Annotated in this window: 53 protein-coding genes and 1 pseudogene (1 of these 54 cut by a window edge); 20 read left to right on the top strand and 34 right to left on the bottom strand. The window is 61.2% G+C overall.

Going from position 1 to position 55,192, the window contains the following annotated elements; translation table 11 throughout:
• A protein-coding gene (gene coaD, locus ACQRBV_RS10875; RefSeq protein WP_003176711.1) for a pantetheine-phosphate adenylyltransferase crosses the window boundary here: on the top strand, positions 1-31 show its final stretch. It extends 449 nt beyond the left edge of the window; the window shows 31 of its 480 coding nt (coding positions 450-480); its start codon lies off the left edge, out of view; the stop codon is at positions 29-31.
• A gap of 121 nt (positions 32-152) precedes the next feature.
• Positions 153-404 carry a YfhL family 4Fe-4S dicluster ferredoxin gene (locus ACQRBV_RS10870; RefSeq protein ID WP_003195146.1) on the top strand — a complete coding sequence of 84 codons (252 nt, stop codon included), beginning with the start codon at positions 153-155 and terminating at the stop codon, positions 402-404.
• 133 nt (positions 405-537) lie between these two features.
• On the opposite strand, the gene mutM is transcribed toward ACQRBV_RS10870, so the two are convergent.
• Positions 538-1,350, bottom strand: a complete 813-nt coding sequence (mutM, locus tag ACQRBV_RS10865) for a bifunctional DNA-formamidopyrimidine glycosylase/DNA-(apurinic or apyrimidinic site) lyase (protein WP_060753488.1) — start codon at positions 1,348-1,350, stop codon at positions 538-540.
• Between the two features lie 21 nt (positions 1,351-1,371).
• Positions 1,372-2,184, bottom strand: a complete 813-nt coding sequence (locus tag ACQRBV_RS10860; RefSeq protein ID WP_174554053.1) for an HDOD domain-containing protein — start codon at positions 2,182-2,184, stop codon at positions 1,372-1,374.
• 279 nt (positions 2,185-2,463) lie between these two features.
• On the opposite strand from ACQRBV_RS10860, the gene ACQRBV_RS10855 reads away from it, so the two are divergent.
• Positions 2,464-3,660 carry a class I SAM-dependent rRNA methyltransferase gene (locus ACQRBV_RS10855; RefSeq protein WP_411985418.1) on the top strand — a complete coding sequence of 399 codons (1,197 nt, stop codon included), beginning with the start codon at positions 2,464-2,466 and terminating at the stop codon, positions 3,658-3,660.
• A 127-nt stretch (positions 3,661-3,787) separates the two neighbouring features.
• On the opposite strand, the gene ACQRBV_RS10850 is transcribed toward ACQRBV_RS10855, so the two are convergent.
• Entirely contained in the window at positions 3,788-4,246 is a 459-nt protein-coding gene (locus tag ACQRBV_RS10850) for an REP-associated tyrosine transposase (RefSeq protein WP_060753491.1), read from the bottom strand.
• A 385-nt stretch (positions 4,247-4,631) separates the two neighbouring features.
• Here ACQRBV_RS10850 and ilvD point away from each other — a divergent pair, with 385 nt between their 5' ends.
• Positions 4,632-6,473: a dihydroxy-acid dehydratase gene (gene ilvD, locus ACQRBV_RS10845; RefSeq protein WP_104994945.1), complete on the top strand. Its 1,842-nt coding sequence runs from the start codon at positions 4,632-4,634 to the stop codon at positions 6,471-6,473.
• A gap of 178 nt (positions 6,474-6,651) precedes the next feature.
• Here the strand turns inward: ilvD and ACQRBV_RS10840 are convergent, their stop codons facing one another.
• A complete protein-coding gene (locus ACQRBV_RS10840) occupies positions 6,652-7,710 on the bottom strand; it encodes a phosphorylcholine phosphatase (protein ID WP_090368182.1) in 1,059 nt (352 codons plus the stop codon).
• Positions 7,711-7,951: 241 nt separating this feature from the next.
• Between ACQRBV_RS10840 and ACQRBV_RS10835 the strand changes: the two genes are divergently transcribed.
• Positions 7,952-9,343, top strand: coding sequence for an L-cystine transporter (locus tag ACQRBV_RS10835; RefSeq protein ID WP_060753495.1), 1,392 nt, complete (start codon positions 7,952-7,954; stop codon positions 9,341-9,343).
• A gap of 95 nt (positions 9,344-9,438) precedes the next feature.
• Here ACQRBV_RS10835 and ACQRBV_RS10830 read toward each other — a convergent pair whose 3' ends face one another.
• Positions 9,439-9,951 carry a dihydrofolate reductase gene (locus tag ACQRBV_RS10830; protein WP_060753496.1) on the bottom strand — a complete coding sequence of 171 codons (513 nt, stop codon included), beginning with the start codon at positions 9,949-9,951 and terminating at the stop codon, positions 9,439-9,441.
• Between the two features lie 69 nt (positions 9,952-10,020).
• Here ACQRBV_RS10830 and ACQRBV_RS10825 point away from each other — a divergent pair, with 69 nt between their 5' ends.
• Positions 10,021-11,400 carry a DUF2868 domain-containing protein gene (locus tag ACQRBV_RS10825; protein ID WP_411985417.1) on the top strand — a complete coding sequence of 460 codons (1,380 nt, stop codon included), beginning with the start codon at positions 10,021-10,023 and terminating at the stop codon, positions 11,398-11,400.
• A complete protein-coding gene (locus ACQRBV_RS10820) occupies positions 11,393-12,760 on the top strand; it encodes a DUF3482 domain-containing protein (protein WP_090368175.1) in 1,368 nt (455 codons plus the stop codon). Before ACQRBV_RS10825 ends, ACQRBV_RS10820 begins: the two co-directional genes overlap by 8 nt.
• On the opposite strand, the gene ACQRBV_RS10815 is transcribed toward ACQRBV_RS10820, so the two are convergent.
• From ACQRBV_RS10815 to ACQRBV_RS10785, 7 genes are all read right to left on the bottom strand, one after another.
• Positions 12,757-13,311, bottom strand: coding sequence for a phosphonate degradation HD-domain oxygenase (locus ACQRBV_RS10815; protein WP_411985416.1), 555 nt, complete (start codon positions 13,309-13,311; stop codon positions 12,757-12,759). The genes ACQRBV_RS10820 and ACQRBV_RS10815 overlap by 4 nt on opposite strands.
• Positions 13,308-14,438: a TIGR03364 family FAD-dependent oxidoreductase gene (locus tag ACQRBV_RS10810; RefSeq protein ID WP_411985415.1), complete on the bottom strand. Its 1,131-nt coding sequence runs from the start codon at positions 14,436-14,438 to the stop codon at positions 13,308-13,310. Before ACQRBV_RS10810 ends, ACQRBV_RS10815 begins: the two co-directional genes overlap by 4 nt.
• Positions 14,439-14,560: 122 nt before the next feature.
• Positions 14,561-15,574: a putative 2-aminoethylphosphonate ABC transporter substrate-binding protein gene (locus tag ACQRBV_RS10805; RefSeq protein WP_161548637.1), complete on the bottom strand. Its 1,014-nt coding sequence runs from the start codon at positions 15,572-15,574 to the stop codon at positions 14,561-14,563.
• Positions 15,575-15,595: 21 nt separating this feature from the next.
• Entirely contained in the window at positions 15,596-17,308 is a 1,713-nt protein-coding gene (locus tag ACQRBV_RS10800; RefSeq protein WP_411985414.1) for a putative 2-aminoethylphosphonate ABC transporter permease subunit, read from the bottom strand.
• Between the two features lies 1 nt (position 17,309).
• The gene (locus ACQRBV_RS10795) at positions 17,310-18,374 is read right to left on the bottom strand and encodes a putative 2-aminoethylphosphonate ABC transporter ATP-binding protein (protein ID WP_411985413.1); all 1,065 of its coding nucleotides are present in this window, start codon (positions 18,372-18,374) and stop codon (positions 17,310-17,312) included.
• A gap of 236 nt (positions 18,375-18,610) precedes the next feature.
• Positions 18,611-19,474 (bottom strand): LysR family transcriptional regulator, encoded by an 864-nt coding sequence (locus tag ACQRBV_RS10790; RefSeq protein WP_411985412.1) that lies wholly within the window; start codon positions 19,472-19,474, stop codon positions 18,611-18,613.
• Positions 19,475-19,490: 16 nt separating this feature from the next.
• Positions 19,491-21,779 carry a heavy metal translocating P-type ATPase gene (locus ACQRBV_RS10785; protein WP_411985411.1) on the bottom strand — a complete coding sequence of 763 codons (2,289 nt, stop codon included), beginning with the start codon at positions 21,777-21,779 and terminating at the stop codon, positions 19,491-19,493.
• A gap of 85 nt (positions 21,780-21,864) precedes the next feature.
• On the opposite strand from ACQRBV_RS10785, the gene cadR reads away from it, so the two are divergent.
• Complete coding sequence (gene cadR, locus ACQRBV_RS10780; protein WP_411985410.1) at positions 21,865-22,314, top strand: Cd(II)/Pb(II)-responsive transcriptional regulator; 450 nt, start codon at positions 21,865-21,867, stop codon at positions 22,312-22,314.
• Positions 22,315-22,356: 42 nt separating this feature from the next.
• Here the strand turns inward: cadR and ACQRBV_RS10775 are convergent, their stop codons facing one another.
• Positions 22,357-23,190, bottom strand: a complete 834-nt coding sequence (locus ACQRBV_RS10775; protein ID WP_060753507.1) for a thymidylate synthase — start codon at positions 23,188-23,190, stop codon at positions 22,357-22,359.
• Between the two features lie 52 nt (positions 23,191-23,242).
• On the bottom strand, positions 23,243-24,055 hold the full coding sequence (lgt, locus tag ACQRBV_RS10770) for a prolipoprotein diacylglyceryl transferase (RefSeq protein WP_060753508.1): 813 nt from the start codon (positions 24,053-24,055) through the stop codon (positions 23,243-23,245).
• Between the two features lie 215 nt (positions 24,056-24,270).
• Here lgt and ACQRBV_RS10765 point away from each other — a divergent pair, with 215 nt between their 5' ends.
• Complete coding sequence (locus ACQRBV_RS10765; RefSeq protein WP_411985409.1) at positions 24,271-25,017, top strand: NRDE family protein; 747 nt, start codon at positions 24,271-24,273, stop codon at positions 25,015-25,017.
• A gap of 145 nt (positions 25,018-25,162) precedes the next feature.
• Here the strand turns inward: ACQRBV_RS10765 and ptsP are convergent, their stop codons facing one another.
• The gene (gene ptsP, locus ACQRBV_RS10760; RefSeq protein ID WP_104994954.1) at positions 25,163-27,442 is read right to left on the bottom strand and encodes a phosphoenolpyruvate--protein phosphotransferase; all 2,280 of its coding nucleotides are present in this window, start codon (positions 27,440-27,442) and stop codon (positions 25,163-25,165) included.
• Positions 27,443-27,464: 22 nt separating this feature from the next.
• Positions 27,465-27,944, bottom strand: coding sequence for an RNA pyrophosphohydrolase (locus ACQRBV_RS10755; protein WP_003176750.1), 480 nt, complete (start codon positions 27,942-27,944; stop codon positions 27,465-27,467).
• 143 nt (positions 27,945-28,087) lie between these two features.
• Here ACQRBV_RS10755 and ACQRBV_RS10750 point away from each other — a divergent pair, with 143 nt between their 5' ends.
• Entirely contained in the window at positions 28,088-28,744 is a 657-nt protein-coding gene (locus ACQRBV_RS10750; protein ID WP_161548632.1) for an HAD family hydrolase, read from the top strand.
• 102 nt (positions 28,745-28,846) lie between these two features.
• Here ACQRBV_RS10750 and ACQRBV_RS10745 read toward each other — a convergent pair whose 3' ends face one another.
• Entirely contained in the window at positions 28,847-29,260 is a 414-nt protein-coding gene (locus ACQRBV_RS10745) for a DUF2269 family protein (protein WP_090368149.1), read from the bottom strand.
• Between the two features lie 40 nt (positions 29,261-29,300).
• Positions 29,301-30,815, bottom strand: a complete 1,515-nt coding sequence (gene ilvA / locus ACQRBV_RS10740; RefSeq protein ID WP_090368147.1) for a threonine ammonia-lyase, biosynthetic — start codon at positions 30,813-30,815, stop codon at positions 29,301-29,303.
• A gap of 138 nt (positions 30,816-30,953) precedes the next feature.
• Between ilvA and rpiA the strand changes: the two genes are divergently transcribed.
• Positions 30,954-31,625, top strand: a complete 672-nt coding sequence (rpiA, locus tag ACQRBV_RS10735; protein WP_060753514.1) for a ribose-5-phosphate isomerase RpiA — start codon at positions 30,954-30,956, stop codon at positions 31,623-31,625.
• Positions 31,626-31,799: 174 nt separating this feature from the next.
• On the opposite strand, the gene ACQRBV_RS10730 is transcribed toward rpiA, so the two are convergent.
• The 4 genes from ACQRBV_RS10730 to ACQRBV_RS10715 all read right to left on the bottom strand — a co-directional run bounded on the left by ACQRBV_RS10730 (position 31,800) and on the right by ACQRBV_RS10715 (position 35,917).
• Positions 31,800-32,714: an SdiA-regulated domain-containing protein gene (locus ACQRBV_RS10730; RefSeq protein WP_411985408.1), complete on the bottom strand. Its 915-nt coding sequence runs from the start codon at positions 32,712-32,714 to the stop codon at positions 31,800-31,802.
• 8 nt (positions 32,715-32,722) lie between these two features.
• On the bottom strand, positions 32,723-33,646 hold the full coding sequence (locus tag ACQRBV_RS10725; protein WP_411985407.1) for an SdiA-regulated domain-containing protein: 924 nt from the start codon (positions 33,644-33,646) through the stop codon (positions 32,723-32,725).
• Positions 33,647-33,835: 189 nt separating this feature from the next.
• A complete protein-coding gene (locus tag ACQRBV_RS10720) occupies positions 33,836-34,501 on the bottom strand; it encodes a fumarylacetoacetate hydrolase family protein (protein ID WP_090368141.1) in 666 nt (221 codons plus the stop codon).
• Between the two features lie 21 nt (positions 34,502-34,522).
• Positions 34,523-35,917: an FAD-binding oxidoreductase gene (locus ACQRBV_RS10715; RefSeq protein ID WP_060753518.1), complete on the bottom strand. Its 1,395-nt coding sequence runs from the start codon at positions 35,915-35,917 to the stop codon at positions 34,523-34,525.
• Between the two features lie 204 nt (positions 35,918-36,121).
• On the opposite strand from ACQRBV_RS10715, the gene serA reads away from it, so the two are divergent.
• Entirely contained in the window at positions 36,122-37,351 is a 1,230-nt protein-coding gene (serA, locus tag ACQRBV_RS10710; protein ID WP_060753519.1) for a phosphoglycerate dehydrogenase, read from the top strand.
• Between the two features lie 67 nt (positions 37,352-37,418).
• Here the strand turns inward: serA and ACQRBV_RS10705 are convergent, their stop codons facing one another.
• Positions 37,419-37,874, bottom strand: a complete 456-nt coding sequence (locus ACQRBV_RS10705) for a DUF4399 domain-containing protein (RefSeq protein WP_060753520.1) — start codon at positions 37,872-37,874, stop codon at positions 37,419-37,421.
• 134 nt (positions 37,875-38,008) lie between these two features.
• Here ACQRBV_RS10705 and ACQRBV_RS10700 point away from each other — a divergent pair, with 134 nt between their 5' ends.
• The gene (locus ACQRBV_RS10700) at positions 38,009-38,533 is read left to right on the top strand and encodes a transporter substrate-binding domain-containing protein (RefSeq protein ID WP_104994959.1); all 525 of its coding nucleotides are present in this window, start codon (positions 38,009-38,011) and stop codon (positions 38,531-38,533) included.
• Here the strand turns inward: ACQRBV_RS10700 and ACQRBV_RS10695 are convergent.
• The gene (locus ACQRBV_RS10695) at positions 38,469-38,966 is read right to left on the bottom strand and encodes a DUF523 domain-containing protein (RefSeq protein ID WP_090368137.1); all 498 of its coding nucleotides are present in this window, start codon (positions 38,964-38,966) and stop codon (positions 38,469-38,471) included. The two genes, ACQRBV_RS10700 and ACQRBV_RS10695, sit on opposite strands and share 65 nt — an antisense overlap.
• Before the next feature lie 2 nt (positions 38,967-38,968).
• Positions 38,969-39,601, bottom strand: a complete 633-nt coding sequence (locus ACQRBV_RS10690) for a 2OG-Fe(II) oxygenase (protein WP_411985406.1) — start codon at positions 39,599-39,601, stop codon at positions 38,969-38,971.
• Positions 39,602-39,732: 131 nt separating this feature from the next.
• On the opposite strand from ACQRBV_RS10690, the gene ACQRBV_RS10685 reads away from it, so the two are divergent.
• Positions 39,733-40,485, top strand: a complete 753-nt coding sequence (locus ACQRBV_RS10685; RefSeq protein ID WP_090368135.1) for a DUF2059 domain-containing protein — start codon at positions 39,733-39,735, stop codon at positions 40,483-40,485.
• Positions 40,486-40,528: 43 nt separating this feature from the next.
• Here ACQRBV_RS10685 and ACQRBV_RS10680 read toward each other — a convergent pair whose 3' ends face one another.
• Entirely contained in the window at positions 40,529-41,470 is a 942-nt protein-coding gene (locus ACQRBV_RS10680) for an alpha/beta hydrolase (RefSeq protein ID WP_411985405.1), read from the bottom strand.
• 99 nt (positions 41,471-41,569) lie between these two features.
• Here ACQRBV_RS10680 and ACQRBV_RS10675 point away from each other — a divergent pair, with 99 nt between their 5' ends.
• The 4 genes from ACQRBV_RS10675 to ACQRBV_RS10660 all read left to right on the top strand — a co-directional run bounded on the left by ACQRBV_RS10675 (position 41,570) and on the right by ACQRBV_RS10660 (position 44,225).
• Positions 41,570-42,148, top strand: coding sequence for a DUF6436 domain-containing protein (locus ACQRBV_RS10675; RefSeq protein WP_104994962.1), 579 nt, complete (start codon positions 41,570-41,572; stop codon positions 42,146-42,148).
• A 90-nt stretch (positions 42,149-42,238) separates the two neighbouring features.
• Positions 42,239-42,595, top strand: coding sequence for an EamA family transporter (locus ACQRBV_RS10670; RefSeq protein ID WP_060753527.1), 357 nt, complete (start codon positions 42,239-42,241; stop codon positions 42,593-42,595).
• Positions 42,595-43,005 (top strand): DMT family transporter, encoded by a 411-nt coding sequence (locus ACQRBV_RS10665; RefSeq protein WP_060753528.1) that lies wholly within the window; start codon positions 42,595-42,597, stop codon positions 43,003-43,005. The genes ACQRBV_RS10670 and ACQRBV_RS10665 overlap by 1 nt, the downstream gene beginning before the upstream one ends.
• On the top strand, positions 43,005-44,225 hold the full coding sequence (locus tag ACQRBV_RS10660; protein ID WP_104994963.1) for a DegT/DnrJ/EryC1/StrS family aminotransferase: 1,221 nt from the start codon (positions 43,005-43,007) through the stop codon (positions 44,223-44,225). Before ACQRBV_RS10665 ends, ACQRBV_RS10660 begins: the two co-directional genes overlap by 1 nt.
• Here ACQRBV_RS10660 and ACQRBV_RS10655 read toward each other — a convergent pair.
• Together ACQRBV_RS10655 and ACQRBV_RS10650 are read right to left on the bottom strand one after the other, a co-directional pair.
• A complete protein-coding gene (locus tag ACQRBV_RS10655; RefSeq protein WP_411985404.1) occupies positions 44,203-45,081 on the bottom strand; it encodes a hypothetical protein in 879 nt (292 codons plus the stop codon). The two genes, ACQRBV_RS10660 and ACQRBV_RS10655, sit on opposite strands and share 23 nt — an antisense overlap.
• Positions 45,078-46,184 carry a GNAT family N-acetyltransferase gene (locus tag ACQRBV_RS10650; protein ID WP_161548626.1) on the bottom strand — a complete coding sequence of 369 codons (1,107 nt, stop codon included), beginning with the start codon at positions 46,182-46,184 and terminating at the stop codon, positions 45,078-45,080. The genes ACQRBV_RS10655 and ACQRBV_RS10650 overlap by 4 nt, the downstream gene beginning before the upstream one ends.
• A 158-nt stretch (positions 46,185-46,342) precedes the next feature.
• Here ACQRBV_RS10650 and ACQRBV_RS10645 point away from each other — a divergent pair, with 158 nt between their 5' ends.
• The gene (locus ACQRBV_RS10645) at positions 46,343-48,697 is read left to right on the top strand and encodes a penicillin acylase family protein (RefSeq protein ID WP_411985403.1); all 2,355 of its coding nucleotides are present in this window, start codon (positions 46,343-46,345) and stop codon (positions 48,695-48,697) included.
• Between the two features lie 122 nt (positions 48,698-48,819).
• Here ACQRBV_RS10645 and ACQRBV_RS10640 read toward each other — a convergent pair.
• Both ACQRBV_RS10640 and ACQRBV_RS10635 read right to left on the bottom strand, forming a co-directional pair.
• Positions 48,820-49,026 (bottom strand): annotated as a pseudogene (locus tag ACQRBV_RS10640) (helix-turn-helix domain-containing protein); the annotation flags it as partial.
• Positions 48,998-49,963 carry a GlxA family transcriptional regulator gene (locus ACQRBV_RS10635; protein WP_411985402.1) on the bottom strand — a complete coding sequence of 322 codons (966 nt, stop codon included), beginning with the start codon at positions 49,961-49,963 and terminating at the stop codon, positions 48,998-49,000. The pseudogene ACQRBV_RS10640 and the gene ACQRBV_RS10635, both read right to left, overlap by 29 nt.
• 227 nt (positions 49,964-50,190) lie before the next feature.
• On the opposite strand from ACQRBV_RS10635, the gene ACQRBV_RS10630 reads away from it, so the two are divergent.
• Entirely contained in the window at positions 50,191-50,829 is a 639-nt protein-coding gene (locus ACQRBV_RS10630) for an HD domain-containing protein (RefSeq protein WP_060753533.1), read from the top strand.
• Positions 50,830-50,899: 70 nt separating this feature from the next.
• On the opposite strand, the gene ACQRBV_RS10625 is transcribed toward ACQRBV_RS10630, so the two are convergent.
• The 4 genes from ACQRBV_RS10625 to ACQRBV_RS10610 form a co-directional block, all read right to left on the bottom strand.
• Positions 50,900-51,784 carry an ABC transporter permease subunit gene (locus ACQRBV_RS10625; RefSeq protein WP_244384895.1) on the bottom strand — a complete coding sequence of 295 codons (885 nt, stop codon included), beginning with the start codon at positions 51,782-51,784 and terminating at the stop codon, positions 50,900-50,902.
• Positions 51,781-52,701 carry an ABC transporter permease subunit gene (locus ACQRBV_RS10620; RefSeq protein ID WP_060753535.1) on the bottom strand — a complete coding sequence of 307 codons (921 nt, stop codon included), beginning with the start codon at positions 52,699-52,701 and terminating at the stop codon, positions 51,781-51,783. Before ACQRBV_RS10620 ends, ACQRBV_RS10625 begins: the two co-directional genes overlap by 4 nt.
• Positions 52,698-53,840, bottom strand: a complete 1,143-nt coding sequence (locus tag ACQRBV_RS10615; protein ID WP_028618367.1) for an ABC transporter ATP-binding protein — start codon at positions 53,838-53,840, stop codon at positions 52,698-52,700. Before ACQRBV_RS10615 ends, ACQRBV_RS10620 begins: the two co-directional genes overlap by 4 nt.
• A 65-nt stretch (positions 53,841-53,905) precedes the next feature.
• Positions 53,906-55,000: a polyamine ABC transporter substrate-binding protein gene (locus ACQRBV_RS10610; RefSeq protein ID WP_060753537.1), complete on the bottom strand. Its 1,095-nt coding sequence runs from the start codon at positions 54,998-55,000 to the stop codon at positions 53,906-53,908.
• Positions 55,001-55,192: the final 192 nt, after the last annotated feature.

The raw sequence follows: 55,192 nt of genomic DNA, 5'->3' as shown, positions 1-55,192 counted from the left end.
CGATGCGCTGACGTTACGCTTCAAGAAGTAAGAATGACTGTGGCGAGGGAGCTTGCTCCCTTGCCACAGGCTCGCACTGCGGGCGCCAATGCGGCACAATTGCGCGCATTAGTTTTCAGATGCCTTGGCTGACCGCCCTGGCAGGAGTTTCCATGTCCCTGATCATCACCGACGATTGCATCAATTGCGACGTCTGCGAACCTGAGTGCCCGAACGCTGCCATTTCCCAGGGCGAAGAGATCTACGTGATCGACCCGAACCTGTGCACCCAGTGCGTCGGCCACTACGACGAGCCTCAATGCCAGCAAGTGTGCCCGGTAGACTGCATTCCACTGGACGAAGCGCATCCCGAGACCGAAGAGCAGTTGATGGAGAAGTACCGGAAGATTACCGGTAAGGCCTGAAGTTTATCGGTGCCCATTCGGGCCTCATCGGGAGCAAGCCCCCTCCCACAGTTGACCAGGTTCCACCATGAGAATGCGGTCGAGTGTGGGAGGGGGCTTGCTCCCGATGGCGATATCCGCCCTCACACCGCAATCAGCGCTGGCACTTGGGGCAAAACACACTCGCCCGCTGCCCCAGCACCACATTGCGCAACTCGCTCCCGCAGACCTTGCACGCCTCGCCTCCCCGGCCGTAGACGAACAGTTCCTGCTGGAAATACCCCGGCTGTCCGTCACCACCGATAAAGTCCCGCAGCGTGGTACCGCCCCGCTCGATGGCGGCCGCCAGCACGCGCTTGATCTCGATCGCCAGCTTCAAGTACCGCGCTCGTGAAATGCCGCCGGCCTCTCGACGCGGGTCGATGCCCGCCGCAAACAGCGCTTCCGTCGCGTAGATATTGCCCACGCCCACCACCACCGCGTTGTCCATGATGAATGGCTTCACCGCCATCGAACGGCCACGGGACAGTTGGAACAGGCGCTCGCCATCGAACAGCTCGGTCAAAGGCTCCGGGCCGAGGCGGATCAGCAGTTCGTGATTGTGTGGGTCCTGGCTCCACAGCATCGCGCCGAAGCGCCGCGGGTCGGTGTAGCGCAGCGCCAGGCCGGATTCGAGTTCAATGTCCACATGCTCATGCTTGGCCGCCGGCAGGCCGGCCTCCACCAGGCGCAAATTACCCGACATGCCCAGGTGGCTGATCAGGGTGCCCACTTCAGCGTTGATCAGCAGGTATTTGGCCCGCCGCTCCACCAGCACGATGCGTTGCCCGGACAGGCGCACGTCCAAGTCCTCCGGGATCGGCCAGCGCAGGCGTCGCTCACGCACCACCACACGGCTGACGCGCTGGCCTTCCAGGTGCGGGGCAATTCCGCGTCTCGTGGTTTCGACCTCTGGTAACTCGGGCATGTGTACCTCTTGAAGACAGGTTTAGTGGGCGCCCAGTTCGCGGATCGACAATTTCATGCTTTCGAAGTCGTAGTCCGACAGGCCCACGTAGTCCAGCACCAGATGGCCGATGGCTTCCCACTCGTGGTCCACCGCCTGGTTGCCCAGCACGCGGTGCGACGAGCAAATGTGCTCGGCCATTTTCAGGATCGCCAGCAGGTTTTTCAGCTGCGAATTGCGCGACGACTCATCGCTGAAAATCGCCAGGGCGTTGTGATGGTTGGCAATCGCGTCGGTCACGTGTTCCGGCAGGCGCCAGGATTTGGCAGTGTAATAGCCGACCACGGCATGGTTGGTGTTGAACGCATTGTTTTCGGTGTCGACCACACGACAGTCGGGGTTGGCGTTGGCGTAGGCTTCCTCGAGCACCGTCATGTAATTGGGAAAGCGCTTGAGCATCAACGGCACGCCGCAATCGTGGAACAGGCCCAGGGCATAGGCCTCGTCGACCGCTTGCGAGCCGGTGCGCTTGGCCAGGGTCAGGCAGGTCATGGCCACATCCTGGGCAGTGTCCCAGAAGCGGTTGAGGGTGACGATGGTGTCGTCGCTCATCTCGCCCCTGATCGACTGCGCGTTGATCAGGTTGATGATCGAGCGGCTGCCCAGCAGGTTCACGGCGCGCTGGATCGAGGCGATCTTGTTGCTCAGGCCGTAATACGGCGAGTTGACGATTTTCAACAACGCGCCGGACAGGCCCGGGTCCTGGGAGATCAGCCGTGCAATCACCTCCAGGTCTGGGTCGGGCATGTACTGCTCCATCTGCAAATCCACCATGATTTGCGGTTGAGGCGGCACACTGATGCCTTGCAGGGCCTGTTGGATCTGTTCGGCGGAAAGCTCTTGGGACATAAGTACACACTCTGGGCTAGGCGGGGATTCTAACCTCTATAGGAACCTGACTGACACCTCAAAAACCTGAACAAAAACCCGGTCAAACGCGCGAGAGGGCTGGTTGCCGATTGCATCAGCGCCGTACGTCAGATACACCGCGCCGCCTGCATCGCGGGCAAGCCCACTCCCACATGAACCGCGCCGCAACAGGTATACTTCCGCTCTTTTTTCCGGAGCGACGTCATGTCCCTGCCAAGCCTGCGTCTCAAAGCCAACGCCGATCGTCGTTTGCGCAACGGCCACCTGTGGGTCTACAGCAACGAAATCGACGTGGCCGCCACCCCACTTCACGGCTTCCAGGCAGGCGACCAGGCCATCCTGGAAGCGGCCGGCGGCAAGACCCTCGGCATCGTGGCCATGAGCCCGAACAACCTGATCTGCGCCCGCCTGCTGTCGCGCGACATCAAGTTGCCGCTGGACAAGTCGCTGCTGGTACACCGCCTGAACGTCGCCCTGTCCCTGCGTGAGCGCCTGTTCGACAAGCCGTTCTACCGCCTGGTCTACGGTGACTCCGACCTGCTGCCGGGCCTGGTGGTCGATCGTTTCGGCGACATCCTGGTGGTGCAGATCGCTTCGGCGACCATGGAAGCCCACAAAGATGACGTGATCGCTGCGCTGACCCAAGTGCTCAAGCCAAGCGGCATCCTGTTCAAGAACGACTCCGCCGCACGTGACGCCGAGGGCCTCAACCGCTACGTCGAAACCGTGTTCGGCCTGGTGCCGGAGTGGGTGGCGCTGGAAGAAAACGGCGTGAAATTCGAAGCCCCGGTGATCCAGGGCCAGAAGACCGGCTGGTTCTACGACCACCGCATGAACCGCGCGCGCCTGGCCCCGTATGCCAAAGGCAAGCGCGTACTCGACCTGTACAGCTACATCGGCGGCTGGGGCGTGCAAGCTGCCGCCTTCGGCGCCAGTGAAGTGTTCTGCGTCGACGCCTCCGCCGTCGCCCTTGATGGCGTAGAACGCAACGCCGCGCTGAACGGCTTCGCCGAGAAAATGACCTGCATCGAAGGCGACGTCTTTGAAGCCCTGAAAGAACTGAAAGCCAGCGAAGAACGCTTCGACGTGATCGTCGCCGACCCACCGGCCTTCATCAAACGCAAAAAAGACATGAAAAACGGCGAAGGCGCCTACCGTCGCCTCAACGAACAAGCCATGCGCCTGCTCAGCAAGGACGGCATCCTGGTCAGCGCCTCGTGCTCCATGCACCTGCCGGAAGACGACCTGCAAAACATCCTGCTGACCAGCGCCCGCCATCTGGACCGCAATATCCAGATGCTCGAACGCGGCGGCCAGGGCCCGGACCACCCGGTGCACCCGGCGATTGCCGAGACGCGGTATATCAAGAGCATTACTTGCCGGTTGTTGCCGAATAGCTAAGTAACACCAGGCCCCCTGTAGGAGCGAACTTGCTCGCGAAAAACGCAAGGACATCGCGGGCTACCTGATAGCGCTGCGTTATCGTTGACGTTCTTCGCGAGCAAGCTCGCTCCTACAGAGAGATAGGTCACAACCAGATGGCGTCCCACAGCGGGTACTGGCCAATATGTTTGACCAGTCCTGCTCGCAAGGGATTGGCCACGATGTAACGGGCCATGGCCTTCAAGTCTTCCTCCCGACGAAGTGCACGGTCGAAATAGCCCTTTTGCCATAAGCTCCCGAACGAACACCTGGCCTTATTAATCGCACGGGCACTACGCGACTTGGTGATACGCATCAACCTCGGCAAGTCGCCGTTATGCAACTCGACCAGCCAGTGAAAGTGGTCAGGCATGACTACCCAGGCCAGCGAAGTCGCCTCCCCCTCTTCCTGGGCCGCCCTGAACTCACTGACAAGCAACCGGCCGATGCGCCAGTCCTGAAAGACACATTGCCGTTGATGAGTCACCACAGTAATCAGGTAAATGCGGCCCGACTCCGAATAGCGCCCGGCGCGTAGCCTATGTGCATGTTGTTGAGTGGACATTCCATCGTCCTCTTCCGTGAGTGGAAGAGAAACGGTAGGCGTTGCGGCGTCGATGGGCCTTTAAACAGTGGTTCTGAATATGTCCCGCCCCTGTAGGAGCGAGCTTGCTCGCGAAAAACCCATAGACGACGCGGGCTATCTGATAGCGCCGCGACTTCGCTGACGTTTTTCGCGAGCAAGCTCGCGCCTACAGGAAGACGGTGTAGAATCGGCCCTATTCATCGCCAGTCATCCCCCGGCGGGTTTATGAGCTCAAGGCCACTGCGCGCGGCGATCCCGTAGCGTTTGAGGCAACTTCCGGACACCACGGCCATTTTTCGGGTGTTCCTGACGTCAATAGAGGCTCACTTCCCTTTAGTACCTGATTAGCCGCCCGGAGTGCTCCATGCCAGATTACCGCTCGAAAACATCCACCCACGGCCGCAACATGGCCGGTGCACGCGCACTGTGGCGTGCCACGGGGATGAAGGATGACGACTTCAAGAAGCCGATCATCGCGATTGCCAACTCGTTCACCCAGTTCGTACCGGGCCACGTCCATCTCAAGGACCTGGGCCAGTTGGTCGCCCGCGAGATCGAACGCGCCGGCGGTGTAGCCAAAGAGTTCAACACCATCGCCGTGGATGACGGCATCGCCATGGGCCATGACGGCATGCTGTATTCCCTGCCGAGCCGCGAGATCATTGCCGACTCCGTGGAGTACATGGTCAACGCCCATTGCGCCGACGCCATTGTGTGCATCTCCAACTGCGACAAGATCACCCCCGGCATGCTGATGGCGTCCCTGCGCCTGAACATCCCGGTGATCTTCGTGTCCGGTGGCCCGATGGAAGCCGGCAAGACCAAACTCGCCTCCCACGGCCTCGACCTGGTCGACGCCATGGTCATCGCCGCCGATTCCAGCGCTTCTGACGAGAAGGTCGCGGAATACGAGCGCAGCGCTTGCCCGACCTGCGGCTCGTGCTCCGGCATGTTTACCGCCAACTCGATGAACTGCCTGGTGGAAGCCCTGGGCCTGGCCTTGCCGGGCAACGGTTCCACGCTGGCCACCCACAGCGACCGCGAGCAACTGTTCCTGCAGGCCGGCCGCACCATCGTCGAGCTGTGCAAGCGCTACTACGCCGAGAACGATGAGTCGGTGCTGCCGCGCAACATCGCCAACTTCAAGGCGTTCGAAAACGCCATGACCCTCGACATCGCCATGGGCGGGTCCACCAATACCATCCTGCACTTGCTGGCTGCCGCCCAGGAAGCCGAGATCGATTTCGACCTGCGCGACATCGACCGGTTGTCCCGCAACGTGCCGCAACTGTGCAAGGTCGCGCCGAACATTCAGAAGTACCACATGGAAGACGTGCACCGTGCCGGCGGGATCTTCTCGATTCTCGGCTCGCTGGCCCGTGGTGGCCTGCTGCATACCGACCTGCCGACCGTACACAGCCGTAGCATGGAAGAAGCGATCGCCAAGTGGGATATCACCCAGACCCGTGACGAAGCGGTGCATCACTTCTTCAAGGCCGGCCCTGCGGGCATTCCGACCCAGACCGCATTCAGCCAGTCGACCCGCTGGGAAACGCTGGACGACGACCGGGAAAACGGCTGCATCCGCAGTGTCGAGCACGCCTACTCCAAGGAAGGTGGCCTGGCCGTGCTGTACGGCAACATCGCCCTGGACGGCTGCGTGGTGAAAACTGCCGGTGTGGATGAGTCCATCCACGTGTTCGAAGGCAACGCCAAGATCTTCGAAAGCCAGGACAGCGCCGTACGCGGCATCCTCGCCGACGAAGTAAAAGCAGGCGATATCGTGATCATCCGCTACGAAGGCCCGAAAGGCGGCCCGGGTATGCAGGAGATGCTCTACCCGACGTCCTACCTGAAATCCAAGGGCCTGGGCAAAGCCTGCGCCCTGCTGACCGACGGCCGCTTCTCCGGCGGCACCTCAGGCCTGTCCATCGGACACGCCTCTCCGGAAGCCGCCGCCGGCGGCGCGATTGGCCTGGTGCAGGACGGCGACAAAGTCCTGATCGACATTCCGAACCGCTCGATCAACCTGTTGATCAGCGATGAAGAACTGGCTGCGCGCCGGGTCGAGCAGGACAAGAAAGGCTGGAAGCCGGTGGAAAAGCGCCCACGCAAAGTCACCACCGCGCTGAAGGCTTACGCCCTGTTGGCCACCAGTGCCGACAAAGGTGCGGTGCGTAACAAGGCGATGCTCGACGGCCTGTAAGCCTCCCCCATAAAAATGCCCCGCCAAGTGCGGGGCATTTTTTTGCCGGGAGTATTCTCCAAAACACTGGAGGTCAATTGTGGGAGGGGGCTTGCTCCCGATAGCGGTAGTCCAGCCAACCCATGTATCGACTGACACTCTGCTATCAGGAGCAAGCCCCCTCCCATATCACTCCTGGTTACTGAATCTCGTCCGGCTTGACGATCACCCAGTTCTTGTCCGCCGTCACCGGCAACCCTTCCTTGGCCTGCGCCGCCGCGTGCTTGGCCATCATGCCGTTGAGCTGGGTCATGTACTTATCCTTACGGTTGACCCATAAGTGGATGCCGCCCTTGGCCACGTCCACATCGTGAAACAGCATGTAGCCATCGCTGGTTGGGGTATCCCCCCCGACGATCACCGGTTTTTTCCATTCGTCGATGTAGGTGAGGATCGCGGCGTGTTTGCCGGCCATCCAGGTCGCCGGGGTCCACAGGTAGGGGGTGAGTTCCAGGCCGAGGTTGGCCTTCTCATCATATTTGCCGGCCGTGATCTGCTTGCGTGCGGTGGTCAGCTCGCCGGTCTTGCGATCCTTGAGCAGGGTGCTCACGCCGATGACATTCTCAGGCTTGACGTTGTAGCCGTACTTCGGATCGGCAGCGACCATGCGTACCAGTTCCTCCGAGGCCGCCGTCATCACGTACACCTCGATGCCGTTCTCCATCAGCTTGTTGTACAGCTCGGCCTGGCCGGTGAACACCTTCGGCGGCTGGACCTCGGAGGTCTTCACCACATCACCTTCGTAATAGGTGACCGGCACGGGCTTGCCGGAGGCCATCAGCTCATCCACGTAGCCCTTGAGTTCTTTGAGGGTGAAGCCGGCAAAGATCTGCGCCACCCAGGGGTAGCAAACCATGTCGTCGACTTCGCAGAGGCGATAGTAGTAGCTGAACAGGCTTTCCTTGTGGTCGGCGGTATCTTTGAACGGGATCAGCTTGAGGGAAGGGTCCATGGTGTCGCGGGTGATCAGGCCCTTGTTTTCAAGGTAGGGCAACAGGGACTCTTCGAGGTCGTAGCGGTAGCTGGTGTTATCCATGTCGAATACCGCGAAATTACCTTTGTTGGCGTTCGCGGCGATCATCTTGTTCAGTTGCTCGGCGGCAGGCGCCGGCCAATGCTTCAACTCGGTGGCGGCAGATGCCTGGCTGGCGAGGCCGAGGCAGAAGGCGGCGGCAAGTAATGTTGGCGCGAGCTTCATAAGCGTTTTCTCCCTGGGTCAAAGACATCGACGCTAACAAATCTGTATGACAGTTATCGCCCGAGCACGACCGCTTACATCGTGATCACGCCAAAGGCATGTGCCTGAGCGTCAGACGCTTATTCCAAAAACGACAGATACCATTCCATATCGGTATTAAATCAATATATTTCAAGCTGTTAGGCTTCCCGGTTCGCAATCGCAGGCTCGTGCGATTGGCTGCCTTCTCAACGGAGCTTTAATGAATCTGCCCCTGATTCTCAACTTACTGGTGTTCGTGGCCCTGTTGCTGGGCCTGGCACAAACCCGTCGGACCCAATGGAGCCTCGCCAAAAAGGTCCTGTTCGCCCTCGCCCTGGGCGTGGTGTTTGGTACGGTCCTGCACACGATCTACGGTGACGGCAATCCAGTCCTCAAGGCGTCCATCGGCTGGTTCGACCTGGTCGGCAACGGTTACGTGCAACTGCTGCAAATGATCGTGATCCCGCTGGTATTCGCTTCGATCCTGAGTGCCGTGGCGCGCCTGCATAACGCTTCTTCCCTGGGCAAGATCAGTTTCCTGACCATCGGCACGCTGCTGTTCACCACCGCGATTGCGGCGCTGATCGGCATCGGCCTGACCAATCTGTTCGGCCTCACCGCCGAAGGCCTGGTAGCCGGCACCCAGGAAATGGCCCGCCTGCAAGTGATCCAGAGCGATTACGCCGGCAAGGTCGCTGACCTGAATATCCCACAGTTGCTGCTGTCGTTCGTGCCGGCTAACCCGTTTGCCGACCTGGCCCGGGCCAAGCCGACGTCGATCATCAGCGTGGTGATTTTCGCCGCCTTCCTCGGGGTTGCCGCGCTGCAGCTGCTCAAGGACGACGTGGAAAAAGGCCAGAAAGTGCTCAACGCCATCGACACCCTGCAAGCCTGGGTGATGCGCCTGGTGCGCCTGGTGATGAAACTGACGCCTTACGGTGTATTGGCGCTGATGACCAAAGTGGTCGCCGGCTCCAACCTGCAAGACATCATCAAGCTCGGCAGTTTCGTGGTGGTCTCGTACCTGGCCCTGGGCCTGATGTTCGTGGTGCATGGCCTGCTTCTGTCGCTGGCCGGGATCAACCCGTTGCGCTTTTTCCGCAAGGTGTGGCCGGTGCTGACGTTTGCCTTTACCAGCCGCTCCAGCGCGGCGGCGATTCCGCTGAGCATTGAGGCGCAAACCCGTCGGTTAGGCATCCCGCAATCCATCGCGGGGTTTGCGGCGTCGTTCGGCGCAACCATCGGCCAGAACGGTTGCGCAGGGCTTTATCCCGCCATGCTGGCGGTGATGGTTGCCCCGACCGTGGGCATCAACCCGCTGGACCCGCTATGGATCGCAACCCTGGTGGCGATTGTGACCTTGAGTTCGGCTGGCGTTGCCGGTGTAGGCGGCGGTGCAACCTTTGCCGCGCTGATCGTGCTGCCGGCCATGGGTCTGCCGGTGTCACTGGTGGCGCTGTTGATTTCCGTGGAGCCGCTGATCGACATGGGCCGCACGGCGTTGAACGTGAACGGGTCGATGACGGCGGGTGCGATTACCAGCCAGATCATGGGGCAGACGGATAAAGCGCTGCTGAATGCCGATGAGCATGCCGAGTTAGCGCAGGCCTGATAGACCGCTATCGGAAGCAAGCCCCCTCCCACACTTGAGTGCATTCTCATGTTGCAACGCGTTCAAATGTGGGAGGGGGGCTTGCTCCCGATGCTTTAAGCTTTTTCCCAGACTTCGAAGGTGTACGCCGGCTTATCACCGTCGGCCGGGTTCTCGACATTCGAAACCAGCTTCCACTGGTTCAAATCAAACTCCGGAAACCACGCATCCCCTTCCGGGCTCAGCGCCACGCGCGTCAGGTACAAGCGGTCCGCCTGTTCCAGCCCCTGCGCATACAGCTGCGCGCCGCCGATCAGCATCAGCTCATCCGCGCCTTGCTCCAGCGCCCACGCCTCGGCGCACTCGACCGCCGCGTCCAGTGATGGAAAAACTTGCGCACCTTCAAGCTCAAGATCGGTCTGACGGCTGACCACGATGTTCAAGCGCCCCGGCAACGGTCGACCCAGGGAGTCCCAGGTCTTGCGCCCCATGATGATCGGCTTGCCAAGCGTGGTGGCCTTGAAATATTTGAAATCCCCCGGCAAATGCCAGGGCATGCTGTTGTCGACGCCGATCACACGGTTTTCACCGAGGGCTGCGATCAGGCTTAAAGGGAGAGTTTTTTTCATGGCGACGAGAATACCAGAGCCACGAGCCAGGGGTTATGCTCCAGGCTCACTGACACAACAGGATGGCGCGTGACGGCACTGAACCCACTGCACACACTCTGGCTGACGGAAACCGTGCGCCTGCGTGAAGAACACGCCGGCCCCCTGGAAGACCTGGAAGCCAACCGCCTGGCCCGCACGGCCGGTGGCGACCTGCCGACGCGTATTCAACAGCGCGCCCTGCACCTGGCCGAACGCGATGGCCTGACTGCCGCCCTGACCCGCTGGCTGCAAGGCGCGCGCCTGGCATTGGTGTTGCTGGCGATCGTCGCGATCGTCAGCGGCGCCGGCCTGGCCTTTGCCGCGCTGGGCAACGGGCTGGCCCCGGTCAACGTGTTCTGGGCCTTGGGCAGCCTGCTCGGCTTGAACCTGATCCTGCTGGTCAGCTGGGCCTTGGGCCTGCTGTTTGCCGGTGAGCACGGTGCCAGCCTGGGACGCCTGTGGCTGTGGCTGAGCGAAAAGCTCGCACGCGACGCCAAGGCCGCTCAGTTGGCGCCTGCGCTGTTGCTCTTGCTGCAACGGCAGAAACTCAACCGTTGGGCTGTGGGCGTGCTGGTCAACAGCCTTTGGCTGTTGGCGCTGCTCAGTGCCATGGTGACTTTGCTGACGCTGCTCGCTACCCGACGCTATGGTTTCGTGTGGGAAACCACCATCCTCGGCGCCGACACCTTCGTCGCCGTGACCCAGGCCCTGGGCGCCCTGCCCGGGTGGCTGGGCTTCAATGTGCCGACGGTCGAGATGATCCGTGCCAGCGGTGACTCCGCGTTGAATATCGAAAGCGCCCGCCAGGCCTGGGCCGCGTGGCTGGTCGGGGTGTTGCTGGTGTACGGCATACTGCCCAGGCTGATCCTTGCCCTGCTGTGCCTGTGGCGCTGGAAACGCGGGCGCGCCGCCCTGCGCCTGGACCTCAACCTGCCCGGCTACAGCCAATTGCGCGAACGCCTGATGCCGAGCAGCGAACGCCTCGGCGTCAACGATGCCGCACCGGAGCAATTGCACGCCGTCACCGGCGGCGTCAGCGAACTGGAAAGCGACGGCGCCTTGCTGGTAGCCATCGAGCTGGACGATCAGCACCCCTGGCCCCCCAAATTGCCGGCCGGCGTCAAAAACGCCGGGATCCTCGACAGCCGCGAGTCGCGCAACAAGCTCCTGGAACAACTCAGCCGCTTCCCGCCGGCACGCCTGGCCATCGCCTGCGACCCACGCCGCTCACCCGACCGTGGCAGCCTGGCATTGATCGCAGAACTTGCGCGCAGCGCCGCCGCCACCCGCGTCTGGCTGCTGCAAGCGCCTCCCGGCCAAGCCCTGGATGCCGAACGCCTGGGTGACTGGCACGCCGCACTGCAACAACTGGAGCTGCCTTTCGCCGACTGCGCACCGCTGAACTGGCTGGAGACCGGTCATGACTAAACCGCTGAAACTCGCCGTGGTCGGCCACACCAATGTCGGCAAGACCTCGCTGCTGCGCACGCTGACCCGGGATGTGGGCTTCGGTGAAGTCTCCCATCGCCCCAGCACCACACGGCATGTCGAAGGTGCGCGGTTGTCGGTGGACGGCGAAGCCTTGCTGGAGCTGTACGACACACCCGGCCTGGAAGATGCCATCGCCCTGCTCGACTACCTGGAGCGCCTGGATCGCCCCGGCGAACGCCTCGATGGCCCGGCGCGCCTGGCGCGCTTCCTGGACGGCAGCGAAGCGCGCCAACGTTTCGAACAGGAAGCCAAGGTGCTGCGCCAATTGTTGGCCTCGGACGCCGGCCTGTATGTGATCGATGCCCGCGAGCCGGTGCTGGCCAAGTACCGCGATGAGCTGCAAGTACTGGCCAGTTGCGGCAAGCCGTTGCTGCCGGTGCTCAACTTCGTCAGCAGCAGCGACCACCGCGAGCCGGACTGGCGAGAGGCCCTGGCCCGCCTGGGCCTGCATGCACTGGTGCGCTTCGACAGCGTAGCGCCACCGGAAGACGGCGAACGGCGCCTGTATGAAAGCCTGGCACTGCTGCTGGAAAACGCCCGGCCGCAGCTGGAACGGTTGATCCTCGACCAGCAAGCCCAACGCCAGGCCCGCCAGCAAAGTGCTGCACGCTTGATCGCCGAGCTGTTGATCGACTGCGCCGCTTGCCGTCGCAGCGTGGTTACCGAAGATGAGCAGCAAGCCATCAGCGATTTGCGCAAGGCCGTGCGCCAGCGCGAACAGAAATGTGTGGAAGCCTTGCTCAAGCAGTTCGGCTTCCGAGCGCAGGATGCCGCCGCCAGTGACCTGCCACTGCTCGACGGCCGCTGGGGCGACGACCTGTTCAACCCGGAGACGCTCAAGCAACTGGGCGTGCGCGTCGGGGGCGGGATCGCCGCGGGGGCGGCGGCCGGTGCCGGTGTCGACCTGCTGGTCGGCGGCCTGACCCTGGGCGCCGCCGCCCTGGCCGGTGCGATTGCCGGTGGCGCACTGCAAACCGCGCGCAGTTATGGCAGCCGCCTGTTGGGCAAGATCAAAGGCCAGCGCGAACTGACTGTGGACGACAGCGTGTTGCGCCTGCTCGCCCTGCGCCAGCGCCAGTTGCTCAAAGCCCTCAACCTGCGCGGTCATGCGGCTATGCACAGCATCAAGGTCGATACGCCCCAGGACAAAACCTGGCGCGAAGGCAAGTTGCCGGACGCACTGCATAAAGCCCGCGCCCATCCGCAATGGTCGTCCCTCAACCCCCACGCCAAGCTCAGCCAGGCTGAGCGCCAGGAGCAAGTTGAAGCGCTGGCCCTGCGCCTCGACGAAACCTAAGTCGCCAATACCTGCCGGGCCTTGCCCTTGAGCACCTCGAGGTCGAGCACCGGCACGTGCATCTGCTTGGCCTGCTCGTCCCAATAGCGCAGGCGCAGGCTGACCTGGCAGAGCGGGTCTTGCTCGAAAGCCCGCGCTTCTTCTGCCGTCATCACCCCCCCTTGGTACTCCAGGGTACGGCGGCTGGCTTCGCTCAGGCGGGTGTAATAGTCGGGCTGGCTGAAGGTCAGGTAGCGCTTGGCTTGCACGTGATATTCCACCAGCCTGGCCATGCGTTCGCTGAACCCGGCCCGGCGCAAATAATCCGCGCCCAGCCGCTCATGGCTGACCACACCATAACCGCCCATATTTTCGCCGCCCTGGCCGCACAGGTGCCCGATATCGTGAAAAAACGCCGCCAGCACCACTTCATCGTCAAAACCCTCAGCCATTGCCCACTGCGCGGCCTGGGACATGTGCTCGATCTGCGACACCGGCTCGCCGATGTAATCCGCCGCGCCATGCCTTTCGTATAAACCGAAGACTTCGGCAATCGCCTGCTCGGGGTTCATGACGCCGCGCCCCACAACGCGCTGATATTGCGTTCGGCCAGCGCCGGCCCCACGCTCATGCCCACACCGGTATGCATCAGCGCTGCGCTCACCCCCGGCGCCACGCGCAGGAATGAGAACGGCCCGGGACCGCGTGAGCCGTAGACACCTTGCCAGCGCTCCACCACCTGGATCTTGCACCCCAAGGTCTGCTCAGCCAGTTCGATCATCCAGTCATCGACCTGTTCGGCGTTGAACGGCGATGCATCGCGGCCGTAGTCGTGGGAATCGCCGATGATCAGTTCGCCATGAGGGGTCGGGCTGATCAGCAAGTGAATACCGTGTGCCGCCAGGTGAGGCGCTTCACGCAGGATCTGCGCCTGCACCGATGCAGCTTGCGGCAAGTCGGCGAAGGCGCCGTAGTGCACACAGCTAAGGCCGGTGAGCAACGCATGTTGCAGGTTCAGATTGACCGCCGGGCACGCCCGCAGCATTTGCAAGCGGCAGATCTGCGGGTTGAGTTCGGCCATCGCCTCGGCCAGCAGCGTCTGGTAGTCATGGCCGGAGCATACGATGACCTGCTCGCCACGAAAGCTGCCTGCCGTGGTGTGCACATGGCCCGGTTCGACGTCGCGTACCAAGGTGGAAAAGTGAAACTCGACCTTGAGCGTTTGGGCCAGATAGGCGATCAGTGCCGGAATCGCTTCGCGGGAATACAACTGCTGGTCGTCCTTGCCGTGCAGCGCGGCGCGATGATGGCGGAACTGGCCGCCATACAAATCCTTCATCGCCGCGCCCTGCAGCAGTTCGACGTTGTAACCATACTCTTGCGCGCGACCTGCACAAAAGGCTTCCAGAAGCTGTTCTTCGGCTTCGGTGCGAGCGAACAAGTATGAGCCGTTGCGCTTGAGTTGCAGGCCCGCCACTTGGGCCCAATGGCCCCAGATGTCACGGCTTTGCCGCGCCAGGTCGAGCATCGGCCCTGGCGGCTGGCCGGTGACCAGCGCCTGGCCGAAGTTGCGCACCGAGGCGCCGAGCGGTGTGGCGCTACGCTCGAAGACCGTTACCTTGAGCCCGCGTTTGGCGGCGGCGTAGGCGTGGGACAGGCCGAGGATGCCGGCGCCAACAATCAACAGATCACTACTCATGCATTCCTCTCGTTCCCACGCTCCGCGTGGGAATGCATCCTGTGACGCTCTGCGTCACAAATTCGGGAACGGACGCGGAACGTCCAGGGTGGCGTTCCCACGCAGAGCGTGGGAACGATCGGTTATTGTTTTTCGGACTTGCCGTCATAGCGCTTGCGCCATTCGCTGAGGATGCTGTCGCGGTTCTTCGAGGCCCAGGCAAAGTCGTTCTTGATCAGGCGCTGCTCGTAGTCGGCCGGCAGCTCGGTCTGCGGCTTGGCGATGCCCGGTTGGGCCAGGACAGCGAAATTGTCCTTGTACAGCTCCATCGCGGCAGGGCTGGCGGAGAAGTCGGCAAGTTTTTTCGCCGCATCGGCGTGAGCAGTACCCTTCATCACGGCCGTTGCTTCAATGTCCCAACCCAGGCCCTCTTTCGGCAGGATGATGTCCAATGGCGCCCCCTGGCGCTTGAGCTGCACCGCTGGGTACTCGAACGAAATACCAATCGGGAACTCCCCCGAGGCGGCCAGCTTGCACGGCTTGGAACCGGAGTGGACGTACTGGCCGATGTTCTGATGCAGTTCGTCCATGTACTGCCAACCCTGCTTTTCACCGAAGGTCTGCAACCAGGCGCTCACATCGAGGAAGCCGGTGCCGGACGACGCCGGGTTGGGCATCACGATCTTGCCCTTGTACTCAGGCTTGGTCAGATCCTGCCAGCTCACCGGCTTGGTCAGGCCCTGTTTCTCGGCCTCGACGGTGTTGAAGCAGAGGGTCGCCGCCCATACGTCCATGCCGACCCAGGCCGGTGGGTTGGCGGGGTCGCGGTAATTTTTGCCGATCTTGCCCAGGTCCTTGGGCGCGTAGTTCTCCAGCATGCCCTGCTGGTCGAGGATCGCCAGGCTCGAAGCTGCCAGGCCCCACACTGCATCGGCTTGCGGGCGATCTTTCTCGGCCAGCAGCTTGGCCGTGATGATGCCGGTGGAGTCGCGCACCCACTTGATCTCGACGTCAGGGTTGGCCTTTTCGAAAGCCTGCTTGTAGGTCTTCAACTGCTCGGCTTCGAGCGCCGTGTACACCGTCAGTTCGGTCTTGGCGAAGGCATTCAGGCTGAATGCCGTGAGTACCGCAGCGACCAGCGCCAGGGGCTTGAACATGGAGCACCTCCTTCAGGGTTGTCATTGGCCGGGAGCGGACTGGCGCCAGGCTTGGGAGCGACGCAGCGCGCCACGTGAAGCCCACGCCAGCAGCAGCGAAACGCCGGCCGAAGTGAACAGGATCAGGCTCGACATGGCCGCCGCACCGCCCACGTTGCCGGCGTCGTCCATGTTCAACACGGCGACGGCGGCGAGGATAGTGTCGGGGCTGTAGAGAAAGATCGCGGCGGACACGGTGGTCATCGCCGATACAAACAGGTAGCGCACGATGTCCAGCAGCGCCGGCAGGCAGATCGGCACCGTGACGCGCAGGTAGTGGCGGTACAGCGGCGCCTTGAGCGACAGCGCGGCGGCTTCGAACTCGGCATCCAACTGGCGCAGGGCGGTGGTCGCGGTCATTTGTGCGGTGGTCAGATAGTGGGCAATGGTGCACACCACCAGCAACGTCATGCTCCCGTAGAACACATGCAGCGGGTTGCCGTTGAGGTTGAAAAAGAACACGTAGCCCAGGCCCAGCACCAAGCCCGGCACCGCCATCGGTACGAAGCTGAGCATGCGCAGGGCCAGGTTCAGGCCTTTCTGGCTTTGGGTTTTTTCCATCAGGTAGGCACCGGTGAAGATCAGCACACTGCCGAGCAACGCCGTGCACAGGGCCATGGTCAAGCTGTTGCGATAGGCCAGCCAGCCACCGCCTGCCGTGTCTTCGAACTGGTAGTGGTTGAGCGACAACGACAGGTTGTAGGGCCAGAACTTCACCAGCGAGGAATACACCGCCATGCCGAACACCAGCAGCAATGCCGTGCAGATCAGCACTACGATGGCCAGGTAACAGCCGTCTCTTGCGCGCGATGGCGTAGGTCGAAATACCTGCGCGCGACCGCTCATGGCGTCGCCATGCCGCCGGCGCAACCAGGCATCCACGCCAAAACTGAACAGCGCCGGCAGCAGCAACACCATGCCGATCAATGCGCCACGACCAAACTGTTGCTGGCCGACCACCGCCTTGTAGGCTTCCAGCGCCAGCACCTGATAATCCCCTCCCACCACCACGGGCACCCCGAAGTCGGTAATGGTCAGGGTAAACACCAGGCAGGACGCAGCAAATACGGCCTGGCGCGTGGCCGGCCAGGTGATGCTGCGAAACGCCCGGGCCGGGCTCGCACCCATGCTGGAAGCGGCATCGAACAAACGCGCATCCGCCAGGGACAGCGCTGACAGCAGAATCATCAAGGCGTGTGGGAAGGTGTAGATCACCTCACCCAACACGATGCCCCAGAAGCCATAAATGTTCTCAGAGAGCAAACCGCGCAACAGGCCCTGGTTACCGAACAGGTACACCAGCGCAATCCCCGGCAACATCGACGGTGCCATTAATGGCAGCAATGACAGGCCGCGCCAAACGGCCTTGCCGGGAATCAATGTGCGTTGCAGGGCGTAGGCAAACAGGTAAGCCAGCGGTACGACAATGGCAGCCACACTGACTGACACTTTCAGGCTGTTACCCAGCAGCCAGTGAAAATTGTCGCTGGTCACCAGCTCTCGCGCAGCGATCCACCCGCCGCCCTGCCCGGCTTCGCTACTGAAACCTCGCCAGAAGATCGCCAGCAGTGGCAGCAGCACCGCGATAAGCAGCAAAAACAGCCACAGCAGTTTGCCGCCGAGCACAAAAATACGATCGCCCATTTGTGCACGGGACACCTGGCGGGCTATCGGCAGCGTCATCACCGCAGCCATCTCAGGCAAACACCTGCAGGCTGCGCGGCGGCAGCGCCACCCAGATATCCTGGGCACCCAGGCGCGGCATGGCTTCCGGCGCCAGCTCGGCAAGCAGTGGATGACCGGGCAATTGCGCCAGCTCAAAGCTCATGCGGCAGCGGTTGCCGAGAAAGGTGATCTCGCGGACCTTGGCCGGGAACAGGTTTTCTTCATGCACCGGCGGGTTGACGCTGATGGCTTCCGGGCGACAGAACAAACGCCCGGACTGGGCCACGCCGGCGTCATCGGCCAGGCGCAGGTTCATACCGCCAACCTGAGCGTGGCTGACACTGTTGCGGCTGAACGGCAACCAGTTGCCCTGGCCGACAAACTCCGCCACAAACGGTGTGGCCGGACGGTCGTAGATCGCCTGGGGCGTCGCGTATTGCTCGACCTTGCCGTTGTTCATCACGGCAATGCGGTCGGCCATCAACATGGCCTCGTCCTGGTTGTGGGTGACCATCAAGGTGGTGATGCCCAGGTGTCGTTGCAACTGGCGCAACTCGGTGCACAGGTGCTCGCGGACACGGGCGTCGAGGGCCGACATCGGTTCATCCAGCAACAGCAGCGAAGGGGCCGGTGCCAGCGCTCGCGCCAGGGCGACACGTTGCTGCTGGCCGCCGGACAACTGGCCGGGGTACTTCTTTTCGCTGCCCACCAGGCCCACCAGTTCCAGCATTTGGCCGACGCGCTTGCGCACCTCATCGCGGCCGCTGCCGGTGAGACCGTAGCCGATATTGGCTTCGACGGTCAGGTTGGGGAACAGCGCGTAGGACTGGAACAAAATCCCGTAGTCCCGCGCCTGAGGCGCGAGCAGGGAAACGTCGCGATGGCCCAGGCGCAGTTCACCGCTGTCCTGGCGTTCCAGGCCGGCGATGCAGCGCAACAAGGTGGTCTTGCCGCAACCGGACGGGCCCAGCAGGCACACCAGTTCGCCGGCGGCGACGTCCAGGGACACGTTATCCAGCGCGGTAAACGCACCAAAGCGTTTCTGGATGCCCCGCACCGTCATGGGCGCACCGGGGTGGGTCAGGGCTGTGTTCATGCAAGGCACCTCATCGAACGGATGAAGGCCATGCTAGGTGGGCAATGCGTCGCTCATGTGGCAGGAAGGCAAAACGCGGTGATAGTGGTATTGGTGGATTTGGGTGTGGCTCATGGAGGTGCGGTGGCTGGACTGCCGCTATCGGGAGCAAGCCCCCACACATTCTGAATGTATTCACAGATCAAACTGTGGGAGGGGGCTTGCTCCCGATGAGGCCCTCAAAGCCGCCTACCTACTCAGAGTGGCGACATCTCCTGCGCCAATCCCAGAAACGCCGCCGGCAACCGTGCGCCCTTGCGCTCCTTGAGGCAGTACAGATATTCGGCAATCTGCGGCGCATTTTCGATGGTCAACACGCGTAATTGCGGGTCGTGGGGCACTTCCTGGCGGGCAATGATGCTGATGCCGATGTTGCGCAGCACCGCCTCGCGGATTGATTCGCGGCTGCCGATTTCCAGCAGCGGGCCATGGCTCACGCCAGCGCCTTGCAACAGGTCCTCCGTCAGGCGCCGTGTGGTCGAGCCCGCTTCGCGCATCAACAAGGTATGCCCGGCCAGTGCCGTCAGCGGCACATGCTCCAGCGCTGCCAGCGGGTGATTGCGATGGACCGCCAACACCAACGGGTCGGTGCCGAGCACACGGCGGATCAGCCGCGGGTCTTCGAGCAATTGCGAGGACGCGGCGACGTCAACGCGGTAATCATCCAGCGCTTCAAGCACCTGTTGGGAGTTGCCGATTTCCACCGACACCTCCACCTGGGGCAGGCGCTCACGAAAGGCTTTGACCAGGTCGAGGATGTAATACGGCGCCGTCGCGGCGATGCGCAGAGCGCCCTGGACCTGACCGTTGTTGCGCAGGAAGAACTCGATGTCCGCTTCCTGCTGCAACAGCGCCTTGACCATCGGCAGCAGGCGCGCGCCTTCGTCACTGACGGTGAGGCGGCGCCCACCACGGTAAAACAGCTCGACCCCGTACTGGCTTTCCAGGTTGCGGATCTGGGTGGTGACGGTGGGCTGGCTCAGGCTGAGCTTCTTCGCCGCCTGCGTAATGCTGCCCAGGCGGGCGACCATGAAAAACGCCTTCAATTCGGCACTCAGCACACCACCCTCTCATCCTCTATTTGCGCAACAGGCGCAGGCCATTGAACACTACCAGCAGGCTTACGCCCATATCGGCGAACACCGCCATCCACATGGTGGCCATGCCCAGGAAAGTCACGACAAGAAAGATCGCCTTGATCACCAGCGCCAGAACGATGTTCTGCTTGAGGATACTCGACGTTTGCCGCGACAAACGAATGAATGCCGGGATCTTGCGCAAATCATCGTCCATCAAGGCCACGTCGGCGGTCTCGATCGCCGTGTCGGTGCCGGCGGCGGCCATGGCAAACCCGATCTCGGCGCGGGCCAGGGCCGGCGCGTCGTTGATGCCGTCGCCGACCATGCCGACACGGTGGCCTTGGCCATAGAGGGTTTCGATGGCTTGCAGCTTGTCGGTGGGCAGCAGGTCGCCTTGGGCTTGATCGATACCGACCTGGGCGCCAATAGCTTGGGCGGTGTGAGTATTGTCGCCGGTGAGCATCAGGGTCTTGATACCCAGGTCGTGCAGTTGCTGGATGGCTTCACGGCTGCTGTCTTTGACGGTGTCGGCGACGGCGAACAACGCCAAGGGGCCGGACTTGTCGAGCAACAACACCACGGACTTGCCTTGTTTCTCCAGGGCGAACAGCTTTTCTTCCAGTGCCGGCGAGCACAGGCCAAGGTCTTCCACCAGCCGGTGGTTGCCCAAGTGATAGGTTTCGCCGTTGATATCCCCGCGCACGCCACGGCCGGCCAGGGCCGCGAAGTTATCCACAGCGTGTAGGGGCAGCTTTTTATCCACAGCAGCATTGGCAATCGCCAGGGACACCGGGTGGTCGGAGCGCCCGGCCAGGCTGGCAGCCAGGGCGGGCGAGGTGTCCGCGACGTTGGGGAACAACGCCAGGTAGTCGGTTTGCACCGGCTTGCCGTGGGTAATGGTGCCGGTCTTGTCGAGCGCCAGGTAGTCGAGTTTGTAGCCACCCTCCAAGTACACGCCGCCCTTGATCAGGATGCCTTTGCGCGCCGCCGCCGCCAGGCCGCTGACGATGGTCACGGGCGTCGAGATCACCAAGGCGCAAGGGCAAGCCACCACCAGCAACACCAGGGCACGGTAGATCCAGTCGAACCAGGCGCCAGCCATGAACAACGGCGGGATGATCGCCACACCCAGCGCGAACAGGAACACCGCCGGGGTATAGACCTTCGAGAAGCTGTCCACAAAACGCTGGGTCGGTGCCCGCGCGCCTTGGGCTTGCTCCACCGCATGAATGATGCGCGCCAGCGTAGAGTTGTTCGCCGCGGCGGTGACCTTGTACTCCAGGGAGCCGGCCTGGTTGATGGTGCCGGCGAAGACTTTATCGCCCACGGTCTTTTCAATCGGCAGGCTTTCACCGGTGATCGGCGCCTGGTCGATAGTGGACTGGCCCGCAGTGACTTCACCGTCGAGGCCGATGCGCTCACCGGGTTTTACCCGAACGATCGCGCCCAGTTCAATGCTTTTGACCTCCTGTTCCACCCATGAACCGTCGGCCTGCCGCACCGTGGCCTGTTCCGGCGTCATTTGCATCAAGCCGCTGATGGCGTTACGAGCACGATCCAGGGATTTGGCTTCGATCAACTCGGCCACGGTGAACAGGAACATCACCATCGCCGCTTCGGGCCACTGGCCAATCAGCACGGCACCGGTAACAGCGATGCTCATCAGCGCATTGATGTTCAGGTTCAGGTTCTTGAGCGCGATCCAGCCCTTCTTATAGGTGGTAAGCCCGCCGCTGAGGATCGACACCAACGCCACCAAGGCGATCACCCAGGTCGGCGCGACGCCAGTGAAGTGCAGCACTTCGGCGCCCAACGCTCCTACGCCAGACACAGCCAAAGGCCACCAGTGTTTCTTGGCGGGAGGCTGCGCGGCGGGGGCACCCTCTTCAATCGGGTCGGCCTGCATGCCCAAGGACTTGATGGCATCGATGATCGGCGCGGTGCTCGGCAGGTCATGCGTCACGCCGAGGATGCGGTTGATCAGGTTGAATTCCAGCTGCTGCACGCCGGCGAGCTTGCCCAGTTTGTTCTGGATCAGTGTCTGCTCGGTGGGGCAGTCCATGGCTTCGATGCGAAAAGTGCTCAAGCGCGAGCCCGCCGTCGGCGCTTGGCTGAGCGTCACCACGGCAGGCGCAGCCTTGCTCGAACAGCAAGAGCCCGCATGGCTGGCATGATCATGCGGCTTGACCGGCGTCAGTTTGGCGCCGTGGTCGTGACTATGTGCATGATCGTGGTCATGATCGTGTTTGTGATCATGCTTATTCGGGGTGTGGATGGAATCGCTCATTCGGTCGCGTCCGTAAAGGTGCCTGTTGCCAAGTAAAGACCCTGTAGCCACTATAGGGTCAAGCACCCATTTGGAGATTGCAGCAATGAAGATCGGCGAACTGGCCAAACTGACCGACTGCCAAGTGGAAACTATCCGTTATTACGAGAAAGAAGGCCTGCTGCCGCCCCCGGCGCGCACCGACGCCAACTACCGCGTATACACCCAGGCCCACACCGAACGGCTGATCTTCATCCGCAATTGCCGCAGCCTGGACATGACCCTGGAAGAAATCCGCAGCCTGCTCGGGCTACGCGACAGCCCCAAGGACCAATGCGAAAGCGTGAATGCCTTGATCGACGAGCATATCCAACACGTGAAAGCGCGGATCGATGGGCTGTTGGTGCTACAGGAACAGCTGCTGGACCTGCGCCAACGCTGCGGCGGTGGGGCGGGCCTGGATCAGTGCGGGATTTTGCAGCGGCTGGAAGTCAGCGGCAGTGTGGCGGCCAGCGAGGCTGAGCCTTCGCATGTGGGCAGAAGCCATGGGCACTGATTCTAGTGACCACAGCCCCTCCCACAATGACCGGTGCAGGCCTCAGATGGCCACGTCGGCCTTGATGCTTGGATCGGCGTCATAGCCGACAATTTCGAAGTCTTCGAACTTGTAGTCATAGATCGACGCAGGTTTGCGCTTGATCACCAGCTCCGGCAGCTTTTTCGGCGTACGCGCCAGCTGGGTGCGGATCTGTTCCATGTGGTTGCTATAGGCATGGGTGTCGCCGGTGGTGACGATGATCTCGTGCGGGATCAGGTCGCACTGCTGGGCCAGCATATGGGTGAGCAACGCCAGAGCGGCGGTGTTGTACGGCAAGCCCAGGAATACATCGGAGCTGCGGATATACAACTGCATCGACAGATGACCGTCATGCACGAACGCCTGGTACAACAGGTGGCACGGCGGCAAAGCCTGCTTGCCGTTGCGCGCGTTTTCTTGGGGGCTCTTGGTTTCGTCCGGCAGGTACTCGACGTTCCAGCCGTGGAACAGGATGCGGCGGCTGTTCGGGTTGGTCTTGAGCGTGTGGACCATGTAGTCGATCTGGTTGATCTTGCCGCCATCCTTGGTCGGCCAGGCGGTCCACTGCTCGCCGTACACCGGGCCCAGGTCGCCGTCTTCGGTGGCCCATTCATCCCAGATGCGTACGCCGTTTTCGTTCAGCCACTTGATGTTGGTGTTGCCGCTCAACATCCAGATCAATTCGTTGGCGATGCTTTTGAAATGAAGCTTCTTGGTGGTCAGCAGCGGGAAGCCGTCGGCCAAGTTATGCCGATACTGACGGGCAAACACGGCCTTGGTGCCGGTGCCGGTGCGATCGCCCTTGGTCAATCCATTGGTCACGACGTCGTTCAGTAGTTCGAGATATTGCTTCATGTGAGTACCCGTATCGTTGAAGCCGAGGCCGGCAAAAGCCTCGGCGTCGAATTTAAAGCGCTGTGTTCTTGATGCCTTGCGGGCGATTGTAAGCCCACCACAACAGGCCCAGACCCGCGATGATCATCGGCAGGCTGAGAATCTGCCCCATGGTCAACCAGCCCCACGCCAGGTAGCCCAGCTGTGCATCCGGCACCCGCACGAACTCGACGATGAAACGGAAGATCCCGTAGAACAGCGCGAACATGCCGGAAACCGCCATGGTCGGACGCGGCTTGCGCGAGAAGATGTACAGAATCAGGAACAGTGCCACACCTTCCAAGGCAAACTGGTAGAGCTGCGACGGGTGGCGCGGCAATTGCGCCGGGTCGCTGAACGGCGGGAACACCATGGCCCACGGCACGTCAGTCGGCTTGCCCCACAATTCGGCGTTGATGAAGTTACCGATGCGCCCGGCGCCCAGGCCGATCGGCACGAACGGTGCGACGAAGTCCATCAGTTGGAAGAACGACTTGCCATTGCGCCGGCCGAACCACCACGCGGCGATCATCACGCCGACAAACCCGCCGTGGAACGCCATGCCGCCCTTCCACACTTCGAAGATCAGCGTCGGATGGGCGATATAGGCTGGCAGATCGTAGAACAACACATACCCCAGGCGCCCGCCGACGATCACCCCCATCGACATCCAGAACACCATGTCGGAGAGTTTCTCCTTGGTCCAGGTCGGGTCGAAACGGTTCAGGCGCCGGGAAGCCAGCAGCCAGGCACCGCCGATGCCGATCAGGTACATCAACCCGTACCAGTGGATTTGCAGCGGACCGATGGCCACGGCCACCGGGTTGATCTGCGGGTAAGGCAGCATTGCGACTCCTCGTTAAATCATTAGTCATGGCGCACCGGACCATGCCGGTGTGCGATTAAGCCTGCGTTACAGCCGCTATTTCAAATTAAGAAGTTCACACGTACCGAACCGCCAGGCATGTTAACGGATGGAAGGCGTGCGACCCAACTTCGATGCGATGGAACACCCGCCGCGGTGTGAGTAGAGTGGCAAAAAACACAAAAGGGATTTGCCTGATGTGCCTGATAGTTTTCGCCTGGCGGCCGGGCCACGCCCAACCGCTGATCGTCGCGGCCAACCGTGATGAGTTCTACGCCCGCCCCAGCCTGCCGCTGGCCCAGTGGCCGGATGCGCCCCAGGTGTATGCCGGTCGCGATCAGGAAGCGGGCGGCACCTGGTTGGGCGTGAGCGCCGACGGGCGTTTTGCCGCCCTGACCAACATCCGGGACCCGCACCAGCCGCCGGCACGCAAGTCCCGGGGAGAGCTGGTGGCGCGCTTTCTCAGCGGAACACTAGCGATTGACGACTATTTGGCCGACGTTAACGGACGATCGATTGAATATGCCGGCTTTAACCTGCTGGTGGGCACGCCCGATGAGCTGTGGCACTACAACGCCAAGCACACCGCGCCTACACGGCTGGAGCCTGGGGTTTATGGGCTCTCCAATGCCGGGCTGGATACGCCATGGCCCAAATTGCTCAAGGCCAAGGCGGCGTTGCGCGAACGGCTCGAAGATCCGCAGCCGCAAGCCTTGCTGGACATATTGAGTGACCCACAAACCGCACCGTTTGCCGATTTGCCGGACACCGGCGTGGGATTGGCCACGGAGAGTCTGTTATCGAGCGTGTTCATTGCCAGCCCCAGCTATGGGACGCGGGCGAGTACGGCGCTGATCGTGAATGCCGACGGGACGCGGCGGATGGTGGAACGCAGTTTCGGCCCCCTGGGAGGCAGGTTGGGCGAAGTAGAAATCAGCCTCTGAGCAACACCACAAAACTACTGTGGGAGGGGCGATGCGACGATTCGACTTGCTCCCGATAGCGGGGGGGGGCCAGTCGACATCTACTTGACTGACCCTCCGCTATCGGGAGCAAGCCCCCTCCCACATTTTTGATGTGTACCAAGCTTTAGAGAGTTTTGGCAGAGGCCGGGTTGATCATCCGCGTCAGCCCCAGGTTCTTCAGCGCCAGCTGCAGGGAGCTGTGGATAACTTGCGGGTTGTCGATGGTCATCAACTCGGCCAGCAGGTCCTTGGCCATGCTCAGTTCGACCTGGCGCAGCATCCACTTCACCTTCGGCAAGTTGGTGGCGTTCATCGACAAGCTGTCAAAGCCCATCGCCATCAGCAGCACCGCCGCTGCCGGGTCGCCGGCCATTTCACCACAGATGCTCACCGGCTTGCCTTCGGCATGGGCTTCACGCACCACATGTTGCAGGGCTTGCAGCACGGCCGGGTGCAGGTAGTCGTAAAGGTCGGCCACCCGTGGGTTATTGCGGTCCACGGCCAGCAGATATTGGGTGAGGTCGTTGGAACCCACCGACAGGAAGTCCACCTGCCGCGCCAACTCCTTGGCCTGGTAAACCGCAGCCGGAATTTCGATCATCACGCCAATCGGCGGCATCGGCACGTCGGCACCTTCGTCGCGGACTTCGCCCCAGGCACGATGGATCAGGTGCAGCGCCTCTTCCAGCTCATGGGTACCGGAAATCATCGGCAGCAGGATGCGCAGGTTGTTCAAGCCCTCGCTGGCCTTGAGCATGGCGCGGGTCTGCACGAGGAAAATCTCAGGGTGGTCGAGCGTCACGCGAATGCCGCGCCAGCCGAGGAATGGGTTGTCTTCCTTGATCGGGAAATACGACAGTGACTTGTCGCCGCCGATATCCAGGCTGCGCATGGTCACCGGCAGCGGGTGGAAGGCTTGCAGTTGCTCGCGATAGATCGCCAACTGCTCCTTCTCGCTCGGGAACCGCTGGTTGATCATGAACGGCACTTCGGTACGGTACAGGCCGACCCCTTCGGCGCCACGCTGTTGCGCGCGAGCCACATCAGCCAGCAACCCGGTATTCACCAGCAGCGGTACGCGGTGGCCATCAGTAGTCACGCACGGCAGTTCGCGCAATGAGTCCAGGCCCAGCGCCAGTTGTTTCTCTTCCTGCACCACTTCGGTGTACTGCTTGCGCAGCACTTCGCTGGGGTTGGTGTAGACCTCGCCGCGATGACCATCGACGATCATGTCGATGCCATCGACCTTGGAATACGGCAGGTCCACCAGGCCCATTACCGTCGGGATGCCCATGGCCCGGGCCAGGATTGCGACGTGGGAGTTGCCCGAGCCGAGTACCGAGACCAGACCCACCAGTTTTCCCTGAGGCACTTCGCCGAGCATGGTGGCGGTCAGTTCTTGACTGACGAGGATGGTGTTATCGGGATAAACCAGGTTGTTGGTGCGATCTTCCTGCAGGTAAGCCAGCAGGCGACGGCCCAGGTCGCGCACATCCGAGGCGCGCTCCCGCAGGTAGGCGTCGTCCATCAGTTCAAAACGGTTGACGTGATCGGTCACCACCTGGCGCAACGCGCCCTGGGCCCACTGGCCGGTCTTGATCACGTTCTTGACTTCGCTGCCCAGGGACGCGTCGTCAAGCATCATCTGGTACACATCGAACAACGCCCGTTCTTCGGGACGTAGCTGGGTGGCCAGCTTGGTCGACAGGTTGCGCATGTCGGCGCGCACGCCTTCCAGTGCGGTCTTGAACAGTTTGATTTCTGCGTCGATGTCATCGACGGTCTTGTCCGGCACCACGTCGAGGTCGGCTGGCGGCAGCATGACCACTGCCGTACCCACCGCCGCACCCGGCGATCCCGGAACACCGACGAACTTGGCTTCCTGGATGCCCTTGCCCTGGCGGCCCAGGCCGCGAATCGAACCCGTCGCCTCGGCGTGAGCAATAACCCCGGCAAGCTGTGCGCTCATGGTCACGAGGAAGGCTTCTTCACCCTCGTCGAACTGGCGGCGCTCTTTCTGCTGGATGACCAACACGCCGACGACGCGGCGGTGGTGAATGATCGGGGCGCCGAGGAACGAGGCATAGCGCTCTTCGCCGGTTTCGGCAAAGTAGCGATAACGCGGGTGATCGGCCGCGTTTTCAAGGTTCAGGGGTTCTTCACGCGTCCCCACCAGGCCAACCAGACCTTCATTGGGCGCCATGCTGACCTTGCCAATGGAGCGCTTGTTCAAGCCCTCGGTGGCCATCAGCACAAAACGGTTGGTCTCTGGGTCCAGCAGGTAAACCGAGCAGACCTGGCTGCCCATGGCTTCCTTGACGCGCAACACAATAATCCCCAACGCCGCCTTGAGATCCTTGGCGGAGTTAACTTCCTGGACGATCTTGCGCAGCGTATTGAGCATGGCTCGGGGTCGAACTCCGTCGTCAGTCGCGCGCTAAAAGGCGCGGGGCAAGCTCTTTAAGAGCGCGACGATAAACCTCGCGCTTGAATGTCACCACCTGGCCCAACGGGTACCAATAGCTGACCCAACGCCAGCCATCGAACTCCGGTTTACCGGTCAAATCCATCCGCACCCGCTGCTCATTGGAGATCAGGCGCAGGAGAAACCATTTCTGTTTCTGGCCGATGCACAGCGGTTGGCTGTGGGTACGCACCAGGCGTTGCGGCAAACGATAGCGCAACCAGCCACGGGTGCAGGCCAGAATTTGCACATCTTCACGCTCAAGGCCGACTTCTTCATTCAACTCACGGTACAAGGCGTCTTCAGGGGTTTCGTCGGGGTTGATCCCACCTTGAGGAAACTGCCAGGCATCTTGGTTGATTCGGCGAGCCCATAGCACCTGTCCGGCATCATTCGTAAGAATAATCCCGACATTAGGACGGAAACCATCGGGGTCGATCACGGCAACAACCTCGCAAACGCATGTCGCCGCATTGTTCCACAAAGGTTGATGAAGCGGCAACGAGGCTTCTTACCTTATGTGCACTCTTGTGAAAAGACCGTATTCTGGACGCCTTTTTACAGACTTTTCAGCGAGTAACTGCAATGCGCCTGGCTTTATTCGACTTGGACAACACCCTTCTCGGCGGTGACAGCGATCACGCGTGGGGCGATTACCTGTGCGCCCGTGGGATTCTCGACCCGGTGGCCTACAAGGCCCGCAACGACGCGTTCTACCAGGACTACCTGGCCGGCAAGCTGGACAATGCCGCCTACCTGAACTTCAGCCTGGAAATCCTCGGCCGTACCGAAATGGCCCAGCTGGAGCAGTGGCACCAAGACTTTATGCGCGACTGCATCGACCCGCTGATGCTGCCGCTGGCCGAGGAACTGCTGGCCAAACACCGCGCCGCCGGCGACAAGCTGGTGATCATCACCGCCACCAACCGTTTCGTCACCGCGCCGATTGCCGCACGCCTGGGCGTTGAAACCCTGATCGCCACCGAGTGCGAGATCGACAATGGCCGCTACACCGGGCGCAGCACCGACGTGCCGTGCTTTCGTGAAGGCAAGGTGACGCGCTTGAACCGTTGGCTGGAAGAAACCGGATATAGCCTGCAAGACAGCTACTTCTACAGCGACTCGATGAATGATTTGCCGCTGCTGGAGCAAGTGACCCATCCGGTGGCGGTGGATCCGGACCCGAATCTTCGTGCCGAGGCCGAGAAGCGCGGCTGGCCAGTAATCACACTCCGCAGCTGAGAATGCCATCGGGGGCAAGCCCCCTCCCACATTTGGACCGTGTTCACAAATCAAGGGTGGGAGGGGGCTTGCTCCCGATGCAGGCAGCTCGGTCTAAAAGCCCTAAATGGGTTTGGCGCCCATCAGCCCGGCAATCGCCACAAACCCCACCAGGCTGATCACCGCCAGCACCAGGGTGAAATTCAGGCTGCCGCCTTCGCCTTTGCGCAGGCGATTGAGCCGCGCCACCAGCCAGAACCAGGCCAGCGCCGCCACGGTATAGAGGATGCTGGAGCCCAGAATCCAGGTCTGCCCCAACGGCCAGCCGATCAGGTGCACCAGCCACCAGCCGCTGAACGGCATGCTCACCAGGCAAATCCCCATCAGCAGCCAGACAAACGCCCACGGGCGTTGCACGGTCACCGCCGGGCCGGCGCTGCGCTTGCGCCAGGCCAATACCGCCAACCCGAGGCCGCTGAGCAGCAGCAACACGGTAGCGGTGATGTGGATAACCTTGAGGGTGGTCAGCGTTTCCATGGTCTCGATTCCTTAAAGGCCGCTCTGTCAGCGTAGTCGCTCAACCGAGGAACAGTTGGTAGGCCGGGTTTTCGCTTTCATCCCAATACGGATAGCCGATTTCCGCCAGCGCCGCAGGCACCAGGTGGCGCTCATCCGCCGGCACTTGCAGGCCGGCGACCACGCGGCCGTCGGCCGCGCCGTGGTTGCGGTAGTGGAACATCGAGATATTCCAGCGCCCGCCCAGCTTGTTGAGAAAGTTGAACAACGCTCCCGGACGCTCCGGGAACTCGAAGCGAAACACCAGCTCATCACTGACTTTGGCGGCGTGCCCGCCGACCATGTGGCGTATGTGCAACTTGGCCAGTTCGTTTTCAGTCAGGTCCAGCACCGGGAAACCCTGCTCGGTGAGGCTGGCGATCAACGCGCTGCGCGGGTCGTTGTCCGGGTGGGTCTGCACACCGACGAAGATGTGCGCCTCGCTGCCGGAATGGTAGCGGTAGTTGAATTCGGTGATCTGGCGCTTGCCCACGGCTTCGCAGAACGCCTTGAAGCTGCCCGGTTGCTCGGGAATGGTCACGGCGATGATGGCTTCGCGGCCTTCACCCAGTTCGGCGCGCTCGGCCACATGGCGCAGGCGGTCGAAGTTGACGTTGGCGCCGGAGTCGATGGCCACCAGGGTCTGCCCGCTGACACCTCGGGTTTCCACATATTTCTTGATACCCGCCACACCCAATGCACCCGCCGGCTCGGTAATGGAGCGGGTGTCATCGTAGATATCCTTGATCGCCGCGCAGATTTCATCGGTGCTGACGGTGATCACTTCATCCACATAGTCTTTGCAGATATCGAAGGTGTGCTGGCCGATCTGCGCCACCGCCACACCATCGGCGAAGATGCCGACGGTTGGCAGCACCACACGCTCCCCTGCGGCCATGGCCGCCTGCAGGCAGTTTGAATCGTCCGGCTCGACGCCGATGATCTTGATTTCGGGGCGCAGGTATTTCACGTACGCCGCGATACCCGCGATCAACCCGCCGCCGCCCACCGGGACGAAAATCGCATCCAGCGGCCCCGGGTGCTGGCGCAGGATCTCCATCGCCACAGTGCCCTGCCCGGCAATGGTGTGGGGATCATCATAGGGGTGAATGTAGACGTAGCCTTTTTCGTCGACCAGCTTGAGCGAATAAGCCAGCGCTTCCGGGAAGGAGTCACCATGCAGCACCACCTTGCCGCCACGGGAGCGCACGCCTTCGACCTTGATCTCCGGGGTGGTCTTGGGCATCACGATGGTGGCCTTGACCCCCAGCACCTTGGCCGCCAGCGCCAGGCCCTGGGCGTGGTTGCCGGCAGACGCGGTGACTACGCCACGCGCACGCTCCTCGGCCGATAGCTGGGTCAGCTTGTTGTAGGCGCCGCGAATCTTGAACGAGAACACCGGCTGCAAGTCTTCACGCTTGAGCCAGACCTTGTTGCCCAACCGCTCGGAGAGCTGGCGGGCGGTCTGCAAGGGGGTTTCTACGGCAACGTCGTAAACGCGCGAGGTGAGAATTTTTTTGACGTAGTGTTCAAGCATCGGCGGGTATCTACTTCGCGAATTGGGCAGGGTCAAGGAGTCTAACCCAGCGTTTGGCCGGGCGACCACACGAATACCGAGGTTTTGTTGGGTTATACTCGCGCCCCTCGATAACTCCCCGCCCGTTCCGGAGCCCGCATGACCCAGGATCAACTCAAACAGGCAGTGGCCCAGGCCGCCGTCGATTTAATCCTTCCTAAACTCGACGATAAAAGCATCGTCGGTGTCGGCACCGGCTCCACTGCCAACTGCTTCATCGACGCGCTGGCCCTGCACAAGGGCGCGTTCGACGGCGCCGTCGCCAGCTCCGAAGCCACCGCCGCGCGCCTCAAGGGCCATGGCATTCCGGTGTACGAGCTCAACACCGTGAGCGACCTGGAGTTCTATGTCGACGGCGCCGATGAAAGCGACGCACACCTGAACCTGATCAAGGGCGGCGGCGCAGCCCTGACCCGCGAGAAGATCGTCGCGGCCGTGGCCAAGACCTTTATCTGCATCGCCGACGCCAGCAAGCTGGTGCCGGTACTCGGCGCGTTCCCGCTGCCGGTTGAAGTGATTCCGATGGCGCGCAGCCACGTGGCTCGCGAACTGGTGAAGCTGGGCGGCGACCCGGTGTACCGTGAAGGTGTATTGACCGACAACGGCAATATCATCCTCGACGTGTTCAACCTGCAGATCACCAACCCGGTGGAGCTTGAGACTCAGATCAACGCCATCGTCGGCGTAGTCACCAACGGCCTGTTCGCTGCGCGCCCGGCGGACGTGCTGCTGCTGGGCACTGCCGAAGGCGTCCAGACCCTCAAGGCCTGACAACACCGCAACTCCAATGTGGGAGGGGGCTTGCTCCCGATAGCGGTGGGTCAGTCGATAAACTGCTGACTGGCACACCCTCATCGGGAGCAAGCCCCCTCCCACAAGTTATTCATCGTCCATTCTATCGCTTAACTGACTGGCATTAGGGCTTGCCCCCTCCCACATGGAGTGTCAGAAGTTGGTTTTTTTGAACACGTAGAACAGGTTCGGCTCACTGACCAGGTACAACGTACCCGTGTCATCCATGGCGATCCCTTCTGCCTGCGGCACCCGCTTTGTCAGGCCATGGCGCCCGCTGAGCAATGACAGACTGCTCAGCGGGCGACCGTCGATATCCAGCTCCAACACCAGGAACGACTCATCCGACAGCGCCAGCAGATGGCCGCTGCGCTCGTCGTATTGCAGGCTCGACAGGTCGCGCACAAACATCCCCGCATCACGCTTGGGGTTGTTGATCACGTGTACCGAGTAGGTTTTTTCCGGTTGAAAATGGGGAAAGCCGCGCACCTCGTAGATCAGCATCGGGTCGCGCTCTTTGGCCACGAACAGGCGCTTGCCCACCGAATCGTAGGCCAGCCCTTCAAACCCTTTGTTACTGCCGCTGTGCACGCCCAACGTCATCTGCTCCGCATCGGCGGCGTCGAGAAACTGGGTGTCGTCGTTCAGATGTACTTTGATCAGCCGCTGTTGGCGCTCATCGCTGATCACGTAGATGTTGTCGCTGATGAACTCCACCGCCTCGGCATCGCCAAATCCGATCAGCGGGATACGCCGCACAATCACGCCGTCCAGGGACAGTTCGATCAACTCGGGGTTTTTATTGGTCACCGTGAACAGGCTTTTACGCACCGGATCATAGGTGAGCGCCGAGACATCATCATCGAGCCCTTCGATGACCTTGGCCTCAAGGGTGACGCGGTAATCGGCCAGGCCAATGGAGCGCTCGTCAGCCGGATGACGCCACGTCTGGAGGTTGAACCAGGCCCGCTCGAACAAGCGAAAGTGCTGCGCGACCAGCCCGGTACAAACCAGGCCGGCCAGCAAGAGCAAGAACAACGCGGGTCTGGGACGGGCAAGTCGACGCATCAGGGAGTCTATTTCTGCTTTTCGAAGCGATAGAACAGGTTCGGCTCACTGACGATATACACCGTACCGTCCTCATCCATCGTGACACCTTCCGCACGCGGGATGGTGTGCTTGAGGCCGTTGAAACCACCGAGCAGGGTCATGAAGCTGACTTGCTTGCCCTTCTCATCCAACTCCAGGAGCAGGTGGGAGTCCGCCGACAGCACCAGCATGTGGCCGGTACGCGGGTCAATCGCCAGGGCGGACAGGTTGCGCATGTCCAACTCGGTGCTGGCAAGCTTTTGCTTGTCGCCCGTCAAGGTGTTGCCATCGGATTTCCAGGTAAACAGCGCCGGTGGGCGCTCTTCGCCGAGTACGATCTGTTGGTTGCGCTTGTCCCAGGTGACACCCTCAAAGGCTTTGTTCTGATCCTTGGACGGCCCCAGGTCATAGCTGGTGAAATCTGCTTTGTTCAGCTGGGTGGTGGCGGCATCCACCTTGACGACGGTGAGGCTGTGGTCGCGTTCGTCAACCACGGCCATCAGGCCATTTTCCATCACCGTCACGCCTTCCGGGTTGCTCCAGCCATTGAGCGGCATCTTGCGCAGCACATCGCCCTGCAGGCTTAACTCGACGAGGAAGGCGTTCTTGCCCATGACCGAGAACAGGGTTTTGGTCTGCGGATTGTAGGAGACATCCGAAGCCTCATCTTTTTCCATGCCGGGCAGCAACTTGGCGTCAATCACCGCACGGTAGTCAGGCAGCCATACGCTGGCCTGACGCTCGAACGGCGTCTGGAAGCGTTCGGCAACCCACAACACGCCCCGGTCATCCCAATGCATCGCCCAGGCGACGCCATAGATGATCGTGCCGGCCAAAAACAGCCAGGAATACCAGCGCAGGGCAAAGCGTGAGCGAAGCTTGGGTTTCGACGAGGGGAGAGACACGGCCATTGAGCGCTTTCCAGAAAGACAGCTAAAGGGGATAGCACAGGATCAGAAAACCCGCGCGCAGGAAGCTACGGATTATCCGGATGGCGTGTGAAAAAAATGCAAAACCTTCACTGCTGCGGCGAGTGAGAGGCCGGATGGTGTCGCCAAGGAGCGAGCTTGCTCGCTCCTTGGCGACACTTACGCAGGCAATCAGCGAACGCTGCTTTCGAACTGGCTCACGCCCGGCAACTCCAGCACCAACTCATCACCCACGTTCAGTGGCCCCACGCCGGCCGGGGTGCCGGTGAGGATCACGTCGCCGGCCTGCAGCGAGAAACAGCCGGCCATGTGCTGGATCATCGGAATGATCGGGTTGAGCATCTGCGAACTGTTACCGTCCTGACGCACTTCACCGTTGATGGTCAGGCGAATACCGATATCGGTCACGTCCGGGAAGGTGCTGCCGACCACGAATGGTGCAATCACCGCCGCGCCGTCAAAGGACTTGGCGATTTCCCACGGCAGGCCCTTGGCTTTCAGCTCGGCTTGCTTGTCGCGCAAGGTCAGGTCCAGGGCCGGGGCGAAGCCGGAGATCGCGTCGAGCACTTCTTCGCGGCTGGGCTTGTTCGACAGCGGTTTGCCGATCAGCACCGCGATCTCCGCTTCGTAATGCACCGAACCGCGTTCGGTCGGAATGCTGAAACCGCCTTCCAGCGGCACCACGCAGCTGCCCGGCTTGATGAACAGCAACGGTTCGGTCGGCACCGGGTTATCCAGCTCCTTGGCATGTTCAGCGTAGTTGCGCCCAATACACACCACTTTACCCAGCGGAAAGTGGATGTTGGTGCCGTCGACATACTTGTGCTGATAGCTCATGAAACGACTCCTTCGGGGCGGTTAAACAGCGAAGATCTTGCCAGGGTTCATGATCCCGTTCGGGTCGAACACCGCCTTCACTGCTTTCATGTATTCGATCTCAACCGGCGAGCGGCTGTAAGTCAGGTAATCACGCTTGGTCATGCCCACGCCGTGCTCGGCGGAGATCGAGCCGTTGTATTTCTGGACGGTTTCGAACACCCACTTGTTCACGGTAGCGCACTTGGCAAAGAACTCATCCTTGCTCAGGTTTTCCGGCTTGAGGATATTCAGGTGCAGGTTGCCGTCGCCGATGTGGCCAAACCAGACAATTTCGAAGTCCGGATAATGTTCGCCGACGATTGCGTCAATTTCCTGCAGGAACGCCGGCACTTTGGAGACAGTGACAGAAATATCGTTTTTGTACGGCGTCCAGTGGGAAATGGTTTCGGAGATGTACTCGCGCAGTTTCCACAGGTTGTGCAGCTGGGTTTCGCTCTGGCTCATCACGCCGTCCAGCACCCAGCCCTGCTCGACGCAGTGCTCGAAGGTTTCCAGGGCGTGGTTGGCGACTTCTTCGGTCGTCGCTTCGAATTCCAGCAGTGCGTAGAACGGGCACTCGGTTTCGAACGGCGCCGGCACGTCGCCGCGCCCCAGGACTTTGGCCAGGGCCTTGTCGGAGAAGAACTCGAACGCGGTCAGGTCCAGCTTGCTCTGGAACGCATGCAATACCGGCATGATCGAGTCGAAATCGGTGGTACCCAGCACCATCGCGGTGAGGTTCTTCGGCGCACGGTCCAGGCGCATGGTGGCTTCGACCACGAAGCCCAGGGTGCCTTCAGCGCCGATGAACAGCTGACGCATGTCGTAGCCGGTGGCGTTCTTGATCAGGTCGCGGTTCAGTTCCAGTACATCACCCTTGCCGGTGACCACTTTCATGCCGGCAACCCAGTTGCGGGTCATGCCGTAGCGAATTACCTTGATCCCGCCGGCATTGGTGCCGATATTGCCGCCAATCTGGCTGGAACCGGACGAAGCGAAGTCCACCGGATAGTACAGGCCATGTTCTTCGGCTGCGTTCTGCAACTGCTTGGTGACCACGCCCGGCTGGCACACGGCGGTACGGTCGGTGAGGTTCACGTCGAGGATCTGGTTCATATAGTCGAACGACACCACCACTTCGCCATTTGCCGCCACCGCTGCCGCCGACAGGCCGGTACGACCGCCGGACGGTACCAGCGCCACCTTGTGCGTGTTGGCCCAGCGGACGATGGCTTGCACCTGCTCGATGGTCTTGGGGAAGACGATGGCGGTAGGCGCAGGGGCGAAGTGCTTGGTCCAATCCTTGCCGTAAGCCTCCAGGGAGTCTGCATCGGTCAGCACTTTGCCGGGCTCAACCAGGGTCTTCAGCTCATCAATCAGGGCAGGATGGGTCATCGACAGAACTCTCGAACAATTCATGGTCATCCTGAGAACGCTTCACGTCGCAGGAATGAGTGTTAGCGGGGCGCGTATGCTAGCATACCGCCCCCGCAGGACAGAGCCCAAGGGCGTTTCTGCGGTGACGGCTTTCCTGCCGTCCGGGTCAGCTTGCGCTGCTCGACTCCCTGCCATTTTTCTCCGGGATACAGGTTTACGCAGATGAGCAAGACTTCTCTCGATAAGAGCAAGATCAAGTTCCTTCTTCTGGAAGGCGTCCACCCATCGGCTGTCGACGTTCTGAAAGCCGCCGGGTACACCAGCATTGAGTACATCACCAGTTCTCTGCCGGAAGCCCAGCTCAAGGAAAAGATCGCCGACGCGCACTTTATCGGCATTCGCTCCCGCACTCAGCTGACCGAAGAGATCTTCGATCACGCCAAGAAACTCGTGGCGGTCGGCTGTTTCTGCATCGGCACCAACCAGGTCGACCTCAACGCAGCGCGCGAGCGCGGCATCGCGGTGTTCAACGCACCGTACTCCAATACCCGTTCCGTGGCGGAACTGGTGCTGGCCGAGGCCATCCTGCTGTTGCGCGGTATTCCTGAGAAGAACGCATCCTGCCACCGTGGCGGCTGGATCAAGAGCGCGGCCAACTCCTTCGAAATCCGCGGCAAGAAGCTGGGTATCGTCGGTTACGGCTCGATCGGCACTCAGCTGTCGGTCCTGGCTGAAGGCTTGGGGATGCAGGTGTTCTTCTACGACACCCTGACCAAACTGCCGTTGGGCAATGCCACCCAAGTGGGCAGCCTGACCGAGTTGCTGGGCATGTCCGACATCGTGACCCTGCACGTTCCGGAAACCGCCGAGACCCAGTGGATGATCGGCGAGAAGGAAATCCGTGCCATCAAGAAAGGCGGCATCCTGATCAACGCCGCACGCGGCACCGTGGTCGAACTGGATGCCCTGGCTGCTGCGATCAAGGACAAGCACCTGATCGGCGCCGCCATCGATGTGTTCCCGGTAGAGCCTCGCTCCAACGATGACATCTTCGAAAGCCCGCTGCGCGGCCTGGACAACGTGATCCTGACCCCGCACATCGGTGGTTCCACCGCTGAAGCCCAAGCCAACATCGGCCTGGAAGTGTCGGAGAAGCTGGTCAAGTACAGCGACAACGGTACATCCGTATCGTCGGTGAACTTCCCGGAAGTGGCCCTGCCGGCTCACCCTGGCAAGCACCGTCTGCTGCACATCCACCAGAACATCCCTGGCGTGCTGATGGAGATCAACAAGGTCTTCGCAGAGAACGGCATCAACATCTCCGGTCAGTTCCTGCAGACCAACGAGAAGGTCGGTTACGTGGTGATCGACGTCGACGCCGAGTACTCGGACCTGGCGCAAGAGAAGTTGCAGCACATCAAGGGCACGATTCGTAGCCGCGTTCTGTTCTAAGAACCCGCGCCTACCCATAAAAATGGGAGACCCGCAGGGGTCTCCCATTTTTTTGTCTGAACAAATCTTACTTGACGTTAACCGTGATCACTTTCGAGGCTACAGTCGGGTTGAACTGCATATGCAGTTTGTCGCCGGCCACCAATTGCAAGGTGTGCTTGCCTGGGGTGAGGGTCAACTCGGTCTCGGTCTGGGCCTTGCCGTAGTGGATCACGGTGTCGGTGGCCGGGATCGGTACGCTGGCGTCAGGCAGCTCTTTCTGGTCAACCAGCAGATGGTGGTGGCCGGTGCCCGGGGTCTGGTCAGTGGCCGGCGCGAGCTTCAAGCCTTCCATGCCGAATTTGACGGTAAAGGTTTTATCCACAGTGGCGCCATCTTTGGGCGACACGATAAACACTTTGGCACCTTCAGGTGGCGCGCTACGCGGGATGCCATCGGCGGCGGTGGCCAACATCGAGGCACCCAGCAACAGGCTGGCAATCGTTGCACGGGCGGATGTTGCTCGGACTGATAGGGCTTTCATTCGCTTCTCCAGTTTCTGCAGGAAATCTGTTGGGTTATGACAACTTCGCGACAAATTGCTGTCCAAGGCACTCAACACAATAGCAAAGCGATGCTGGACGGTGCCTCGTACAGCTCAATTCCTTAGGAGCGACCATGCGCTTTTCGCCTGGCCTTGTACTTTTACTGCCTCTTTTGAGCCCCTTGGCTCATGCCGAACTGATCGACGATGTGTTTGATCGCGGCGAACTGCGCATCGCAGTGCAAGCCAACACCCCGCCATTCAACTTCAAGGACGACAATAAGCTAACCGGCTTTGAAGTGGAGTTGGGTGAAGAATTGGCCAAGGAACTGGACGTGCGCCCCTCCTTTATCACCACCGATGACAGCGACCTGCTACCGGGCGTTGAAACCGGCAAATATGACGTGGCCATCAACCATATCGCTATGACTGCGCAGTTGCAGGATCGGTTCGATTTCAGCGAGGCTTACCTGGAAAAGCCGGAGCTGGCGATTCCGTTTCAGAAGGGCAACCCGGCGTTCAAGACCAGCCTGGACAGGGCACTGCAGCAGATCAAGGCCGATGGCCGCTTGAAAGCGCTCTCGCACAAATGGTTCAAGGACCAACCGCCTGCAATTGCGCCAATGCCTGGGCCGCTTCAGGCAACTCCTGCTCACTGAACACCAACACCCCATGGCGCTTGAGCAGCGCCGCCGTCACGCCCTCGCCGCTCACCTTGACGGCGCTGAAGGTGCCGTCATAGATCAGCCGGTTGCCACAGGATGGGCTGTTGGCCTTGAGGATGGCAATGCGGATACCGTGGCGCTGCGCCAATGCCAACGCCTGGCGGGCGCCCTCGACGAAGGCGCCGCTGAAGTCTTCGCCCTCGGCGGTCAGCACTCGGGCACGCCCATCCCATACATCGACGCCCTGCCCACCCGCAATCTCGGCGGGTGGGCGTGGCGTCGGCAAGCCACCCGCCACCTCCGGGCAGATCGCGACCACACGCCCCTCGGCCTGCCACTGCGTCAATAGGTCGAACGGGCCACTGGCGCCACCGTCGTAGCGCACCTTGTGCCCAAGCAGGCAACGGCTGACCAGAATCTTTTCCATGTTTAAAACGGCTCGTTGCCCCGTCGACGAAACCAGCCGGTCAAGGACAAGCGCTCACGCGTGGCGGGCAGCACTTCGTGAGGGACTTCACCCGAGAGGAACACCACCAGGCAACCGCCGGTGGGCTGCACATCGTATTCCACGCCGTGCTTGAGGTACATGCGCAACTGGCCGCCATGCTCAGGCAACCAGGCGTCGTTCAAATACACCACCGCCGAAACCGTGCGCCGGTCATCATCGCGAAAACGGTCCAGATGCTTGAGATAAAACGCACCCGGCGGGTACATCGCGAAGTGGCTTTCGAAGTCTTCAAGGCCCAGGAACAGATGGCGGTTCATGGCCAGCCGCAGGCTGTCCATCAACCTCATGTAGGTCTCGCATACCGGCGCGTCGCCCTCTTCCAGCCACTGGATATGGTCACCGCGAATCCCCTCGCGGATTTCCTGGGCCGGCCCGCGCCCGACAGCGGCAGGCGCCAGCTCACCTTCGGCCGCACGTTTACGGCACTCGGCCGCCAGCTCCAGGGTCAGAGCCTGGGGCAGGAAGCCATTTTGCTGCGACCAGCCTTTTTCGGCCAGGTCGTCGACGATACGTTGCAGCAGCGGGTGATCGAGGGATATTTGCATGGCGCGCATAGTATCCATACGCCTGTGAATTCGACAGAGCCGCCGAGCGTCTGAATACACTTTAGTCAGGTGACTGATAGGACTTCTCGACAAATCCTACGCCTGACACGGACAATAGTGGCCGACTGACAGGAGTCCCTATGCGTCGTTTGTTTTTTTCCGTGCTGATGTTCTGCGTTTTGCCCGCCTGGGCAGACAGCCATGACCAGTTGTACAAGGTCGCCGGCTGGGCCGAACAACGTGCGCACTTCAATGACGCCCTCAGTGCCGCCCAACAACGCTACCGCAATAGCCTGCCGCCGGCGGTGTACCAGGCGCTGGTGGACAACAGCAACAAACGCTTTGCCGCCCAGGCCATGGACCAGCGCGCCGAAGCGCAATTGCGCCAGCACCTGGCCGACCCGAAGCCCGCGCTGGCGTTTTTTCAGTCGCCCCTGGGCCGAAAGATTGTCGACGCCGAACTGCTCGCCACCCGCCGCGACCAGTTGGCGAAAAACGCCCAGGGCTTGCCGCACATGGAAGCCGATGCAACCCGCAGCCTGATCATCGGCCACCTGGCCCAGGCCCTGCCCGCGCGCGAAGCCGGTGCGGAAGTCAGCCTGGCGATTGCCGGTGTCGCGGCTGACAGTTTGAGCCAGATGATCCCCGGCCTGCTGGGCGGCGGCCAGGCCCAGGGCATGTTGAATGGGCAGCGCGAGCGCCTGATGCGGCAGATCGGCAATGACCTGAACAACACGCTGTTGTACGTCTATCGGAACCTGTCCGACCCGGAGCTGGAAGAGTTCGCGACATTTGCCGAGTCGCCGGAGGGTAAGGCGTATTACCAGGCTGCCCTTGCCGCCATCCGCGCAGGGCTTGCAGTCGGGCAAAGCACCTCCAGCCTGTCGCAATAACCCATGTGGGAGGGAGCAAGCCCCCTCCCACAGTTGGATTGTGCTACTTCAGATGCTCCGTGAGGAAACTGAAGTATTGCCGGCGAATCTCTGGAATTTCATTGGCCAGATGATGCCTTCCACGCGGCAGCATCAACACCTCAGGCTGATCGAACTTGCCCCGCAGCACCTGCAAGTTGTGCTGCCAGTCCACCGTCATATCCTCCTCGCCTTGCACGATCACTGGCCGCCGTGGGCTGCGCGGCGCGGCTTCGATGCGCTTGATCCAGCTCGCCAACGCGCCGACCCACGCCGTGGGCAGTTGGCGGGGTTGCAACGGGTCGGCTTCCAGGAACGGTTTGAAATCCGGGTCGTGGGTGTTCTCGCTGAACCGGCGGGCGATGCCTTTTACAAACGGGCGCAGCAGGTAATAGCTGACCTGCGACCAGCCCCAGGCGCGCGGCCGCACCAAGGGCGACAGCAGGAAGGTCTTGCCTTGGGCCGGGCTGTCGACGCCATGGTTGAGCAAGTGGTCGACCACCACTGCACCGCCGGTGCTTTGCCCGAACAGGTGCCAGGGTTGCGGCAGTTGCAGGGTTTGAGCCTGGGCGAACAGCGCCTGCACCACCGCCTGGTACACCGCAAAATCATCGATGCTGGCACGGGCGCCACTGGACAAGCCATGGCCCGGCAAATCGCAGGCGATCACCACAAACCCCTGGTCCAGCGCCCAATCGACGACGTGGCGGTACAGTCCCATATGGTCGTAGAAGCCATGGAACATGAACATCGTCGCCACCGGCTGTGCCGGCCACCACACCTGCGCCACCACTTGGAAGCCTTGCACCTCGAAGCGCCCCAGGCGACTCACCGCCGGCACTTTGCGCGCAGGCAGGTCCAGCCCGTAGAAACGCTGGTAGACCCGGGCCTCCACAGAAAGCGGCTGCGCATCCACCAGGGGCCACAAGCTTTCGCGTAGATGATCGGGGTCAAAAGTGACGGGCATAAAGGCTTCCAGACTGAGGGTGAAGATGAATATCGACCTGCGATATTCATCTGTCAGAGCAAGCATGGCAAGCTACGCGACCTCCGAGGATAGATCCGAATGCGACAGCACCTGCGCACTGCCCTGTTCGCCAGCCTGATTCTGGCCATTTGCACCGGTGTGCTGTGGACGGCCTATGACTGGTTCCAGGGCCGCTACCTGCGCGCCTTCAGCGAACACACGGCGGTGTTCTCCGGCGACACTCTGCGCCTGCCCGCCGAACTCGCGGGCCCGGGGCCGATCCGCCTGGTGCACTTCTGGGACCCGGCGTGCCCGTGCAACGTGGGTAACCAGCAGCATCTGGGCGAGCTGATCGAGCAGTACGCGCCTCAGGGCGTGGAGTTTTATGCCCTGCAAAAGGCCGGCAGCCACGGTCAACTGCCCGACAACCTGAACAGGATGAAAACGCTTGCCGCCCTGCCCGGCGCCGATCAGGTGCCGGCGACACCTGCCGTGGGTATCTGGGACCGCACGGGCAAGCTCGCGTATTTCGGCCCCTACAGTGAAGGGCTGACCTGTAATTCCAGTAACAGCTTTATCGAACCGATCTTGAAAGCCCTCGAGGCCGGGCGCGAAGTTGACGCCACCCACACCCTGGCGGTGGGCTGCTATTGCCAGTGGAGCAAGACATCAAACTGAACACAGGCTGTTCGACCGGCAAACTCCAGTCACCCCGGCGACAGGCTACTGTATCGTACGTTTTCGGCAGGATTGTAAGCATAGGAACACATGAGCCAATTAACCATTATCCTCTGGATACTCAACGTCATCGTCGATACATCCGGCCAGTTGGCGTTCAAGGCAGCGGCTTCAGCCAGCGCCGAGCATGACGGCCTGGCCCACTGGAAACACATGCTCAAGCGGCCGTGGATCTGGATTGGCGTTCTCTGCTATGTCTTCGAATTCGTGTTGTGGCTGGCGTTCCTGACATTGGTGCCGTTGTCGGTCGGCGTGATGCTGGGCTCCATCAACATTGTGGTGATCATGATTGCCGGTCGCTTCCTGTTCAAGGAAAGCCTGAGCAAATGGCGGTTGATCGGCATCATGCTGATCGCCTGTGGCGTGACCGTCGTGGGGTTTGAATAATGAAACGCTTTTATATCCTGGGTTTTCTTGCGCTGATCATTTTCGACACCTTGGCGCAGGTCAGTTTCAAGTTCGCCTCGGTGCATGCAGAACCCCTGACGATGGACACCGCCTGGCTGATACGCGTATTTGGCGCCCCATGGATCTACGGCGCCTTCGTGGGTTATATCGGCGCGTTCTTCACCTGGATGACCTTGCTCAAATACGCCCCGGTGGGCCCGGCTTTTGCGGCCTCTCACCTGGAACTGATCAGCGTCACGCTGATTTCCGTGTGGCTGTTCGATGACAGCCTGACCCTGCCGAAAATCATCGGCGGCGCGTTGATCATTGCCGGCATTCTGTGCCTGGCGCGCAGTGAAGACGAAGCCGGAAAAGTCATCGGTGCCGGTCGCTCCGAGACGCTTGCCTGATGATGCCTCGCGAGATTCCGCCCACCGCAGGGCTGCCCCTGCGCTGGCGGGACCTGCTCGGCCTCTCGGGCGACCTGGCCCCTGCCCTGGCCCGTCAACTGTCGATTCCGCTGCCGGCGCTGACGTGCTCCGGGACCGCTGCACTGGTGATCGCCCTAAGGGTTTTGCAACGGCGCATGCCGGGCCGTACCCGGCTCATCGTGCCGGCCTATACCTGCCCGCTGGTCGCCTTGGCCGCCCATTACTGCCCACCCTTGCAGGTGGTGCCCTGTGATTTGCAGCCCGACAGCATCGACCTGGACGAACAGCACCTGGCGCAGTTGTGCGACGAAACTACCCTGGCGGTGGTGGTCACCCATCTGGCCGGACGCGTGGCTGATGTCGACACCGCCAAGCGCATTGCCGGCGCCATCGGCGCAGCGGTCATCGAAGATGCCGCGCAAGCCATGGGCGCGCTGGACGATGGGCAGAGCGTCGGGCTCAAAGGCGACGTGGGCTTTTTCAGCATGGCGCTGGGTAAAGGCCTGACGACGGCAGAAGGCGGGGTGTTGTTCAGCCGTGACCCGGTGTTACATCAAGCGCTGCACCGCCAATCTCGCCAGGACCTGCCGTTCAGCCTGCGCTGGGAGTTGCAGCGCAGCGCCGAGCTGTGGGGATACGCCCTGCTTTATCGGCCGTACGGCTTGTATTACGTGTATGGCAAGGCCTTGCGCACGGCGCTGGCGCAAGGCGATGAAGTCGCCGCCGTGGGTGATGATTTTTCGGTCAACGACATTCCGCTGCATGCCCTGGGTGGCTATCGCCGCAGGGTCGGCGCGGCGGCGCTGGCTCGCTTGCCCGATCACCTGCAACAAGGCCGCACCCGCGCGCTGCGCCGTGCCGCACGCTTGAATGCCTTGCCCGGTGTCTCGGTCATCCTGGACCGGCCCGGGCAGCAAGGCACCTGGCCTTTTCTGATGGTGGTGATGCCCTCGGCACAGGCCCGGGATACGGCGATGGCGCAGCTCTGGACCGCGGGGCTGGGCGTGACGCGCCTGTTCATTCACACCTTGCCGGATTACCCCGACGTGGCCCCCTTGCTGGTGCCTGGCAGCCCGCTCCCCCAAGCCCAGGCTTTCGCCCGCCGCACCCTGTCGATCAGCAACAGCCATTGGCTGACCGACGAACACTTCGAACAGGTCCTCGCCCAACTGAAGGTTATCGTTTCCAACCCTGATTGATGCGTGCGACCAAGCGACCATTCAATGCGTTCTGCTGTTGCTGCCAGATCTGCACCTGCGCCTCAGGCAGTTCTTCCTGGCCATCGGATGCGCTCAGCCAGCGCTTGAACTTGCTTTCATAGTGGTAGGCCGAGACGTCACCCGTGACGTCCGCGCCAATGATCTGGCCTTGGCAGGCGTCGATCAGGTCATTCAAATGCTGCTCCAGGAACTCACCTTGGTCCCAGTTGGTGTTCACCACTTGGGGGCTCAGCACATCTTTGTCGATGGACAGATAAACCGGCAGCGAACGATCAAGCTGCGCCAGGAACGTACGCATCAACTCATCTGGATGGCTGAAGGCACGATTGCTCGGCCCGGCGCCAATCCAGTTCATCCAGCGCGTATCGACGTTGACGTTCCAGTAGGTCAGCTTGCGTTTGAGCAGCGGCGACCAGTGATTTTCCCAGGCGTGGCCCAAGGCAATGTCCTGCGAACCGATCCCCAGCACATGCACATGCTCGACCTGAGGCAGACGGCTGGCCCAATACACCCACGAACCGCAGTGGATGCCGAACGGGTAGCGCATGTTGTCGGGGTGGTTGTCGCAGATGATCAGTTGGTACTTCTGCTGCGCGGGCAGGCGGTTCAACAGGAGCTGGCTGAGATGGTGATAGTCGCCGCTGCCGGTAAACACGCAACCGTAATCGCTGGGCATCTGCGCGCGCAGGGCGGTTTCCAGTTCCTTGAACTGGGCCCAACGGCAGCCGAAGCGGATTTTCTCCTGCCAGGCCTGCAACGGTAAGGTGATCGCGCCAGCAATGTCGCTGACGGCACCATCGAAATCGAGAATCAGCGGTGCTCGGTCCAGGCTCATGCGGTGTGCTCCTGGTGCCATTGGTTGTCGCTTTCAAAATGATGACGCAAGCGGTTGCCCAGTTTGCGCAACAACGGGTTGCGCACCCATACCAAATGGCGCGTGAAGGTGAAGTCGGCACCGAGGTTGGCCTTGACCTGCGGGTCGGTCCAGCCCGCCACATAAAACTTCAGCCCGTTCGCCACCGCGTACTCCAGGTTCACGAACCAGCTGACGAAGTACAGGTTGAACTCCAGCGCCTGCGGGTAATTGAGCCCGATGTACTTGTCGAGCAGCTTGTCGCCCTCCACGTAGCACAGGTTGTAGCCGATCAGTTCGTCGCAGTGCCAGTAGCAGAACACGCGCCCGTCAGTACCGGCGTCCCTGAGCAAGCCGGTGAAGAACTCCGGCGTGAGCAGGTCAAAATGGATCTCGCTCTGGTCGTACACCGCCTTGTACAACCCGTACAACTGCGTCAGCCAGGCATCATCGTTGAAGCGCTCATCGCCGGTGTCGAGGATTTCTACGCGCAACGCTTCGCGGCTGCGCAGTTTGCGTCGGATATTACGCCGACGGCTGTGGGACAAGCGCCCAAGGTATTCGTCGAGGGTGGTGAAGTTGATCGGCACATAAGCCAGTGCCTGGCCCTCGAGGCTGATGAAACCACGCCGCGTGCACTCATCGATCAAGGCTTGCGCGTAGCGGTTGTCGGCCTCGCTGAGCAGCGGGGAGTCGTGAGGCACGTCTTTGACGATGGTGAGTTTGCGCTGCGGGACGCATTCCTCTTGCAGCCACTGCGCAAGCTCCTGGGGCGATACGCCCTGGGGGAACGGCGCATATTCACTGACCGTGGTGCCCACAAAGCAGCTGTCGATACGCAACCATGAATGCCACAAGGCATAGCCTGGCCAGCCGCGCACACGCTTCACGAAGTCCTCGTCGGCAGTGGTCAACAGGTCGAATGGCGTGAAGAAGTACGGCAAGCCCTGGTCGGACAGCCGGGCATCAAAGCCTGCCGGCGGATGCTGCAAAAAGCGGCTGATCAGCGATTGCGCTTCCAGGCTGCAGGCGTAGGTCACGTCTGAAGGGCTGGGAACTGGCTTGGGTTGCGTGGCGCAGGTCATGAAAAAAGGCTCAAGGACGACGGGCGCAATAGTAGCTCATCGGCAGCGCTGGCCGCTTGAACCTTGGCTGTCACAACGGCGCATCAGCATTTCCCTCAGTCGCCACCAAACCGATTAGACTCCGTTGACCTCCCAGGTGACTGACTCAAGGACCGTCCATGAAACGCAGCCTGACCGTGCTCGCCCTACTGATTGCCGCCCTCCTGGCCGGCGCCGGCTGGTATGTCTACAGCAAGCAACCCACGCGTCAGGGCACGGTCATGCTCAACCATCTGCAAGGCTCCGTCACGGTGCGTTACGACGACCGTGGCGTGCCGCACATTCGCGCCGAGAACGAGGCCGACCTGTATCGCGCCCTGGGCTATGTGCATGCCCAGGACCGCCTGTTCCAGATGGAGATCATGCGGCGCCTGGCCCGTGGCGAGCTGGCCGAGGTGCTGGGCCCCAAGTTGCTGGAAACCGATAAACTGTTCCGCAGCCTGCGTATTCGTGAACGGGCCTTGAGCTACGTGGAACACATCGACCACGACTCGAACGCCTGGAAGGCCCTGCAAGCCTATCTGGACGGGATCAACCAATATCAGGACAGCCACGCCAGCCCGATGGAGTTCGATGTGCTGGGCATCACCAAGCGGCCCTTCACACCCGAAGACACCATCAGCGTCGCCGGGTACATGGCCTACAGTTTTGCCGTCGCGTTTCGTACCGAACCTGTGCTGACTTATGTACGCGACCAGCTGGGCAGCGATTACCTGAAAGTCTTCGACCTGGACTGGCAACCCAAGGGCGCGCTCAACCTGGCCGCCGGCGACTGGAAAAGCCTCGGCGCCCTCGCCGCCCTGAGTGACAGGGCCTTGGCCGAAAACGGCCTGCCGCAGTTCGAGGGCAGCAACGCCTGGGCCATCAGCGGCAGCCGCACCCAAAGCGGCAAACCGTTGCTGGCAGGTGACCCGCATATCCGCTTCTCGGTGCCGTCGGTGTGGTACGAGGCGCAACTGTCGGCGCCGGGCTTTGAGCTGTACGGCTACCACAACGCGCTGGTGCCGGTGGCGTTCCTGGGGCACAACCTGGATTTCGGCTGGAGCCTGACCATGTTCCAGAACGACGATCTCGACCTGATCGCCGAAAAGGTCAACCCGGATAACCCCAACCAGGTCTGGTACCACGGCCAATGGACCGACCTGACCAGCAGCGAACAGCAGATTGCCGTCAAAGGCCAGGAGCCGGTCATCCTGACGCTGCGCAGCTCGCCCCACGGTCCGATCATCAATGATGTACTCGGCGAAAATGCCGGCAAGACGCCGATTGCCATGTGGTGGGCGTTCCTCGACACCGAAAACCCGATCCTCGAAGGCTTCTACGAACTCAACCGTGCCGACACCCTGGCCAAGGCCCGTGCGGCAGCCGCCAAGGTTTCGGCCCCCGGGCTGAATATCGTGTGGGCAAATGCCAAGGGCGATATCGGTTGGTGGGCCGCAGCGCAATTGCCGATCCGCCCGGCTGGGGTCAACCCGGCATTCATCCTCGACGGTAGCACCGCCCAGGCCGACAAGCCGGGCTTCTACCCGTTCAGCGCCAACCCTCAGGAAGAGAATCCGGCGCGCGGCTATGTGGTGTCGGCCAATGCCCAGCCGGCCTCACCCACCGGCATGGAAATCCCCGGCTATTACAACCTGGCCGACCGTGGGCAGCAGTTGAATACACAGTTGAGCGACAACAGCGTGAAGTGGGACGTGAACAACAGCCAGGCCTTGCAACTGGGCACCACCACCGCCTACGGCCCACGGTTGCTGGCGCCGTTGCTGCCGGTGTTGCGTGACGTCGTCAAGGATCCGGCCCAGTTGAAACTGGTGGAACAGCTTGCAAACTGGAAGGGTGACTATCCGCTGGGCTCCACCAGCGCCACGCTGTTCAACCAGTTCCTGTTCAACCTCACCGACGCCACCTTCCACCCGAAGCTGGGCGACGCCCTGTTCAAGACCCTGCTCACCACCCGGATGATCGACGCCGCATTGCCCCGCCTGGCCGCTTCAGCGGATTCGCCATGGTGGAACGGCACGCGTGCCGACACCGTCAAGCTCGCCTGGGACAATAGCCTGGCGCACCTCAAGGCCACGCTCGGCGATGACCCCGGCCAGTGGCAGTGGGGCAAAGCGCACACCTTGACCCACGGGCACCCGCTGGGCATGCAGAAGCCATTGGACAAGCTCTTCAACGTCGGCCCGTTCCCCGCCCCCGGCACCCACGAGGTACCCAACAACCAATCGGCGATGATCGGCCCCGCGCCCTGGCCGGTGACCTACGGCCCGTCGACCCGCCGCCTGATCGACTTCGCCGACCCGGCCCACGCCTTGACCATCAACCCGGTGGGGCAAAGCGGCGTGCCGTTTGATCGACACTATAGTGATCAGGCGCAAACCTACATCGAAGGTGGGTATGAACAGGCACATTTCAGTGATGAGGAAGTCACGGCCAATACCCGTGGCACCCTGAAACTATTGCCCGCCCGATAACTCGATCAATATGGGAGGGGGCTTGCTCCCGATAGCAGTGTCTCAGTAGCAGATGAGCTGACTGACACACGGCTATCGGGAGCAAGCCCCCTCCCACACTTGGATCTGCGTTGTATCAGCGACTACTGTGCCCGCACCCGGCCCGGCGCTTCGCCGTAGGTTTCCTTGAATTTCTTGCTGAACGCCGCCTGGGACTGGTAGCCCACTTGCGCTGCGATATCCATCAGGCTCAGGCGCGACTGGCGCAGCAGGTTGAACGCCAGCTCCATACGCTGCGCACCCTGGAAGCCTACGACACGCTCAAACCGGCGCCGCAAAGTTAAGCCGGAACTGTTGCGGGGTCACGCCCAGTCGGCGATTGAATACACTGCGCATGTGCTGGGCATCGCGAAAGCCACACTGGTAGGCCACCGTCTTGAGCGGTGCGGAGCTGCTTTCGAGCATCACCCGCGCCGCATCCACCCGGGCTCGCTCGACAAACTCAGCCGGCGTTATCTGTGCTTCACGGGCAAATACCCGAGAGAAATTGCGTGCACTCATATTGGCCGCCTTGGCCAGATCGGCGATGGTCAAATCCCCCGTCAGGTTCGCCAACACGTACAACTGCACCAGCGCCACCGCCGAGGTGTCTTCGGCGTGGGGCGTGAGGAACGGGCTGAACTGCGACTGCCCACCGGAACGCTGGGTGAACACCACCAGACGCTTGGCCACGCTCAGCGCGACTTCCGGGCCATGGTCCTGGGCCAACAGGTACAGCGACAAGTCGATGCCTGCGGTCACACCCGCCGACGTGTAGAGGTTGCCGTCCTGTGCGTAGAGGCGATCGGCATCGACCTGGGCTGTAGGGCACAGACGCACCAGATCTGCGGCGTCGTTCCAGTGGGTGGTGACGGTTTTTCCATCCAGCAGGCCAGCGCGGGCCAGCAGGAAGGCGCCGTTGCAGATCGAACCGAAGCGTTGTGCTCTCTGTGTTGCACCGCGTAGCCAGTCATCGAAGGGGGCACCGAAATCCTCGAAGGGCAATTGCGGGCCCCCAGCGACCAGCAGCAAGTCGTAGGGTTCAAGGGCTTCGCGGTAATGCCGATGGGCCTGTAGTGACAAGCCGTTGGAGGCCGCCATCGTGCCGTGGACAAGGCCGATGACTTCCAGCTGGTAATGGTCCTGCGGCGGCAAAAAGCGGTTGGCCTCGCAAAACACATCCATCGGCCCCGTCACATCCAGCGCCTGGACGCCGGGAAAGATCAGAATGGCAACGGTTTTTTGCATGAGTAAACCTTATCTCTGGACTGGCGCGAATTCCTGTGGGAGCCGGGCTTGCCTGCGATGCAGGCGCCTCGGTGTGTCAGGTATACCCAGAGGTGATGCTATCGCACATTTGATCGCGTACAGCCTTGGCACGATGTGCAACCACATTGGCCGGGATCACTCCCTCGCCGCGATGGCCCCTTTGCAGGCACACGACCAGACTGGAATCTTTCCAGAGGAGAGCCATCATGAGCACCACTATCGCCGGGATCCAGATCCCCGACAGCGCACTGGCCAAGGCCACCACCGAATACATTCGCGACGTCGAATCCGACCTGCTTTATCACCACTCCCGCCGCGTGTTCCTGTTCGGCGCCTTAAGCGGTGAACGCAAACAACTCGCTTACAACCCGGAGTTGCTCTACGTCGGCGCGATGTTCCATGACCTGGGCCTGGTCGAAGGCCATCGCAGTGACAACGAACGTTTCGAAGTGGACGGCGCCAATGCGGCGGCCACGTTTCTCAAGCCTTACGGGCTGAGTGACGACGATATCGAACAGGTGTGGCTGTCCATCGCCCTGCATACCACGCCGGGCGTGCCGCAGCATCTACGCCCAACCGTTGCGCTGGTGACGGCCGGCGTCGAGATGGATGTCCTGGGTATGGATTACGCAGCGTTTTCCAGCGTGCAGCGCGAGGCGGTGGTGCATGCGCATCCACGGGGTGAAGGGTTCAAGGAGTGCATCATCTGCGCCTTTGCCGACGGCTTGCGCCATCGCCCACAGACCACTTTCGGCAACGTGAAGACGGATGTACTGGTGGATCAGGAGCCGGGGTTCAAGCCGATGAATTTTGTTGAAGTCATCCGCAAATCGCCTTGGGCTTGAAATGCAATCAACTGTGGGAGCGGGCTTGGCCGCTCCCACAGTTTGATCCAGTTTCTTCAGGTAGACCTGATTAGACCGGTGCAGCCGCGCGGCGCTTGTCCGGCTGCTGCCAGCCATCCGCCGCCGCTTCTTCGATGGCTTGCTGGATGGCTTTCTTGCGGTGCTCTTCGGCACGACGGCTGAAGAACCACACCAGGAAGGTCACCAGCGACACCGCCAACAGAATCAGGCTGGCCACGGCATTGATCTCGGGTTTGACCCCAAGGCGCACCGCCGAGAACACTTCCATCGGCAAGGTTGTCGAGCCCGGGCCCGATACGAAGCTGGCCAATACCAGGTCATCCAGGGACAACGCGAACGACATCATGCCGCCCGCTGCCAACGATGGCGCGATCATTGGGATCGTGATCAGGAAGAACACCTTCCACGGTCGCGCCCCCAGGTCCATTGCCGCTTCTTCAATCGACAGGTCCAGCTCACGCAGGCGTGCCGACACCACCACCGCCACATACGCCGCACAGAAGGTGGTGTGGGCGATCCAGATGGTGACGATGCCACGCTCCTGGGGCCAGCCGATCATTTGCGCCATGGCCACGAACAGCAGCAACAGCGACAGACCGGTGATCACTTCCGGCATCACCAACGGCGCGGTCACCAGGCCGCCGAACAGCGTGCGGCCCTTGAACTGGCTGATGCGCGTCAGCACGAACGCCGCCAAGGTGCCCAGGGCCACCGCAGCCACCGCCGTATAGCAGGCGATTTCCAGCGAGCGGGCCACCGAGCCCATCAACTGGGTGTTGTCCAACAGGCCCACGTACCACTTGATCGACCAACCGCCCCAGACTGTCACCAGCTTGGATTCGTTGAACGAGTAGATCACCAGGATCAGCATCGGCAGGTAGATGAACAGCAACCCCGCCACCAGCATGAAGCTTGAGAAACTGACGCGCTTCATATCTTGCCCTCCATCTCTTTGGCTTGGCTGCGGTTGAACAGGATGATCGGCACGATCAGGATCGCCAACATCACCACCGCCAGGGCAGAGGCCACCGGCCAGTCACGGTTATTGAAGAACTCTTGCCACAATACTTTACCGATCATCAGGGTTTCCGGGCCGCCCAGCAGTTCCGGGATCACGAACTCGCCCACTACCGGGATAAACACCAGCATGCAACCGGCGATGATGCCGTTCTTGGACAGCGGCACGGTGATCTTCCAGAAGCTGTTGAAGGTGCTCGACCCCAGATCGGACGCGGCCTCCAGCAAGCTCTGATCATGTTTGACCAGGTTGGCATACAGCGGCAGGATCATGAACGGCAGGTACGAATAGACCACGCCGATATACACCGCGATATTGGTATTGAGGATCTGCAGGGGCTCGTTGATCAACCCGATGGACATCAGGAAGCCGTTGAGCAAACCGTTGTTGCTGAGGATGCCCATCCACGCATACACACGGATCAGAATCGCGGTCCAGGTCGGCATCATGATCAGCAACACCAGCACGGTCTGCATCTCTTTGCGCGCGCTGGCGATGGCGTAGGCCATCGGATAGCCGATCAACAGACACAGGAGCGTGCTGAAAAACGCCATCTTCAACGAGCCCAGGTATGCGGCGATGTACAACTCGTCGTCACCCAGCATCGAGTAGTTGGCCAGGTTGAGCACCACCTGCAGTTTCTGCTCAACGAAGGTGTAGATCTCGGTGTAAGGCGGGATCGCGACGTCGGCTTCGGCAAAGCTGATCTTCAAGACGATGAAGAACGGCAGCATGAAGAACAGGAACAACCAAAGGAATGGAATCCCGATAACCACGTGTCGACCATCGGGAGTTATTCGTTGCAACTGGCGCTTGAGCTTCTTCATGTTCATGAGCGAAGTACCACGCCGCTGTCGTCTTCCCACCACACGTAGACCTGGTCGCCCCAGGTCGGACGCTGGCCACGGCGTTCGGCGTTAGCCACGAAGGATTGCACCAGTTTGCCGCTCGGCAGTTCCACGTAGAACACCGAATGGCCACCCAGGTAGGCAATGTCGTGCACTTTGCCGCTGGACCAGTTGTGCTCGCAGGTCGGCATTTCGGTGGTGACCAGCAGTTTTTCCGGGCGAATGGCGTAAGTCACGGATTTGTCTTCCACCGAGGTGGCAATGCCGTAGCCCACGTAGATGTCGCGGTCCAGGTCCGGGCACTTGAGCACCGCGTGGCCTTCGGCGTCATCCACCACCTGGGTGTCGAAGATGTTGACGTTGCCGATGAACTCGCACACCAGGCGGCTGGTCGGGGTTTCGTAGATATCGATCGGGCTGCCGATCTGGGCGATCCAGCCCAGGTGCATGATCGCGATGCGTTCAGCCATGGTCATGGCCTCTTCCTGGTCGTGGGTCACCATGACGCAGGTCACACCCACGCGCTCGATGATCTCAACCAGTTCAAGCTGCATCTGCGAACGCAGTTTCTTGTCCAGCGCGCCCATCGGCTCATCGAGCAGCAGCAGTTTCGGGCGCTTGGCCAGGGAACGGGCCAGGGCCACACGCTGACGCTGACCACCGGACAACTGGTGCGGCTTGCGCTTGGCGTACTGGCTCATCTGTACCAGCTTGAGCATCTCGGCCACCCGGGCGTCGATTTCGGCCTTGGGGATCTTGTCCTGTTGCAGGCCGAAGGCGATGTTCTGCGCCACGGTCATGTGTGGGAACAAGGCGTAGGACTGGAACATCATGTTGATCGGCCGCTCGTAGGGCGGCATGTCGGTGATGTCCACACCGTCGAGGTAGATGCGACCTTCCGTTGGGCGCTCGAAGCCTGCGAGCATGCGCAGCAAGGTGGATTTGCCTGAGCCCGAACCGCCGAGCAAGGCGAAGATCTCGCCTTTCTTGATTTCCAGGGACACATCGTCCACGGCAATCGTCTCGTCGAACTTCTTCGTGACCCGGTCGATTTTGACCAACACCTTTTTCGGTGTCTGGTCGCCCTCGAGGGCTTTCTTATAGGCGCCGGAGGCAACTGCCATTTGCGAAACTCCCAACAAAGTTTTCTGTTCGACCAACACGGACGAAACCTTGGATAGTTTGAGCCTTACTTGCCCGTCTTGACCTTGGTCCAGCTACGGGTCATCAAACGCTGCACTTTCGGGGGTAACTCGAAGTTGACGAATGTCCGGTCGAGAACCGCCTGCGGTGGGTAAACCGCTGCGTCAGTGCGTATCGATTGATCCATCAGTTTGTCCGCCCCTGGGTTAGGGTTGGCATAACCGACGACATCACTGACCTGAGCGATCACCTCAGGTTGCAGTAAATAGTTGATGAAGGCGTGGGCCTCTTTGACGTTGGTGGCGTCCTTGGGGATCGCCAGCACGTCAAACCACAGGTTGCCGCCTTCTTTCGGAATCACGTAGGCAATGTTCACGCCCTTGCCCGCTTCAGCCGCGCGAGACCTGGCCTGGAACACATCGCCGGAGAAGCCTGCCGCCACGCAGATGTTGCCGTTGGCCAGGTCGGAAATGTATTTGGAAGAATGGAAATAGGTCACGTAGGGCCGCACTTTGAGCAGCTTTTCTTCGGCCTTCTTGTAGTCTTCGGGGTTGGTGCTGTTAGGGTTCAAGCCCATGTAGTTGAGCACCGCCGGCAGCATTTCATCCGCCGAGTCCATGAACGATACGCCGCAAGTGGCCAGCTTCTTCATGTTTTCCGGTTCGAACAGCACGGCCCAGGAGTCAATATGATCGACGCCGAGCACTTCCTTGACCTTGTCGACGTTGTAACCGATGCCATTGGTGCCCCACAGATACGGCACTGCGTACTGGTTACCCGGATCGTTCTTTTCCAGACGCTTGAGCAGCGCCGGGTCAAGGTTGGAATAGTTCGTCAGTAAAGACTTGTCGAGTTTCTGGAACGCCCCGGCCTTGATCTGCTTGCCGAGGAAGTGGTTGGACGGCACGACCACGTCGTAGCCGGTACGCCCGGCCAGCAACTTGCCTTCCAGGGTTTCGTTGGAATCGAACACGTCATACACGGGCTTGATGCCGGTAGCCTTTTCGAAATTGGCCAGCGTGTCGGTGCCGATGTAGTCCGACCAGTTATAAATATGCACAGTCGGGGCGGCCTGCACGCTGACAGCCAGCGTGATACCTGCACCCACCAGCAAGGCTTTGCGAAATAAAGAAATTGGCAAGTGGAGGTCCTCTTAAATAGTTGGGCCCAAAAGTTGTTGCCCGGCAACAAAACCGGCGCGCAACTTACCCTCGATAAACCGATCCGGCAAAACTTTCTGTCATTTAAATGTGTGGGAGCGGGTCATGTGGGAGGGGGCTTGCTCCCGATAGCGGTCAATCGGATACCCATATGTTGGTTGATACACCGCTAT

It is taken from the genome of Pseudomonas sp. R11F, assembly GCF_050312575.1.
Lineage (GTDB): Bacteria > Pseudomonadota > Gammaproteobacteria > Pseudomonadales > Pseudomonadaceae > Aquipseudomonas > Aquipseudomonas palleroniana.
Note: the sequence above shows the minus strand (reverse complement) of the source record. Positions and strands in the feature narration are given on the sequence as shown.

Excerpts from the sequence above, each read along its gene's own strand:
- rpiA (WP_060753514.1), top strand. The coding sequence starts at position 30,954 with ATGACCCAGGATCAACTCAAACAGGCAGTGGCCCAGGCCGCCGTCGAT.
- ACQRBV_RS10800 (WP_411985414.1), bottom strand. The coding sequence starts at position 17,308 with ATGGCTGCGGTGATGACGCTGCCGATAGCCCGCCAGGTGTCCCGTGCA.
- ACQRBV_RS10625 (WP_244384895.1), bottom strand. The coding sequence starts at position 51,784 with ATGAAGCGCGTCAGTTTCTCAAGCTTCATGCTGGTGGCGGGGTTGCTG.
- ACQRBV_RS10685 (WP_090368135.1), top strand. The coding sequence starts at position 39,733 with ATGCGTCGTTTGTTTTTTTCCGTGCTGATGTTCTGCGTTTTGCCCGCC.
- ACQRBV_RS10720 (WP_090368141.1), bottom strand. The coding sequence starts at position 34,501 with ATGAGCTATCAGCACAAGTATGTCGACGGCACCAACATCCACTTTCCG.
- ACQRBV_RS10695 (WP_090368137.1), bottom strand. The coding sequence starts at position 38,966 with ATGGAAAAGATTCTGGTCAGCCGTTGCCTGCTTGGGCACAAGGTGCGC.
- ACQRBV_RS10630 (WP_060753533.1), top strand. The coding sequence starts at position 50,191 with ATGAGCACCACTATCGCCGGGATCCAGATCCCCGACAGCGCACTGGCC.
- ACQRBV_RS10675 (WP_104994962.1), top strand. The coding sequence starts at position 41,570 with ATGCGACAGCACCTGCGCACTGCCCTGTTCGCCAGCCTGATTCTGGCC.
- ACQRBV_RS10635 (WP_411985402.1), bottom strand. The coding sequence starts at position 49,963 with ATGCAAAAAACCGTTGCCATTCTGATCTTTCCCGGCGTCCAGGCGCTG.
- ACQRBV_RS10870 (WP_003195146.1), top strand. The coding sequence starts at position 153 with ATGTCCCTGATCATCACCGACGATTGCATCAATTGCGACGTCTGCGAA.
- ACQRBV_RS10730 (WP_411985408.1), bottom strand. The coding sequence starts at position 32,714 with ATGCGTCGACTTGCCCGTCCCAGACCCGCGTTGTTCTTGCTCTTGCTG.
- ilvA (WP_090368147.1), bottom strand. The coding sequence starts at position 30,815 with ATGCTTGAACACTACGTCAAAAAAATTCTCACCTCGCGCGTTTACGAC.
- ACQRBV_RS10650 (WP_161548626.1), bottom strand. The coding sequence starts at position 46,184 with ATGACCTGCGCCACGCAACCCAAGCCAGTTCCCAGCCCTTCAGACGTG.
- ACQRBV_RS10830 (WP_060753496.1), bottom strand. The coding sequence starts at position 9,951 with ATGAAAAAAACTCTCCCTTTAAGCCTGATCGCAGCCCTCGGTGAAAAC.
- ACQRBV_RS10615 (WP_028618367.1), bottom strand. The coding sequence starts at position 53,840 with ATGGCAGTTGCCTCCGGCGCCTATAAGAAAGCCCTCGAGGGCGACCAG.
- ACQRBV_RS10705 (WP_060753520.1), bottom strand. The coding sequence starts at position 37,874 with ATGAAAGCCCTATCAGTCCGAGCAACATCCGCCCGTGCAACGATTGCC.
- mutM (WP_060753488.1), bottom strand. The coding sequence starts at position 1,350 with ATGCCCGAGTTACCAGAGGTCGAAACCACGAGACGCGGAATTGCCCCG.
- ACQRBV_RS10810 (WP_411985415.1), bottom strand. The coding sequence starts at position 14,438 with ATGAGTAGTGATCTGTTGATTGTTGGCGCCGGCATCCTCGGCCTGTCC.
- ACQRBV_RS10835 (WP_060753495.1), top strand. The coding sequence starts at position 7,952 with ATGAATCTGCCCCTGATTCTCAACTTACTGGTGTTCGTGGCCCTGTTG.
- ACQRBV_RS10700 (WP_104994959.1), top strand. The coding sequence starts at position 38,009 with ATGCGCTTTTCGCCTGGCCTTGTACTTTTACTGCCTCTTTTGAGCCCC.
- ACQRBV_RS10750 (WP_161548632.1), top strand. The coding sequence starts at position 28,088 with ATGCGCCTGGCTTTATTCGACTTGGACAACACCCTTCTCGGCGGTGAC.
- cadR (WP_411985410.1), top strand. The coding sequence starts at position 21,865 with ATGAAGATCGGCGAACTGGCCAAACTGACCGACTGCCAAGTGGAAACT.
- ACQRBV_RS10620 (WP_060753535.1), bottom strand. The coding sequence starts at position 52,701 with ATGAACATGAAGAAGCTCAAGCGCCAGTTGCAACGAATAACTCCCGAT.
- ACQRBV_RS10715 (WP_060753518.1), bottom strand. The coding sequence starts at position 35,917 with ATGACCCATCCTGCCCTGATTGATGAGCTGAAGACCCTGGTTGAGCCC.
- ACQRBV_RS10785 (WP_411985411.1), bottom strand. The coding sequence starts at position 21,779 with ATGAGCGATTCCATCCACACCCCGAATAAGCATGATCACAAACACGAT.
- ACQRBV_RS10815 (WP_411985416.1), bottom strand. The coding sequence starts at position 13,311 with ATGAACCCCGAGCAGGCGATTGCCGAAGTCTTCGGTTTATACGAAAGG.
- lgt (WP_060753508.1), bottom strand. The coding sequence starts at position 24,055 with ATGCTGCCTTACCCGCAGATCAACCCGGTGGCCGTGGCCATCGGTCCG.
- ACQRBV_RS10840 (WP_090368182.1), bottom strand. The coding sequence starts at position 7,710 with ATGAAGCTCGCGCCAACATTACTTGCCGCCGCCTTCTGCCTCGGCCTC.
- ACQRBV_RS10670 (WP_060753527.1), top strand. The coding sequence starts at position 42,239 with ATGAGCCAATTAACCATTATCCTCTGGATACTCAACGTCATCGTCGAT.
- ilvD (WP_104994945.1), top strand. The coding sequence starts at position 4,632 with ATGCCAGATTACCGCTCGAAAACATCCACCCACGGCCGCAACATGGCC.
- ACQRBV_RS10645 (WP_411985403.1), top strand. The coding sequence starts at position 46,343 with ATGAAACGCAGCCTGACCGTGCTCGCCCTACTGATTGCCGCCCTCCTG.
- ACQRBV_RS10690 (WP_411985406.1), bottom strand. The coding sequence starts at position 39,601 with ATGCGCGCCATGCAAATATCCCTCGATCACCCGCTGCTGCAACGTATC.
- ACQRBV_RS10850 (WP_060753491.1), bottom strand. The coding sequence starts at position 4,246 with ATGTCCACTCAACAACATGCACATAGGCTACGCGCCGGGCGCTATTCG.
- ACQRBV_RS10805 (WP_161548637.1), bottom strand. The coding sequence starts at position 15,574 with ATGTTCAAGCCCCTGGCGCTGGTCGCTGCGGTACTCACGGCATTCAGC.
- ACQRBV_RS10725 (WP_411985407.1), bottom strand. The coding sequence starts at position 33,646 with ATGGCCGTGTCTCTCCCCTCGTCGAAACCCAAGCTTCGCTCACGCTTT.
- ACQRBV_RS10775 (WP_060753507.1), bottom strand. The coding sequence starts at position 23,190 with ATGAAGCAATATCTCGAACTACTGAACGACGTCGTGACCAATGGATTG.
- ACQRBV_RS10745 (WP_090368149.1), bottom strand. The coding sequence starts at position 29,260 with ATGGAAACGCTGACCACCCTCAAGGTTATCCACATCACCGCTACCGTG.
- ACQRBV_RS10680 (WP_411985405.1), bottom strand. The coding sequence starts at position 41,470 with ATGCCCGTCACTTTTGACCCCGATCATCTACGCGAAAGCTTGTGGCCC.
- ACQRBV_RS10820 (WP_090368175.1), top strand. The coding sequence starts at position 11,393 with ATGACTAAACCGCTGAAACTCGCCGTGGTCGGCCACACCAATGTCGGC.
- ACQRBV_RS10795 (WP_411985413.1), bottom strand. The coding sequence starts at position 18,374 with ATGAACACAGCCCTGACCCACCCCGGTGCGCCCATGACGGTGCGGGGC.
- ptsP (WP_104994954.1), bottom strand. The coding sequence starts at position 27,442 with ATGCTCAATACGCTGCGCAAGATCGTCCAGGAAGTTAACTCCGCCAAG.
- serA (WP_060753519.1), top strand. The coding sequence starts at position 36,122 with ATGAGCAAGACTTCTCTCGATAAGAGCAAGATCAAGTTCCTTCTTCTG.
- ACQRBV_RS10855 (WP_411985418.1), top strand. The coding sequence starts at position 2,464 with ATGTCCCTGCCAAGCCTGCGTCTCAAAGCCAACGCCGATCGTCGTTTG.
- ACQRBV_RS10765 (WP_411985409.1), top strand. The coding sequence starts at position 24,271 with ATGTGCCTGATAGTTTTCGCCTGGCGGCCGGGCCACGCCCAACCGCTG.
- ACQRBV_RS10665 (WP_060753528.1), top strand. The coding sequence starts at position 42,595 with ATGAAACGCTTTTATATCCTGGGTTTTCTTGCGCTGATCATTTTCGAC.
- ACQRBV_RS10655 (WP_411985404.1), bottom strand. The coding sequence starts at position 45,081 with ATGAGCCTGGACCGAGCACCGCTGATTCTCGATTTCGATGGTGCCGTC.
- ACQRBV_RS10660 (WP_104994963.1), top strand. The coding sequence starts at position 43,005 with ATGATGCCTCGCGAGATTCCGCCCACCGCAGGGCTGCCCCTGCGCTGG.